Origin of the sequence: Actinoplanes teichomyceticus ATCC 31121, assembly GCF_003711105.1 — a bacterium.
Classification (GTDB): Bacteria; Actinomycetota; Actinomycetes; order Mycobacteriales; family Micromonosporaceae; genus Actinoplanes; species Actinoplanes teichomyceticus.
Genome location: NZ_CP023865.1, coordinates 640,520 through 694,911 on the forward strand (window position 1 = coordinate 640,520; position 54,392 = coordinate 694,911).

The window sequence follows — 54,392 nt, forward strand, 5'->3', positions numbered from 1 at the left end:
CTGGCCGGTGGAGGCGGGGTGGTGGCCGCGGTGATCGCGAAGCGGCAGATCCGGCGCACCGGCGGGCCGGACCGGGTCCGGTTCACCGGGAGTGGGCTGGCCACCGCCGGCATCGCGTGCGGCGGCAGCGGCGCGGGGATATCGTTGCTGGCGTTGTTCCTGGGATTTGTGGTACAGGCCTCGTGAGAGCGGCACGAGCGTGGATCCGGCACCGCGGCGTTGCCGTGCCGGGGCACCCGGTACACTGGTATACGGAGTTGTCCATCATGGGAGCCTGAGTTCATTTTGACCTGGGTGCTTGGGGTGGGTACTCTTTCCCCTCGTGCCCGGGCTCGCCCGGGCAACTCGTGCGTGCACCCGAATCGGAACGTACGACGGGTAATGCGGCACGACGGGCAGGGTCCGGTGAGGACCCATGTCCCGACAAAGACAAGACCCGGAACGCGTGGATGAACCACGCGTGATGGGACCGTGAGCCGGACGACACGCCCGACCGCGGGTGCGGGACGCTCCCCCTCCAGGGATCGCCGCGCACACAGAGGCAGAAACATACGGTGCGGCCGTAAACAGGAAGCGGCCGAAGGGAGCGGAGAAACCCGGTGCCCACGATCCAGCAGCTGGTCCGCAAGGGCCGCCAGGCGAAGACGAGCAAGACGAAGACGCCGGCCCTGAAGGGAAGCCCTCAGCGGCGCGGCGTGTGCACGCGCGTGTACACCACCACCCCCAAGAAGCCGAACTCTGCGCTGCGCAAGGTCGCTCGTGTGAAGCTGAGCAGCCAGATCGAGGTCACGGCGTACATCCCGGGCGTCGGTCACAACCTGCAGGAGCACTCGATCGTGCTCGTGCGTGGCGGTCGTGTGAAGGACCTTCCGGGCGTCCGCTACAAGATCGTTCGTGGTTCGCTGGACACCCAGGGTGTCCGCAACCGCAAGCAGGCCCGCAGCCGTTACGGCGCGAAGAAGGAGAAGAGCTGACATGCCGCGTAAGGGCCCCGCGCAGCGTCACCCGGTGGTCGCTGACCCGGTGTACAACTCGCCGCTGGTCACCCAGCTGGTGAACAAGATCCTGATCGGCGGCAAGCGTCAGCTCGCCGAGCGCATCGTGTACGGCGCCCTCGAGGGCTGCCGCGAGAAGAGCGGCACCGACCCGGTGGTCATCCTCAAGCGCGCGATGGACAACGTCAAGCCGACCCTCGAGGTCCGCAGCCGCCGCGTCGGTGGCGCGACCTACCAGGTGCCGGTCGAGGTGCGGACCCCGCGTCAGACCACGCTCGGTCTGCGCTGGCTGGTGCAGTACTCCAAGGCCCGTCGCGAGAAGACCATGATCGAGCGGCTGCAGAACGAGCTGCTCGACGCCAGCAACGGCCTCGGCGCCGCGGTCAAGCGTCGCGAGGACACCCACAAGATGGCGGAGTCCAACAAGGCCTTCGCGCACTACCGCTGGTAAGACCCTGCTGCGGGCCCGGCATCCGCCGGGCCACGGCAGTCGTACCGGTCCACGAGACGACGACGAAGAAAAGTAGGGATGGAAGTGGCCGCCGCAGACGCGCTCGCCAAGGTTCGCAACATCGGCATCATGGCGCACATCGACGCTGGTAAGACCACGACGACTGAGCGGATCCTGTTCTACACCGGCATCACGTACAAGATCGGTGAGGTCCACGAGGGCGCTGCCGTCATGGACTGGATGGAGCAGGAGCAGGAACGCGGTATCACCATCACCTCCGCCGCCACCAAGTGCGAGTGGAAGGGTCACACGATCCAGATCATCGACACGCCCGGCCACGTCGACTTCACGGTCGAGGTCGAGCGGTCGCTGCGTGTGCTCGACGGTGCGGTCGCGGTGTACGACGGTGTGGCCGGCGTGGAGCCCCAGACCGAGAATGTCTGGCGCCAGGCGGACAAGTACAACGTCCCCCGGATGTGCTTCGTCAACAAGCTCGACCGGACCGGCGCGGACTTCTTCCGCTGCGTGCAGATGATGATCGACCGGCTGAACGCCACCCCGCTGGTCCTGCAGATCCCGATCGGGCTCGAGGCCGACCACATCGGTGTCGTCGACCTGATCGGCATGCGCGCCCTCACCTGGCGTGGTGAGACCCAGAAGGGCGAGGACTACGCGATCGAGGAGATCCCGGCCGACCTGGTCGACTCCGCGAACGAGTGGCGCGAGAAGCTGCTCGAGACCCTCGCGGACGTCGACGACGCCGTGATGGAGAAGTACCTCGAGGGCGAGGAGGTCTCCGAGGAGGAGATCAAGGCCGCCATCCGGCGCGCCACCATCGCCAGCAAGGCCAACCCGGTGCTGTGCGGCTCGGCGTTCAAGAACAAGGGTGTGCAGCCGATGCTGGACGCCGTGGTCGAGTACCTGCCGTCGCCGCTGGACATCCCGGCGATCGAGGGCACCGCGACCGACGGCGAGACGCCGCTGCTGCGCAAGCCGTCGAACGACGAGCCCTTCTCGGCGCTGGCCTTCAAGATCCAGACCGACAAGCACCTCGGCAAGCTCACCTACGTCCGGGTGTACTCCGGCACGCTCGAGTCCGGTTCCCAGGTGGTCAACTCCACCAAGGACCGCAAGGAGCGGATCGGCAAGATCTACCAGATGCACGCCAACAAGCGTGAGGAGCGCACCACCGCGCAGGCCGGCGACATCATCGCCGTCCAGGGTCTGAAGCAGACCACCACCGGTGACACGCTCTGCGACCCGGCGAACCCGGTCATCCTGGAGTCGATGACCTTCCCGGAGCCGGTCATCCAGGTCGCCATCGAGCCCAAGACCAAGTCGGACCAGGAGAAGCTGGGCACCGCGATCCAGCGCCTGGCCGAGGAGGACCCGACCTTCCGCGTCTTCAACGACGAGGAGACCGGGCAGACCATCATCGCCGGCATGGGCGAGCTGCACCTCGACATCCTCGTCGACCGTATGCGTCGCGAGTTCAACGTCGAGGCGAACATCGGCAAGCCGCAGGTGGCGTACCGCGAGACCATCCGCCGCGCGGTGGAGAAGGTCGACTACGTTCACAAGAAGCAGACCGGTGGTTCGGGTCAGTACGCGAAGGTGATCGTCTCCGTCGAGCCGCTGCCGCTGCAGGCGGACGGCCCGACCTACGAGTTCGTCAACGCGGTGACCGGTGGTCGCATCCCCCGTGAGTTCATCCCCTCGGTGGACGCGGGTGCCCAGGACTCCCTGCAGTACGGTGTGCTCGCCGGCTACCCGCTGGTCGGTGTCAAGCTGACCCTGGTCGACGGCCAGTACCACGAGGTCGACTCGTCCGAGATGGCGTTCAAGATCGCCGGCTCCATGGCCATGAAGGAAGCGGCTCGCAAGGCCGATCCCGCGCTGCTGGAGCCGATGATGGCCGTTGAGGTCACCACCCCCGAGGACAACATGGGTGACGTCATCGGCGACCTCAACTCCCGTCGTGGCATGATCCAGTCGATGGAGGAGCGTCACGGCGCCCGCGTCGTCAAGGCTCTGGTGCCGCTCTCGGAGATGTTCGGCTACGTCGGCGACCTGCGGTCGAAGACTGCGGGCCGGGCTAGCTACAGCATGCAGTTCGACTCCTACGCCGAGGTTCCCGCGAACGTGGCGAAGGAGATCATCGCTAAGGCCACCGGCGCCTGACGCGTTGAGGCACGTGCGGTCCGTCGCGGACCGCACGTGCACGAGCAGTCGACAGAGTCCTGAGCGCCTTATCGGCGTGCCGGGCGAAAAGTAATGATCAGTCCACAGGAGGACACCAGTGGCGAAGGCGAAGTTCGAGCGGACTAAGCCGCACGTCAACATCGGCACCATTGGTCACATCGACCACGGTAAGACGACGCTGACTGCGGCCATCACCAAGGTTCTGCACGACGAGTTCCCGGAGCTGAACCCGTACACCCCGTTCGACGAGATCGACAAGGCGCCGGAGGAGAAGGCCCGCGGCATCACGATCTCGATCGCGCACGTCGAGTACCAGACCGCGGCGCGCCACTACGCGCACGTGGACTGCCCCGGCCACGCGGACTACATCAAGAACATGATCACCGGTGCGGCTCAGATGGACGGCGCGATCCTGGTCGTGGCCGCCACCGACGGCCCGATGCCGCAGACCAAGGAGCACGTCCTCCTGGCCCGCCAGGTCGGCGTTCCGTACATCGTCGTCGCCCTGAACAAGAGCGACATGGTCGAGGACGAGGAGCTCCTGGAGCTCGTCGAGCTCGAGGTCCGCGAGCTGCTGAGCACCTACGAGTTCCCGGGCGACGACCTGCCGGTCGTGCGCGTGTCGGCGCTCAAGGCGCTCGAGGGTGACCCGGAGTGGACCGGCAAGCTCATGGAGCTGATGAACGCGGTCGACACCGCGATCCCGCAGCCCGAGCGTGAGACCGAGAAGCCGTTCCTCATGCCGATCGAGGACGTGTTCACGATCACCGGTCGTGGCACCGTCGTCACCGGCCGGGCCGAGCGCGGCATCCTCAAGCCGAACGAGGAGGTCGAGATCGTCGGTATCCGCGAGAAGTCGACCAAGACCGTCTGCACCGGCATCGAGATGTTCCGCAAGCTGCTCGACGAGGCCCGCGCGGGTGAGAACGTCGGTCTGCTGCTGCGTGGTATCAAGCGCGAGGACGTCGAGCGCGGCATGGTCGTCGTCAAGCCGGGCACCACGACTCCGCACACGGAGTTCGAGGGCCAGGTCTACATCCTCTCCAAGGAGGAGGGTGGCCGGCACACCCCGTTCTTCCAGAACTACCGGCCGCAGTTCTACTTCCGCACCACGGACGTCACCGGCGTCGTCACGCTGCCCGAGGGCACCGAGATGGTCATGCCGGGCGACTCCACCTCCATGTCCGTGAAGCTGATCCAGCCGATCGCCATGGAGCAGGGCCTGAAGTTCGCGATCCGTGAGGGTGGCCGCACCGTCGGCGCCGGAACGGTCACGAAGATCATCAAGTGATTGAGGGTTGTCCATGACGCGGGTCGTGGGCAACCCCCATTGGTGACCCCGATTAGCAATGCTGGAGAGAATCCGGCATACTAGTCAGGTTGCGTCCGCGCGGGGTGGGTAGCTGGCTCGTACAGGTACCCACCCTCGCCGGGTGTCCGGGTGTGTTTGTCTGCCGCTCGGCACCCTCAGATCCCCGCGATCGCATCCGCCCCGGCTCCATCGGGGGCGGAGGCCGGAAGCTGAATGCACCGCATTCTGCGAAGAGGCGCGACACGCCCGACCGCGGGGGTCGGACAACGCAGGATCAACGGTCCTGCGGGCATGCGGAGGCCACCCGCTTTCGCACGTAGCGGCATCGAGAGAAGGAAACAGAAGCCACCATGGCGGGACAGAAGATCCGCATCCGGCTCAAGGCCTATGACCACGAGGTCGTCGACTCCTCGGCGCGGAAGATCGTCGAGACGGTGACGCGTACCGGGGCGCAGGTCGCGGGCCCGGTGCCGCTGCCCACGGAGATCAACCGTTTCTGCGTGATCCGTTCGCCGCACAAGTACAAGGACTCGCGCGAGCACTTCGAGATGCGCACGCACAAGCGTCTGATCGACATCATCGACCCGACTCCGAAGACGGTCGACTCGCTCATGCGCCTCGACCTGCCGGCTGGCGTCGACATCGAGATCAAGCTGTAGGGATCCGGACAAATGGACAGGCAAGTGAAGGGGATCCTGGGCGCCAAGCTCGGCATGACCCAGGTCTGGGACAACAACAAGGTCGTCCCGGTAACCGTGGTGCAGGCCGGCCCGTGCGTCGTGACCCAGGTCCGCACTGACGAGAAGGACGGCTACTCCGCGGTCCAGCTGGCGTTCGGCGCGATTGACCCCCGCAAGGTCAGCAAGCCGAAGAGCGGCCACTACTCCAAGGCCGGTGTCTCGCCGCGCCGGCACCTCGTGGAGCTGCGCACCACCGACGCCGGTGAGTACGAGCTCGGCCAGGAGGTCACCGTCGAGGCGTTCGCGGCGGGCACGCCGGTCGACGTCACCGGCAAGACCAAGGGCAAGGGCTACGCCGGTGTCATGAAGCGGCACGGCTTCCACGGTCTGCGCGCGAGCCACGGTGTCGAGCGCAAGCACCGCTCGCCGGGCTCGATCGGCGCCTGCGCCACCCCGGCCCGTGTCTTCAAGGGCACCCGGATGGCCGGTCGCATGGGCAGCCGGCGGTTCACCGTGCAGAACCTGGTCATCCAGGCGGTGGACACCGAGCGCAACCTGATCCTGGTCAAGGGCGCGGTGCCCGGCCCCAAGGGCGCGCTGATCCTGGTCCGTACCGCAGCCAAGAAGGGCGGTGCCAAGTGAGCTCGGTTGACGTGATCAACGCTGAGGGCGCCAAGGCGGGCTCGGTCGAGCTGCCGGCGAACGTCTTCGACGTGCAGGCGAACATCCCGCTGATGCACCAGGTCGTGGTGGCGCAGCTGGCCGCGGCCCGGCAGGGTACCGCCAAGGCGAAGAGCCGGGGCGAGGTCGCCGGCGGCGGCAAGAAGCCGTACAAGCAGAAGGGCACCGGTCGCGCCCGCCAGGGCTCGATCCGCGCGCCGCAGTTCACCGGTGGTGGCGTCGTGCACGGCCCGGTGCCGCGTGACTACACCCAGCGGACCCCGAAGAAGATGAAGGCCGCCGCGCTGCGTGGCGCCCTCTCCGACCGGGCCCGCGACGGCCGCGTGTTCGTGGTCGAGTCCTTCGTCTCCGGCGAGAAGCCGTCGACCAAGGCCGCCGTCGCCACGCTGCGGAAGGTCGCGCAGACCACCAAGGTTCTCGTCGTGCTGGACAGCCAGGACGAGCTGAACTGGGTGTCGCTGCGCAACGAGCCCACCGTGCACCTCATCGAGGCCGGCCAGCTGAACACCTACGACGTGCTGGTTGCCGACGAGGTCGTCTTCACCAGGGTCGCGCTCGACGAGTTCCTGGGCGGGTCCGAGAAGTCCGAGGAGGGCGACAAGTGAGCACGATCGCCGACCCGCGCGACATCATCGTCGCCCCGGTGGTCTCCGAGAAGAGCTACAGCGTTCTCGACCAGAACTGGTACACGTTCCTCGTCCACCCGGACGCGAACAAGACCCAGATCAAGATCGCGATCCAGCAGATCTTCAACGTCCGCGTGCTGACGGTGAACACCGCGAACCGTGAGGGCAAGCGCAAGCGCACCCGGACCGGCTTCGGTCAGCGCAAGGCCACCAAGCGCGCGATGGTGAAGCTGGCTGACGGTGACCGTATCGAGGCCTTCGGCGGCCCGGTCAGCTAAGGGGTTTACGAATCATGGCTATCCGTAAGTACAAGCCGACCACGCCGGGCCGCCGCGGCTCGAGCGTCGCCGACTTCGCCGAGATCACCCGGTCCACCCCGGAGAAGTCTCTGCTGGTCCCGCTGCCCAAGAAGGGTGGTCGCAACGTCCACGGCCGCATCACCACGCGGCACCAGGGCGGTGGCCACAAGCGGCAGTACCGGCTGATCGACTTCAAGCGGAACGACAAGGACGGCGTGCCGGCCAAGGTCGCGCACATCGAGTACGACCCGAACCGCACCGCCCGCATCGCGCTGCTGCACTACGCCGACGGCGAGAAGCGCTACATCGTGGCGCCGAAGGACCTGAAGCAGGGCGACCGCGTCGAGTCCGGCGTGGGCGCGGACATCAAGCCGGGGAACAACCTGCCCCTGCGCAACATCCCGGTCGGTACGACGGTCCACAACGTGGAGCTTCGTCCCGGCGGTGGCGCCAAGCTGGCCCGCTCGGCCGGCGTCGGCATCCAGCTGCTCGGCCGTGAGGGCGTGTACGCCACGCTGCGTATGCCCTCCGGCGAGATCCGTCGCGTCGACGTGCGCTGCCGCGCCACCGTCGGCGAGATCGGCAACGCCGAACAGTCGAACATCAACTGGGGCAAGGCTGGTCGTATGCGGTGGAAGGGCAAGCGCCCGACCGTCCGTGGTGTCGCCATGAACCCTGTCGACCACCCGCATGGTGGTGGTGAGGGTAAGACCTCCGGTGGTCGCCACCCGGTGAACCCGGCGGGTAAGCCCGAGGGCCGTACCCGTCGCAAGGGCCAGCCGAGCGACAAGCTGATCGTTCGCCGCCGCTACGCCACCCGCAAGCGCGGGTAACGGGAGTAGAAGATGCCTCGCAGCCTGAAGAAGGGCCCGTTCGTCGACGACCACCTGATCAAGAAGGTGGAAGTCCAGAACGAGAAGAACTCGAAGAACGTCATCAAGACCTGGTCGCGGCGCTCGACGATCATCCCCGAGATGCTCGGTCACACCATCGCGGTCCACGACGGGCGCAAGCACGTCCCGGTGTTCGTCACCGAGGCGATGGTCGGGCACAAGCTCGGCGAGTTCGCTCTGACCCGTACGTTCAAGGGTCACGAGAAGGACGACCGCAAGAGCCGTCGTCGCTAAGCAGATACACGGATTAGAGGATCAAGGAGCTACAGCGATGCCAGCAAAGGGCGACGCTCCGGTGCTTCCGGGCGCGCGGGCGGTTGCGCGGCACGTGCGCATCTCGCCGAACAAGGCGCGCCGGGTGGTCAACCTCGTCCGCGGTCTGCCCGCGAAGGAGGCGCTGACCGTCCTGCAGTTCGCGCCGCAGGCCGCCAGCGAGCAGGTCTACAAGGTGCTTGCCAGCGCCGTTGCGAACGCGGAGAACAACGAGCGGCTCGACCCCGACGCCCTCCTCGTGAGCGAGGCGTTCGTCGACGAGGGTCCCACGCTCAAGCGGTTCCGTCCGCGGGCGCAGGGCCGGGCGTACCGGATCCGCAAGCGCACGTGTCACATCACCATCGCGGTCGAGGCGGTCCAGACGGCCCGCCCGGCGAAGAAGGCCGCGGCGAAGAAGGCCACCAAGGCCGCTGAGCCGGCTGCCGCCGAGTCCCAGAGCACGGAGGGTGCCGAGTAATGGGTCAGAAGGTTCACCCCACCGGGTTCCGCCTCGGCATCTCCACCGACTGGAAGAGCCGCTGGTTCGCGGACAAGCTCTACAAGGACTACATCGGCGAGGATGTCAAGATCCGCCGGATGATGTCCAAGGGCCTGGAGCGCGCCGGCATCTCCAAGGTGGACATCGAGCGGACCCGCGACCGGGTTCGGGTCGACATCCACACCGCCCGGCCGGGCATCGTCATCGGCCGTAAGGGCGCGGAGGCCGACCGGATCCGCGGCGAGCTGGAGAAGCTCACCGGCAAGCAGGTCCAGCTCAACATCCTCGAGGTGAAGAGCCCGGAGTCGGACGCTCAGCTGGTGGCGCAGGGCGTCGCCGAGCAGCTGTCCTCCCGGGTCAGCTTCCGTCGGGCGATGCGCAAGGCCATGCAGTCGGCGATGAAGAACCCGATCTGCAAGGGCATCCGGGTGCAGGTCTCCGGCCGTCTCGGCGGCGCGGAGATGAGCCGCACCGAGTTCTACCGTGAGGGTCGCGTTCCGCTGCACACGCTGCGGGCCAACATCGAGTACGGCTTCTTCGAGGCCCGTACCACGTTCGGCCGGATCGGCGTGAAGGTCTGGATCTACAAGGGCGACGCCGTTCCGGGTCGCGAGGTCGTCACCGAGGCGCCCGCGCGTCCGCGCCGGGACCGGTCCGACCGTCCCGAGCGTCCGCGTCGTGGTCGGTCCGGCTCGTCCGGCACCACCGCGGGCGGTACCGAGGCCGGCCGGGCTGCCGCCCAGGCGCGGGGTGGCGACACCCCCGCCGGCGAGAACCTCAACGACGCCGCGGTCGCCGCGGCTCCGGCTCCGGCCGAGACGCAGCAGGAGGGCTGACACATGCTGATGCCGCGTAAGCCCCCGAAGGGCTTCCGCAAGCCGCACCACCCGGACCGCAGTGGCGCGTCCAAGGGCGGCAACCGGGTCGTCTTCGGTGAGTTCGGTATCCAGGCTCTGGAGCCCGCGTACGTGACGAACCGGCAGATCGAGTCGGCGCGTATCGCGATGACCCGTCACATCAAGCGTGGCGGTAAGGTCTGGATCTCGATCTTCCCGGACCAGGCGCTGACCAAGAAGCCGGCGGAGACCCGGATGGGTTCCGGTAAGGGTTCTCCCGAGTGGTGGGTGGCGAACGTCAAGCCGGGCCGCATTCTCTTCGAGATGTCCTTCCCGAACGAGACGGTCGCGCGTGAGGCGATGCGCCGCGCGATCCACAAGCTCCCGATGAAGTGCCGCATCGTGACGCGCGAAGTGGGTGAAAGCTGATGGCAGCGGGCGTTAAGGCAGCCGAGCTGCGCGAACTCTCCGACGAGGAGCTGATCGCGAAGCTGCGGGAGGCCAAGGCGGAGCTGTTCAACCTTCGCGTGCAGCGCGCGACCGGCCAGCTCGACAATCACCGTCGACTGCAGGTCGTCCGCAAGGACATCGCGAAGATCTACACGATCATGCGTGAGCGCGAGCTGGGGCTCTCGGTCGCGCCGGATGAGGTGACGGCATGAGTGACAACACCACCACCGCTCCGCGTGCCCAGCGCAAGGTGCGTGAGGGGCTCGTGGTCAGCGACAAGATGGACAAGACCGTCGTCGTCGAGGTCGAGGACCGGGTCAAGCACGCGCTGTACGGCAAGGTCATCCGCCGTACCCGCAAGCTGAAGGTGCACGACGAGCAGAACTCGGCCGGCATCGGCGACCGGGTTTCGATCATGGAGACTCGTCCGCTCTCCGCCACCAAGCGGTGGCGGCTCGTGGAGATCCTCGAAAAGGCCAAGTGAGTACGCTGGGCCGGCTGCGGCCGGCCCAGCGGACCATCGTTCCGCCAAGCTTCGGTAGGTCACCGGAGAACTGGCAGACATAGGAGACAGACGTGATCCAGCAGGAGTCGCGACTGCGCGTCGCCGACAACACGGGTGCCCGGGAGATCCTGTGCATCCGCGTACTCGGTGGCTCCGGTCGCCGTTACGCGAGCATCGGCGACGTCATCGTGGCCACGGTCAAGGACGCCATTCCGGGTGCCGGTGTGAAGAAGGGTGACGTCGTCAAGGCGGTCGTCGTCCGCACCGCCAAGGAGAAGCGTCGTCCGGACGGCTCGTACATCCGGTTCGACGAGAACGCCGCCGTCATCATCAAGGACGGTGGGGACCCCCGCGGTACCCGCATCTTCGGCCCGGTCGGCCGTGAGCTGCGCGACAAGCGGTTCATGAAGATCATCAGCCTGGCGCCGGAGGTGCTCTGACCGTGAAGATCAAGAAGGGCGACACGGTCGTCGTCATCGCCGGCAAGGACAAGGGTGCCAAGGGCAAGGTCATCGCGGCCTTCCCGCGGCAGGACAAGGTCCTGGTCGAGGGCGTCAACCGCGTCAAGAAGCACGAACGTATCCGTACCACCCAGCGTGGTTCGAAGACCGGTGGCATCGTCACCCAGGAAGCCCCGATCCACATCTCGAACGTGCAGGTGCTGGACGACCAGGGCAAGCCGACTCGGATCGGTTACCGGATCGACGAGAACGGCAACAAGGTCCGTATCGCGCGTACGACCGGTAAGGAACTCTGATGACTGCCGCCACTGAGAGCAAGACGCTGCCCCGTCTCAAGGGCAAGTACCGCACCGAGGTGGTGCCGGCGCTGCAGGAGCAGTTCAAGTACGGCAACCCCATGCGGATCCCCGGCCTGGTCAAGGTCGTCGTGAACATGGGTGTCGGCGAGGCTGCCCGGGACGCCAAGCTCATCGACGGCGCGGTCCGCGACCTGACCACCATCACCGGTCAGAAGCCGCTGGTCCGCCGGGCGACCAAGTCGATCGCGCAGTTCAAGCTCCGTGAGGGCATGCCGATCGGCGCCAAGGTCACCCTCCGTGGCGACCGGATGTGGGAGTTCCTGGACCGTCTGCTGTCCATCTCGCTGCCGCGTATCCGTGACTTCCGCGGTCTCGACGGCCGCAAGCTGGATGGCCACGGCAACTACACCTTCGGCCTGACCGAGCAGTCGGTGTTCCACGAGATCGATCAGGACAAGATCGATCGGCCGCGGGGCATGGACATCACGGTGGTCACCACCGCCACGACCGACGACGAGGGCCGGGCGCTGCTGAAGCTCCTGGGCTTCCCGTTCAAGGAGAACTGAGCATGGCGAAGAAGGCGCTGATCCTGAAGGCTGCCGCGAAGCCGAAGTTCGCTGTGCGCGCCTACACCCGCTGCCAGAGGTGCGGACGTCCGCACTCGGTCTACCGCAAGTTCGGCCTCTGCCGGGTTTGCGTGCGGGACATGGCTCACCGCGGTGAGCTTCCCGGCGTGTCCAAGGCCTCCTGGTAACCCCATCCAACCGCCCCATCCGCCACCCTAGAGCGGAACAAAGGGCAGGATCTGAAATACCGCTTCGCCGTAGGCCTGGGGACCACCCGGGAACCCCGGCGAGAAAGGTTGACGAATACCCATGACGATGACGGACCCGATCGCAGACATGCTGACGCGTCTGCGTAACGCCAACCAGGCGTACCACGACAAGGTGACCATGCCGTACTCGAAGATCAAGGCGAACATCGCCGAGGTCCTCAAGTCCGAGGGTTACATCGCGTCGTGGTCGGCTGAGGAGCCCGAGGAGGGCGCGGTCGGCAAGCGTCTGGTCGTTGAGCTCAAGTACGGCCAGAACCGTGAGCGCAGCCTCGCCGGCATCAAGCGCGTCTCGAAGCCCGGCCTGCGGGTTTACGCCAAGTCCGACGAGCTGCCCCGCGTTCTCGGTGGCCTCGGTGTCGCGATCATTTCGACGTCCCAGGGACTGCTGACCGACAAGCAGGCCCGCAAGCGGAGCGTTGGCGGGGAAGTCCTCGCCTTCGTCTGGTAACTGGAGACTTTGACATGTCGCGAATCGGACGTAAGTCGATCCCGGTCCCGGCCGGCGTCGACGTCACCATCACGGGGCAGACCGTCAAGGTCAAGGGCCCCAAGGGCGAGCTCTCGCACATCGTGGCCGAGCCGATCACGGTGGCGCAGGAGGGCGGCGAGCTGGTCGTCAACCGCCCCAACGACGAGCGCAAGGCCAAGGAACTGCACGGCCTGTCTCGTACCCTGATCGCCAACATGATCGTCGGCGTGACCGAGGGCTACAAGAAGGTCCTCGAGATCAACGGGACCGGTTACCGTGTCACCGCCAAGGGCAAGGACCTGGAGTTCGCTCTCGGTTTCTCGCACCCGGTGAACATCGTGCCGCCGGCGGGCATCACCTTCTCGGTGGAGAAGCCCACCCAGTTCACCGTGTCGGGTATCGACAAGCAGCTGGTCGGCGAGGTCGCCGCCAACATCCGGAAGATCCGCCCGCCGGAGCCCTACAAGGGCAAGGGTGTCAAGTACCAGGGTGAGGTCATCCGCCGCAAGGCTGGAAAGGCAGGTAAGAAGTGACCGCCACGCTGCTCAAGCGCCGCAATGGCGGCGGTGTCGCCGCCCGGCGTGCCGTTGGCAAGGCGCGTCGGCACTTCCGGGTCCGCAAGAACGTGCGCGGCACGGCCGAGCGTCCGCGCCTGGTCGTCACCCGGTCCACGCGGCACATCACCGCGCAGATCATCGACGACCTCAAGGGCCACACCCTGGCTTCCGCCTCGACCCTCGACACCTCGATCCGGGGCACCGAGGGCGACAAGAGCGCGCAGGCCGGCAAGGTCGGTACGCTCCTCGCCGAGCGGGCCAAGGCCGCGGGTATTTCCAAGGTCGTCTTCGACCGCGGTGGCAACAAGTACGCGGGGCGGATCGCCGCTCTCGCCGATGCCGCTCGCGAAGCCGGACTCGAGTTCTAGGAGGAATTGACCAATGCCTGGTCAGCAGCGCCGTGGCGGCGGGTCCGGCGGTAACACCGAGGGTGGCGGCCGCCGGGACAACCGTCGCGAGGGCGGCCGCGGCAACGCGCCCGTCGAGAAGACCCCGCACCTGGAGCGGGTCGTCGCGATCAACCGGGTCGCCAAGGTCGTGAAGGGTGGTCGTCGCTTCAGCTTCACCGCCCTGGTGATCGTCGGCGACGGTGACGGCACCGTGGGTGTCGGTTACGGAAAGGCCAAGGAGGTGCCCGCGGCGATCGCCAAGGGCGTCGAGGAGGCCAAGAAGCACTTCTTCAAGGTCCCGCGGATCGGTGCGACCATCCCGCACCCGATCACGGGTGAGGCTGCCGCGGGTGTCGTCCTGCTCAAGCCGGCGTCCGCCGGTACCGGCGTCATCGCCGGTGGCCCGGTGCGTGCCGTGCTGGAGTGCGCGGGCATCCACGACATCCTGTCCAAGAGCCTCGGCTCGTCGAACCCGATCAACATCGTGCACGCGACGGTGGCCGCGCTGAAGGGCCTCGAGTCCCCGGAGAAGGTCGCGGCTCGCCGCAGCCTGCCGGTCGAGGACGTGGCGCCGGCGGCCATGCTGGCGGCGCGTGCGGAAGCGGCGGTGCACTGATGGCGCGCTTGAAGGTCACCCAGATCCGGTCCGAGATCGGCCGTAAGCAGAACCAGCGGGACTCCCTGCGGTCGCTCGGCCTGAAGCGGATCAACGATGTGGTGGTCAAGGAGGACCGTCCCGAGATCCGGGGCATGATCTTCGCGGTGAACCACCTCGTCACTGTCGAGGAGGTCGAGTAAATGGCGATCAAGGTCCACCACCTGCGCCCGGCGCCCGGAGCCAAGACCGAGAAGACCCGTGTGGGTCGTGGTGAGGGCTCCAAGGGCAAGACCGCCGGTCGCGGTACCAAGGGCACCGGAGCCCGCAAGAACGTCTCGGCGGCGTTCGAGGGTGGGCAGATGCCCATCCACATGCGCCTGCCGAAGATGAAGGGCCTGAAGAACCGGCCGCGCAACAAGGTCGTCTTCCAGGTCGTCAACCTGGACCGGCTCGCCGAGCTGTTCCCGAACGGCGGCGAGGTCGGCCCGTCCGAGCTGGTGCAGGCCGGCGCGGTCCGCAAGGGCCAGCCGGTCAAGGTGCTGGGCTCGGGTGAGCTGGGCGGCGTGGCGCTGACGGTGTCGGCGCACGCGTTCAGCGAGTCGGCCAAGGAGAAGATCGCAGCCGCTGGTGGTTCCACCACCGAGCTGTGAGGCTTGCGGGGGTGCTCGTCCGGACGCATGTTCGGCGAGCATCCCCTTGTGGCGTCTGACCAGCACTTCTGTGATTGGTTGTGACGCATTGCCGTACTGACGGCTACCGTGGCTGACCACGGCGGCCCAAGACTGTTAGAGTCCGTTCCCAGCTAGGGATATCGGTCATCCGGACCGATGCCTTCCCCCCATCCGCCAGTCCAGGCGGTTACCTCGCGCAGGAGGAAGAAGTTGCTCTCCGCCTTTTCGAGTGCGTTGCGGACGCCTGACCTGCGCAAGAAGTTGTTGTTCACGGTGGCGATCATCGCGCTCTACCGGCTCGGCGCCACGCTGCCCAGCCCGGGCGTCTCGTACACCAACGTGCAGGCCTGCCTCAAGCTCACCGAGCAGTCGGGCAACCAGGTTCTGAATCTGCTGAACCTGTTCTCCGGCGGCGCTCTGCTGCAGCTGTCGATCTTCGCGCTCGGCATCATGCCGTACATCACGGCGTCGATCATCCTGCAGCTGCTCACCGTGGTGATCCCGCGGCTGGAGCAGCTCCGCAAGGAGGGTCAGTCCGGCCAGGCGAAGATCACCCAGTACACCCGGTACCTGACCCTCGGCCTCGCCGTCCTGCAGTCCTCGGCGTTCGTCGCCCTGGCGCGCACCGGCCAGCTCTTCGGCGGGCTCTGCGACCAGGACAACCCGTCGTACCAGATCATCCCCGAGGGCACCGGCGTCCCGATGTGGCTGACCCTCACCGTCCTGGTGATGACGATGACCGCCGGCACCGGCGTGGTCATGTGGCTCGGCGAGCTGGTCACCGACCGCGGCGTCGGCAACGGCATGTCCGTTCTGATCTTCACCTCGATCGCGGCGCGTCTTCCCGGCGAGGGCTGGACGATCAAGCAGACCGCCGGCACCGCCAAGTTCCTCCTGGTGATCGCGCTGGTGCTGGTGATCATCGGCCTGGTGGTCTTCATCGAGCAGGCCCAGCGGCGCATCCCGGTGCAGTACGCGAAGCGCATGATCGGCCGGCGGATGTACGGCGGCACCTCCACCTACATCCCGCTGAAGGTGAACCAGGCGGGTGTCGTCCCGGTCATCTTCGCCTCGTCGCTGCTCTACCTGCCGCAGCTGTACCTGCAGTTCTTCGACAAGAACAACCTGAAGGGCTACCAGATCTGGATCCAGAACTGGCTCGCCGACCCGACCAGCTGGCTCTACATCAGCGTGTACTTCCTGCTGATCATCTTCTTCACGTACTTCTACGTCTCCATCACGTTCAACCCGACTGAGGTCGCGGAGAACATGAAGAAGTACGGTGGTTTCGTTCCGGGTATCCGCCCGGGCAAGCCCACCGCCGACTACCTGGACTTCATCCTCAGCCGGATCACCCTGCCGGGCGCGTTGTACCTGGGTCTGATCTCGGTCCTGCCGAACTTCTTCTTCATCTGGCTGGACCAGCAGCAGTACCAGAACTTCCCGTTCGGCGGCACCGCCGTGCTGATCATGGTGGGTGTGGGTCTGGAGACGGTGAAGCAGATCGAGAGCCAGCTCATGCAGCGGAACTACGAAGGGTTCCTCCGGTAGTGGGGACGCGGGGCCGGGGGGCTCTGGCGTCGGCGGTAGGCGTGGCTTCTCCTGACCGAAGCGAGGCGATGTAGGTGCGGCTGGTACTGGTGGGCCCTCCGGGGGCCGGCAAGGGGACCCAGGCTGAGTTCATCGCCGCCCATCTCGCCGTACCGAAGATCTCGACCGGAGACATCTTCCGTGCCAACGTGTCGCAGGGGACCCCGCTCGGGGTCGAGGCGAAGCGGTACATGGACGCCGGTCAGCTGGTGCCGGACGAGGTGACGATCAACATGGTCCGGGACCGGCTCGCCGAGCCGGACGCCGGAGACGGTTTCCTGCTGGACGGGTTCCCGCGTACGGTGCCGCAGGCCTCCGCGCTGGACAAGCTGCTGGCCGACCTCGGCACCGCGCTGGACCTGGTGATGGAGCTCGTGGTCGACGACGACGAGGTGATCCGGCGGCTCTCCGGCCGCCGGACCTGCCGTGGCTGCGGCAAGATCTGGCACGTCGAGTTCGACCCGACGAGCAAGGAGAACCTCTGCGACCGGTGCGGGTCGGAGTTGTTCCAGCGGGACGACGACAAGGCCGAGACCATCGCCAACCGCCTGGTGGAGTACGCGGACAAGACCGCGCCGCTGGTCGACTACTACGGCGCCCAGGGCAAGCTGGTCGGCATCGACGCGACCGGACCGGTCGAGGACGTCACGGTGCGCGCGATCGACGCCCTGCGGTCGTACGGGGGCTGAGATGGGTCGTCAGGAGCTGGACATCCAGCTGAAGACGCCGGAGCAGATCGAGAAGATGCGTGCGGCCGGCCTGGTCGTGCACGCCGCGCTGGAGGCGATGCGCGAGGCCGTCGCCCCCGGCGTCTCCACCGCCGATCTGGACGCCATCGCCGAGAAGGTGATCCGCGACGCCGGGGCCGTCCCGTCGTTCAAGGGCTACCACGGCTTCCCGGCCTCGATCTGTGCCTCGGTCAACGAGCAGGTGGTGCACGGCATCCCGAGCGCCGAGCAGGTGCTCGCCGAGGGTGACCTGATCTCGCTGGACTGCGGCGCGATCCTGGACGGCTGGCACGGCGATTCGGCGATCACCGTCGGCGTCGGCGCCACCGATCCGGCGCTGCTGACGATGGCCCAGGTCGCCGAGGACGCGATGTGGGCCGGGATCGCCGCGGCGGCCCGGGGCGTGGCGAACGGCCGCGGGCGGCTGACCGACATCTCCTTCAACATCGAGAAGGCGATCCGCAAGGCCGGCCGGTACGGCATCGTGGACGGGTACGGCGGCCACGGCATCGGCACCGAGATGCACCAGGAACCGCACGTGCTCAACCACGGCAAGCCCGGTCGCGGGCCACGGGTGGTCGCGGGCATGGCGCTGGCCATCGAGCCGATGATCACGATGGGCTCGCCGCGGACGCTCGAGCTCTCCGACGGCTGGACCGTGGTGACCCGGGACGGGTCGATCGCCGCGCACGTGGAGCACACCATGGCGCTGCTCGACGACGGCGTGTGGGTGACCACCGCCCCGGACGGCGGCCGGGCCCGCCTCGGCGATCTGGTGACCGCCCGCCAGCCGTGAGAGCTCGGCGCTGGGCCGGATGGCGCGCGCCTGGCATGCTGTGACTCATGGGACGCGAGGGGATGCGGGCCGGGGACAGCGACCGTCAGCGGGTGGCGGATCAGTTGAAGTTCGCCCTCGACGAGGGCCGGCTCGATCTGAACGAGTACGACGAGCGGGTCCAGCGGGCGTACGCCGCCCGGACGTACGGCGACCTGGACGGTCTGCTCGACGATCTGCCCGGCGCCGTCCCGCCGCAGCGCGCCCGGATCGAGCCGCACGCGGCGCAGCCGGTGCCGGCGCCCGGCCGGCCCGGCGGCCACGGCGGCGGCCGGCACACCTTCACGTCCGCCGTGGCCGCCTTCGTGATCTGCACGCTGGTCTGGGCGATCACCGTCGTCACCACGGGGCACGCGTACTACTTCTGGCCCGCCTGGGTGCTCATCCCGGTGGTGGTCACCGGCATCGGAGCGGTCGCCGACCGGGGCCGCCGGGGCCGCTGAGCGGCGCGTGACACGCCCGACCCCGGGTAACGGAACCCTCGGTTTGGCGTCCCTGGTACGGGCGCGTAGACTGGCTTGCTGGCGCGCAGCGTCCACTCCTTCGTGTCCTCACGCGCTTCGAGGAACCGGTGGAGCCGCGGCTGGTCCGAGCCCCCAAGCGGCTCGGGTACGACGTTGCACAGCCTGCCCCAGAACCCGATGTCAGGTAGCGGAGGACATGCCTAAGAAAGACGGAGCCATCGAGATCGAAGGCCGAGTGATCGAGCCCCTGCCGAACGCCATGTTCCGCGTCGAGCTCGCCAATGGTCACAAGGTCCTGGCACACATCTCCGGGAAGATGCGCCAGCACTACATCCGCATCCTTCCCGAGGACAGGGTCGTCGTCGAGCTCTCGCCGTACGACCTGACCCGTGGGCGCATCGTCTACCGCTACAAGTGATCTTCACTCGATGTGGCCAGGGCTCGCGGTTCAGGTCCGGTGTCAGATCGAAGAGGGTTGAATCGGGTCGCGGGGATTCCACATCCCGTCTGACTGAGAGTTAAGGCAAACCGTGAAGGTCAAGCCGAGCGTCAAGCGGATCTGCAACAACTGCCGGATCATCCGGCGGCACGGCCGGGTCATGGTCATCTGCAGCTCTGACCCGCGCCACAAGCAGCGCCAGGGCTGATCACCCGCGCAGGATCCGCACCACAGCACAAGCTCCTCCCGGCCGTGTGAAGCACGGCCGCACCCCCGGTCGGAGGCCGGGGCCCGCCCGGGCAGGTGGGGTGGGAGGGGCGAAGACCTCCGAGAGACATCTGAGGAGCACGCCCAGAAATGGCACGTCTCGTCGGCGTCGATCTTCCCCGCGAGAAGCGGATGGAGATCGCGCTCACCTACATCTTCGGGATCGGGCGTACCCGGTCCGTCGAAGCATTGACCGCTACGGCGATCGACCTGAACAAGCGCGCCAAGGACCTCACGGAAGAGGAGCTGGTCAAGCTCCGCGACTACATCGAGGCCAACTTCAAGGTTGAGGGCGACCTGCGCCGCGAGGTCGCTGCGGACATCCGCCGCAAGGTTGAGATCGGCTGCTACGCCGGCATCCGTCACCGCAAGGGTCTGCCCGTCCGGGGTCAGCGGACCCGGACCAACGCTCGTACCCGTAAGGGCCCGAAGCGGACGGTCGCCGGTAAGAAGAAGCCCGGTCGGAAGTAATAGGAGCGCACTGACTTATGCCACCGAAGGCACGCGCTGGGGCCGCCGTCAAGAAGGTCCGGCGCAAGGAACGCAAGAACGTCGCCCACGGGCAGGCGCACATCAAGAGCACCTTCAACAACACCATCGTGTCGATCACCGACCCGACCGGTGCGGTCATCTCCTGGGCCTCCTCCGGCCAGGTGGGCTTCAAGGGCTCCCGCAAGTCGACTCCGTTCGCCGCCCAGCTGGCCGCCGAGGCCGCCGCGCGCCGGGCCATGGAGCACGGCATGCGCAAGGTCGACGTGTTCGTCAAGGGCCCCGGCTCCGGCCGGGAGACCGCCATCCGTTCGCTGCAGGCCGCGGGTCTCGAGGTCGGTCAGATCTCCGACGTGACCCCGCAGCCGCACAACGGGTGCCGTCCGCCGAAGCGTCGTCGGGTCTGAGGGAGATCTAGAAGCAATGGCTCGTTACACAGGTGCGGACTGCAAGCGCTGCCGCCGCGAGAAGATGAAGCTGTTCCTCAAGGGCAGCAAGTGCGACGGGCCGAAGTGCCCGTTCGAGTCGCGTCCCTTCCCGCCCGGCCAGCACGGCCGCGGCCGGACCAAGGAGACCGAGTACCTGCTCCAGCACCGCGAGAAGCAGAAGGCCCGCCGCGTCTACGGCGTGCTGGAGAAGCAGTTCCGCGGTTACTACGAGGAGGCTGTCACCAAGCCCGGCAAGACCGGTGAGGTGCTGCTGCAGATCCTCGAGTCGCGGCTGGACAACGTCGTCTACCGGGCCGGCTACGCCGCGTCCCGCGACGCCGCCCGGCAGCTGGTCAAGCACGGCCACTTCCTGGTCAACGGCGTCAAGGTCGACATCCCGTCGTACCGGGTGAAGGAGCACGACATCGTCACGCTCCGCGAGAAGTCGAAGGAGCTCACGCCCTTCGTCGTCGCGCAGGCCCAGGCCGGTTCCCGGCCGGTGCCGGCGTGGCTCGAGCCCATCCCGAGCGAGATGAAGATCCTGATCCACTCGCTCCCGGCCCGCGCCGTCATCGACACGCAGGTCCAGGAGCAGCTGATCGTCGAGCTCTACTCCAAGTAGTGGCTCTGCCGAGGTGCCGGTCGTCCGGCCGGCACCTCGGAAAGCAACGGACGGCCATCAAATAGCGGGTGGCCCGACAGAAAGAAGAACAGCGTGCTCATCAGCCAGCGGCCGACCCTCTCGGAGGAGTCGCTCAGCGAGACCCGCTCCCGGTTCACCATCGAGCCTCTGGAGCCGGGCTTCGGCTACACCCTCGGCAATTCGCTGCGGCGGACCCTGCTGTCGTCCATCCCGGGCGCGGCGGTCACCAGCATCAAGATCGACGGCGTGCTGCACGAGTTCACCACGATCCCCGGTGTCAAGGAGGACGTGGTCGAGCTGGTCATGAACGTCAAGGAACTGACCGTCAGCTCCGAGCACGACGAGCCGGTCAGCATGTACCTGCGCAAGCAGGGCCCGGGCGACGTGACCGCCGGGGACATCCAGCCGCCGGCCGGTGTCTCGGTGCACAACCCCGATCTGAAGCTGGCGACCCTGAACAGCAAGGGCCGGCTCGACATGGAGCTGACCGTGGAGCGTGGCCGTGGCTACGTCACCGCGGCGCAGAACAAGAGCGCGGGCGCGGAGATCGGCCGGATCCCGGTCGACTCGATCTACTCGCCGGTGCTCAAGGTCACCTACCGTGTCGAGGCGACCCGTGTCGAGCAGCGCACCGACTTCGACCGTCTGATCATCGACGTCGAGTCGAAGGCGTCGATCTCGCCGCGCACCGCTCTGGCGTCGGCCGGCTCCACCCTGGTCGAGCTCTTCGGCCTGTGCCGGGAGCTGGACGAGACCGCCGAGGGCATCGACATCGGCCCGTCGCCGCAGGACGCGCAGCTCGCTGCCGACCTGGCCCTGCCGATCGAGGAGCTGGACCTGACCGTCCGGTCGTACAACTGCCTCAAGCGCGAGGGCATCAACAGCGTGGGCGAGTTGATAGGGCGTACCGAGGCCGACCTTCTGGACATCCGGAACTTCGGCCAGAAGTCGATCGACGAGGTCAAGATGAAGCTCGCCGGAATGGGCTTGGGCCTGAAGGACAGCGCGCCGTCCTTCGACCCGGCGCACGTCGTGGACTCGTTCGGCGACGTGGATTACGACACCGACGACTACCGCGAGACCGAGCAGCTCTAAGCTCGGCTGCGCCACTTCGCTGCGCTGCTGAGGCGGCCCTGCCGCACTGCACGGTAAGAATCCGATGAGGAGCATCTGAAATGCCCACGCCCACCAAGGGTGCCCGCCTCGGCGGCAGCCCGGCACACGAGAAGCTCATCATGGCCAACCTGGCCACCGAGCTCTTCCGGCACGGGAAGATCAAGACCACCGAGACGAAGGCCAAGCGGCTGCGCCCGCTGGCCGAGCAGCTCATCACGAAGGCCAAGCGCGGCGACCTGCACGCCCGTCGCCGGGTGCTGACCGTCGTGAAGGACAAGGACGTCGTGTACGCCCTGTTCGAGCAGATCGCTCCGCGGTACACCGGCCGCCCCGGTGGCTACACCCGGATCACCAAGACCGGTCCCCGCAAGGGCGACGCCGCTCCGATGGCGATCATCGAGCTGGTCGAGGAGGCTCCGGTCGCGGCCACCACCGCTCCCGCCGCCAAGGCCGCCGCTCGCAAGGCCGCCGCGCAGCAGGACAAGGTCGAGGCCCTGGCTCCGGAGGAGACCGCGCCGGCGAGCACGGACGCCGACCAGGACGCCGAGCCGCCGATCAGCGCCTCCGGTGACAAGGGCGCCGAGGGCCCGGGCGACCAGGCCGAGGGCGACGACACCGCCAAGGCGTAAGTGCTGTTGGACCGGCCCGGCATCCCGATGGGTGCCGGGCCGCTCCTTTTCCACCCCCTTTCCTGTACGACCCACGACTTCCCGCCCGCAGGCTCGCGCCACGCCCCGTGGCCACCGCCACGCGCGGCGCGTCGTGGCCCGGGCCGAGGAGCGCGCTGCGGCGATGACGGAAACCATCCGCCTACGACTCGACGTCTCGTATGACGGCGCGGACTTCTCCGGGTGGGCCGCGCAGCCCGGCCGGCGTACCGTCGCCGGGGTCCTGACCGAGGCCCTGCACCGCATCCTGGGCGCCTCGGGCACCGAGTGGCCGCTGGGCCTGACCGTGGCCGGGCGTACCGACGCCGGCGTGCACGCGACCGGGCAGGTGTGCCACATCGACCTGCCGGCCGAGCGGTACGCGGAGCTGTCCGGGTCCCTGCCGCGCCGGCTGAGCGCGCTGATGCCGCCGGACGCCCGGGTGCGGAGCGTCACCCCGGTGCCGGACACCTTCGACGCCCGCTTCTCGGCCACCTTCCGGCGCTACGAGTACCGGGTGTGCGACGACGGCTGGGGCCCCGAGCCGCTGCGCCGCTACGACACCCTGGGCTGGCTGCGCCCGCTCGATGAGGACCGGCTCAACGCCGCCGCGAGCGGGCTGCTCGGCGAGCACGACTTCGCCGCGTTCTGCAAGCGCAAGGAGCACGCCACCACGATCCGGGCGATCAACCGGCTGGACTGGCGCCGGGAACCGGACCGGACGCTGGTGGCCACCGTGCAGGCCGACGCGTTCTGCCAGGCCATGGTGCGCAGCCTGGTCGGGGCGATGCTCGCGGTCGGCGAGGGCCGGCGGGAGCCGGAGTGGCCGGCGAAGCTGCTCACCCTGCGGGAACGCTCCAGCGAGGTGGCCGTGGCCCCGGCGCACGGGCTGACGCTGGTCGCGGTCGGTTACCCGGACGCCGCCGAGTACGCGGCCCGCGCCGACGCCACCCGTCGCCGGCGCGACTAGGCGCGGCGGCCCAGCACCTGGTCGCTCAGGTAGGTGTCGAGCAGGTGACCGGTGATCGTGGCGGGCCGCGGGTCCGGGCCGGTGACGGGCCGGCCGTCGCGCCCGGCGATCACGCAGTAGACCAGGTAGTGACCCCGGGCGCGCCAGCCGACCGGGGTGCCCGGCGCCGGTGGGGCGCCGGTCAGGCCGGTGAAGCCGCCGTCCCCGGTTTCCACCAGGTGGCGGATCTGCTCGGCGACCGCGGTGGCGCTCTGCGAGTCGGCGAGGTTGAGCACCCCGGCGGTCACCTGGTAGCCGCCGGGGACGGTGAGCGCGGCCCGGACCGCCTGGCTGCAGCCGTACGCGGCAAGCGCGGACCGCAGGCCGCCGGTGACCGCGACCGTGCAGTCGGTCTCGGCCACCGCCTTCGCCACCCGGTAGCCGGCGGCGCCGGCCGGGAAGGTCTCCGTGACGGTGAGCGGATCCGGGTCGGCGGCCCGCGACCTGATGCCCCGGTCCGCGGCGGCCGGATCGTGCCGCTCGCCGGCCCGGACCAGGAAGCCCAGGGTCAGGCAGTTGCCCAGCACGATCAGCCCGGCCAGGCCGCGGGTCAGCAGGTGCAGCGTCGGGTACGGCTCACGCCACGCGTGCCGCCGGGTGCGCGGCCGGGCCCGCGGGCTCGGCCGGTGCTCGCCGGTGACCGGCCGGGTCAGCTGCCGGACCAGGGACGTCAGGTCGAGTGCCGGGGTGGCGCGGTGGGCGGAGCGGTTCGGGGTGGCGTACCGCATGGGTGACAACGTAGGAGCGGACGTCGATCTATGAACGCACAGCGTGTCCGGCACCCGGCCGGCGCCGCGCCGTCGTGACGCGGGAGACTGAACGGGTGACCGCCGAGCATTACTTCAGCACCGACCCGGACGCGCCGATGCGCCGGGCAGAGATCGAGTTCAGCGTGGCCGGCCGGGACTACCGGCTGGCCGTCGCCTCCGGGGTGTTCTCCGCCGGCCGCCTGGACCCGGGCACCGCGGTGCTGCTGCGCAAGGCCGAGCTGCCCGGTCCGGACACCGGGGGCGCCCTGCTCGACCTCGGCTGCGGGTACGGCCCGATCACCTGCGTGCTGGCCACCGAGGCGCCCCGCGCCACCGTCCACGCGGTCGACGTCAACTCCCGCGCCCGGGCGCTGACCAGCGAAAACGTCGCCACCCTGGGCCTGGCCGCCCGGGTCCGGGTGAGCGCGCCGGACGACGTGCCGGACGACGTCCGGTTCGCCCAGATCTGGAGCAACCCGCCGACCCACGTCGGCAAGACCGAACTGCACGCGCTGATGGACCGCTGGCTGCCCCGCCTCGCCCCGGGCGGCGTCGCCTGGCTGGTGATCAACCGGAACCTCGGTGGTGACTCCCTGCACACCTGGCTGACCGGTCGCGGCTGGCAGGTCGAACGGACGGCCAGCCAGAAGGGCTTCCGGGTGCTGCGGGTGACCGGAAAACCGGCTGCCGTCTGAGCCGCCGACCCGGCAGGATGCCGGGCATGGGTTACGTGGATGTCGCCGGCGTCGGGTTCGTGCTGCCGGATGGCCGGGAGCTGTTCTCCGACGTGTCGTTCCGGGTCGGCGAGGGCGCCAAGGTCGCGCTCGTCGGGCCGAACGGGGCGGGCAAGACCACCCTGCTGCGGATGGTCGCCGGGGACATCCCGACACAGAGCGGGACCGTCGCCCGCTCCGGTGGGCTCGGCGTGATGCGCCAGTTCATCGGCATGATCGGTGACGACCGTACGCTGGAGGACCTGGCGCTGTCCCTGGTCGCCCCGGCGCTGCGGGCGGCCGGCCGCACCCTGCGGGACGCCGTGGCCGCCCTGGACGAGACCGAGAAGAGCCAGCTCGCGTACGCCAACGCGCTGGCCACCTGGGGCGAGGTCGGCGGATACGACGCCGAGGTGCTGTTCGACACGGTCGCCGTGGCGATCCTCGGCAAGCCGTGGGAGGACGTCAAACAGCGCGTGGTGCGCACCCTCTCCGGCGGGGAGCAGAAACGCTTCGCCCTGGACCTGCTGCTGCGCGGCGGGGACGAGGTGCTGCTGCTGGACGAGCCGGACAACTTCCTCGACGTGCCCGCCAAGCGCTGGCTGGAGCAGCGGATCCGCGAGTCGGCCAAGTCGGTGCTGTTCATCTCGCACGACCGGGAGCTGCTGGCGCAGACCGCCGACCGGGTCGTCGCGGTGGAGGGCGGCGGCGCGTGGACCCATCCGGGCGGCTTCGCCTCCTGGCACGAGGCCCGCAGCAACCGGCACGAGCGGATGGAGGAGCTGCGCCGGCGCTGGGACGAGGAGCACGAGAAGCTGCGCGAGCTGGTCTTCACGCTGAAGAACAAGGCGGCGTACAACGACGGGCTGGCCTCGCGCTACCAGGCCGCGCAGACCCGGCTGCGCAAGTTCGAGGAGGCCGGTCCGCCGCCGCTGCCGCCCAAGGAGCAGGCGGTCCGGATGAACCTGCGCGGCGGGCGTACCGGCAAGCGGGCGGTGATCTGTGAGCAGCTGGAGCTGGAGAACCTGACGTTCCCGTTCGACCTGGAGATCTGGTACGGCGACCGGGTGGCGGTGCTCGGTGCGAACGGTACCGGCAAGTCGCACTTCCTGCGCCTGCTCGCGGCCGGTGGCAGCGAACCCGACCTGGAGCACAAGCCGGTCGACGGGGCGCCGCTCGCGTACGTCGCGCACGACGGTGTGGCCCGGCTCGGCGCGCGGGTCCGGCCCGGGCACTTCTCGCAGACCCACGACCGGCCGGAGCTGGTCGACAAGACGCTGGTCGAGATCCTCTGGCGGGGCGACGAGCACCGCGCCGGGATGGACCGGGCCGGCGCCATGAAAGCGCTCAACCGGTACGAGCTGGCGGCCCAGGGCGACCAGCGGTTCGGCACCCTCTCCGGGGGTCAGCAGGCGCGTTTCCTGGTGCTGCTGCTGGAGCTGTCCGGCGCGACGCTGCTGCTGCTCGACGAGCCGACCGACAACCTGGACCTGGCGTCGGCGGAGGCGCTGGAGGAGGGGCTGAAGGCGTTCGACGGCACGGTGATCGCGGTCACCCACGACCGCTGGTTCACCCGGTCCTTCGACCGCTTCGTGCTGTTCAGAGCGGACAACGAGGTGGTCGAGGTGCCGGAGCCGGTCTGGGATGTCCGGTAGCCACTAGCGCTTCTCGTCACGGTCGCGTTAGGGTCCGATGACGAGAAACCCCACGGGAGTCCGGGCACCGGGCTGAGAGGGGGGCTGATGCGGCCCCCGACCGTCGAACCTGATCCGGGTAATGCCGGCGCAGGGAGGAGTGCTTCATGCACGATCCTTTTCCACGTCTGCACGTCATCACCGACTCGCTGGACGTCGTCCGCGGCGTGGCCGGCCTCGGCCCGCTGGCCGTGCAGATCAGAGTCAAGACCAACGATGCCCAGGCCTACGCGCTGACCGTCGCGGCCGTCGAGATCTGCCGCCCGGCGGGCACGATGTGCCTGGTCAACGACCGGGTGGGGGTCGCGCTGGCGGCCGGCGCGGACGGCGTGCACCTGGGCGCCGACGACCTGCCGGTGGCGGCCGCCCGCCGGGTGCTCGGCGCCGGGGCGGTGATCGGGGCCACCTGCCGTACCCCGGAGGCGGCCCGGGCCGCCGTCGCCGACGGCGCGGACTACCTCGGGGTCGGACCGGCCTTCGCCACCACGACCAAGGTGGGCCTGCCACCCCCGCTGGGCCCGGAACGGGTCGCGGTGGTGGCCGCGGCCGTGCCCGGCACCCCGGTGGTCGCGATCGGCGGGATCACCCTGGACCGGCTGCCGTTGCCGGGCGTGCACGGCGTCGCCGCCGTCGGCGCCTTCGCGGCCGACCCGAAAGGCGCCGCCACCGCGTTCCTGGAGGTGCTCGGATGAGCATCGCCATCGTCGGCGGCGGCATCATCGGTCTCGCCATCGCCGAGGAGCTGGACCGCCGCGGCGCCGGATGCACCGTCTACGACGCGGCCGGGCCGGGCGACGAGGGGGCCTGGCACGTCTCCGGCGGCATGATCGCGGCCGGGCGCGAGTCCGCCTTCGAGCACCCGCAGCTGGCCCGGTTGCTGGCCACCTCGGCGCGGATGTGGCCGGAGTTCGCCGACAATCTCGGCGCGGACGTCGGATATGACCGGGCCGGCTCGCTCGGGCTGGCGCTGACCGCCGACGACGTCGCCATCGCGCAGCGGGTGTGGCGGGTCCAGGACGTGCCGGTCCTGCGCGGCGAGCGCCTGCGGGCGCTGGAGCCGGCGCTGTCCCCACGGGTCCGGATCGGCGTGCACGCCCCGGACGAGTGCCAGGTCGACCCGCGGCGGGTGATGGCCGTGCTGCGCGAGCGGCTGGCCGGCCGGATCGTCAGCAAGCGGATCGGCACCCTGGACGAGGTGGACGCCGACACCGTCGTGGTGGCCGCCGGCTGCGGGACCGCGGCGCTGACCGGGCTGCCGGTCCGCCCGGTCAAGGGGCAGGTGCTGCGGCTGCGAGGTGAGCCGGGCCTGCTCCGGCACGTGATCACCGGCTTCGCCGACGGCCGGTTCGTCTATCTGGTGCCCCGCGCCTCCGGCGAGGTGGTCGTCGGCGCGACCCAGGAGGAGCGCGGCGACTTCGCGGTCACCGCGGGCGGGGTCCACGAGCTGCTGCGCGCGGCCCTCGACCTGGTGCCCGGGCTGAGCGAGTTCGAGCTGGCCGAGGTGGCCGCCGGACACCGGCCGGGCACCCCGGACAACGCGCCGCTGCTCGGGCGGCTGGACGACCGGGTGGTGGTGGCCAGCGGTCACCACCGCAGCGGTGTGCTGCTGGCGCCGGTCACCGCCCGACTCATCGCCGACCTGGTGCTCACCGGATCGGCCGACCCGATGCTGGACGACTTCGCGCCCGGGAGGTTCGGATGCGCCTCATGATCAACGGCCGGTTCCAGGACCGGTCCGGCAACTGCTCGGTCGCGGCCCTGGTCGCCGAGATCATCGACGCTCACCGCGGCGTGGCGGTGGCGGTCAACGGCACCGTGGTACCGCGGTCCACCTGGGCGCAGGTCGATCTGGCCGACGGCGACTCGGTCGAGGTGCTCACCGCCGCGCAGGGAGGATGACGATGCTTCTTCCGGAGAACGGCCTGATCCTCGGCACCGGCGGGGCGCAGAGCCTGGCGGTGCTGGAGGAGGCCGTCACGGCCGCCGAAGCCACCCTGGTCACCGTGGCGCTGCGCCGGGTCGAGGCGGCCGGGCCGGGGCTGCTGCCGATGCTGGACCGGCTCGGCGTGCGGGTGCTGCCGAACACCGCCGGCTGCTACACCGCCGGTGATGCGGTGAAGACGGCGCAGATGGCCCGGGAGGCCTTCGAGACCGATCTGATCAAGCTGGAGGTGATCGGCGACGAGCGCACCCTCCTGCCGGACGGGGTGGAGCTGCTCCGGGCGGCGGAGACGCTGGTCGACGACGGGTTCACGGTTCTGCCGTACACCAGCGACGACCCGATCCTGGCCCGCCGGCTGGCCGACGTGGGATGCGCCGCGGTGATGCCCGCCGGCTCCCCGATCGGGTCCGGCCTGGGCATCTCGAACCCGCACCACATCGAGCTGATCGTGCAGAGCGTCGAGGTGCCGGTGGTGCTGGACGCCGGCATCGGCACCGCCTCGGACGCCGCGCTCGCGATGGAGCTCGGCTGCGACGCGGTGCTGATCGCCAGCGCGATCACCCGGGCCGACGACCCGGTCGCGATGGCCACGGCGATGCGGCACGCGGTCGCGGCGGGGCGGCTCGCCCGGCAGGCCGGGCGGATCCCGCGCCGATTCCACGCCGTCGCGTCCACCCCGGACGAGGGGATACCGGTGTGGTGACGCCGGGCGGGCTGGTCGTGCTCACCGACCGGCGGTCCGCCGCCGGGCCGCTGGTGGAGGTGGTCGCCGCGGCGGTACGGGGCGGCGCCGGGTGGGTGGTGCTGCGGGAGCGGGACCTGCCGTACGGGCGGCGCACGGCCCTCCGCGACGAGCTGCGCGCGGTCGTCCCGGCCGGACGGCTGATCGTGGCCGGGCCGGACCCGCTCGGCGGTGACGCGGTGCACCTGGCCGCGGCCGACCCGGTCCCGGCGGGCGTGCCGCTGGTCGGGCGGTCGTGCCACGGCACCGAGTCGATGTCCGGCGTGGACTACGTGACGCTGTCGCCGATCTACCCGACCGCCACCAAGCCGGGATACGGCCCGGCGCTGGGCGCGCGGGAGGCGGCCGTGCTGGCGGGGACGGTGCCGTGGCTGGCGCTCGGCGGGATCGACTCGGCGTCGCGGGCGGCGGAGTGCGCCGCGGCCGGGGCGGCCGGGATCGCGGTCCTCGGCGCGATCATGCGGGCGGCCGACCCGGAGCGGGCGGCGCGCCTGCTCGCCGGCGCCTTCGCCGCCGCGGCCGCGGAGCGGCCAGCCGGTTCCGGCGTGCGTGATACGGCGCCGGGCGCCGGCCGGGGTGGGTCGGCTGGTGTCGGTGGTGGTTCCGGCGGGCCCGATACGGCGCCGGGCGCCGGCCGGGGTGGGTCCGCCGGTGCCGGTGGGGGTTTCTCCGGTGCGGAAGCGACCGTGAGCGCCGGCTGGGAGGTGTCCGCGTGACGCCGCCGGTGGTGCTCACCATCGCCGGCTCCGACTCCGGCGGCGGCGCGGGGATCCAGGCCGATCTGAAGACGTTCGCGGCGCTCGGGGCGTACGGCGTCTCGGTCCTCACCGCGATCACGGCGCAGAACACGCTCGGCGTGACCGACATCCACCCGGTGCCGGCGCGGAGCGTGGCGGCGCAGCTCGACGCGGTGCTCAGTGATCTGCCGGTGGCCGCGGTCAAGGTCGGGATGATCGCGGACCCGGCGGTGGCCCGGGTGATCGCGGAACGGGCCGCGGATCTGCCCAACCTGGTCGTCGATCCGGTGCTGGTGGCCACCTCGGGCAGCCGGCTCGGGGAGGCCGCGGTCGTCTCGGTGCTCATGCCGTACGCGAGTGTGGTGACGCCGAACCGGCACGAAGCCGGCGTCCTCGTCGGACGCCGGGTCGAGACCACCGCGGAGATGGCCGCGGCCGCGGCCGAACTGACCGCGGCCGGACCGCGCGCGGTGGTGGTGACCGGCAGCGAGCTCGCGGTCGACGTGCTGTGGCACGGCGGCCGGGTGTCGCAGCTGCGCGGCGAGCCGGTGCCGACGGCGAACAACCACGGGTCGGGGTGCACCTTCTCGTCGGCGATCGCGGTGCGACTGGCGGCCGGTGACCCGGTGCCGGACGCCGTCGCGGCGGCGAAGGAGTACGTGACCGGGGCGCTGCGCGGCGGCGCCGGATGGCGGCTGGGCGCCGGGCCCGGGCCGCTGGACCACTTCTGGAACGGCCGGACCGCCGGCTGATCGACACGTCCGAACAGGACGAGACCCCGGCGGGTCGCTCGCGGGCTCCGCGTTGCCGGTTGCCGCCGGTTTTGTACCTATCTGGGAGGAATCATGAGGCGCAAGGTCTACGTGGAAGGCTCCCGTCCGGAGATCCGGGTGCCGTTCACCGAGGTGGTGCTGACCGGGGACAACCCGCCGGTCCGGCTCTACGACACGTCCGGCCCGGGCAGCGACCCCGAGGTCGGCCTGCCGCCGCTGCGGAAACCGTGGTGGGACGGGCGTACCCAGCTCGCCGCCGCGCGCGCCGGTGACATCACGCCGGAGATGGAGTTCGTGGCGGTACGCGAAGGGGTCGACCCGGAGGTCGTCCGCGAGGAGATCGCCGCCGGCCGGGCCGTGCTGCCCGCCAACCGCAACCACCCGGAGTCCGAGCCGATGATCATCGGGTCGAAGTTCCTGGTGAAGGTCAACGCGAACATCGGCACCTCGGCGGTCACCTCGTCGGTCGCCGAGGAGGTCGAGAAGCTGACCTGGGCCACCCAGTGGGGCGCGGACACCGTGATGGACCTGTCCACCGGTCCGCGGATCCACGAGACCCGCGAGGCGATCGTCCGCAACTCGCCGGTGCCGATCGGCACCGTGCCGATCTACCAGGCCCTGGAGAAGGTCAACGGCGACCCGCTGAAGCTCACCTGGGAACTGTTCCGGGACACCGTGATCGAGCAGGCCGAGCAGGGCGTCGACTACATGACCATCCACGCGGGCGTGCTGCTGGAGTACGTCCCGCTCGCCGCCGAACGCGTCACCGGCATCGTCTCCCGCGGCGGGTCGATCATGGCGGCCTGGTGTCTCGCCGAGCACCGGCAGAACTTCCTCTACACGCACTTCCGGGAACTGTGCGAGATCTTCCGGGAGTACGACATCACCTTCTCCCTCGGCGACGGCCTGCGCCCCGGCTCGATCGCCGACGCCAACGACGAGGCGCAGTTCGCCGAGCTGCGCACCCTCGGTGAGCTCACCCACATCGCCTGGGAGTACGACGTCCAGGTGATGGTCGAGGGCCCCGGCCACGTGCCGATGCACAAGATCAAGGAGAACGTGGACCTGCAGCAGGAGCTGTGCGCCGGCGCGCCGTTCTACACGCTCGGGCCGCTGGCCACCGACATCGCGCCCGCCTACGACCACATCACCTCCGCGATCGGCGCTGCCATGATCGGGATGTTCGGCACGGCGATGCTCTGCTACGTCACCCCGAAGGAGCACCTCGGCCTGCCGAACAAGGAGGACGTCAAGGCCGGGATGATCGCGTACAAGATCGCGGCGCACTCGGCCGACCTCGCCAAGGGCCACCCCGGCGCGCAGGCCTGGGACGACGCGCTGTCGCACGCACGGTTCGAGTTCCGCTGGGAGGACCAGTTCGAGCTGGCCCTCGATCCCGGGACGGCGCGGGCGTACCACGACGAGACGCTGCCCGCGGCGCCGGCCAAGACGGCGCACTTCTGCTCGATGTGCGGGCCGAAGTTCTGCTCCATGAAGATCAGCCACGAGCTGCGGGCGGCCGGGATGAAGGCGAAGTCGGAGGAGTTCGTGGACGGCGGCGCGCGGGTCTACCTGCCCATCACGTCCTAGTCCGCGGGTCGCCGGGGCGGCGGGTTGTTGCGGGGCAGGAAATCGTAGGCCGGATCCCGCGGGGCGGCGCGAGCCAGTCGTTCGCTGCGGGCCCGGTCGGCGGCGGCCTGGTCGCGCTCGGCCTGGCGGGTGATCGCCTCCTCCAGGATCCGGTTGCGGGCGGCCAGGTCCTCGGCAGCCTGCCGTTCCGGTTCGGCGGTCTGCCGTTCCGGTTCGGCGGTGTGCCGTTCCGGTTCGGCGGTGTGCCGTTCCGGTTCGGCGGCCCCGACGCCGGTCGGCGACGGGGCCGCGGATTCGTGCTCCGCTCCGGACGTGCGGTCGGTTTCGGTGCCATGGTTGGCTTCGGGCGTGTGACTGGGTTCGGTGCCGTGGTCGGTTTCGGGCGTCTGATTGGTTTCGGTCTTGCGGCCGACCTCGGTCTCGCGGTCGGATTCCGGTGCGCGGCCGGCTTCGGGACCGCGGTCGGATTCCGGTGCGCGGCCGGCTTCGGGACCGCGGTCCGGTTCGGTGCGGGTTTCCGGTTCGGTGATGGTCGGCTTGGTCTTTCGGGGGCTTCGGGTCTTCGCCCGGGACTTCGGGACCGGCCGGGTCTCGGCCTCGGCCTGGGCTTCGGCGTGCGCCTTGGCTTCCGCCTCGGCCTGGGGCGTCCCCGTGGTCGCTGCGGCTGCCGGCTCCGCGGGGCCGGTGACGGGCTCGGCTTCGGGGGCGGCCGTCTTGCGGGCGCGAGGCTTGCGGGTCGCGGCGCGCTTGCGCGGGGTCGTGGCCGCGCCGTCCGCCGCCGGGCCGCCCTCCGGCACGGGCCCAGCCGCTTCCGGTACGGCCATGACCGCGGCCGTGGACACTCCCGCCGGGATCACGGGCGCGGTGCTGTCGTCGGCCTCCGCCGGCTCGGGGGTGGCGGAGGTGGCGGCGAGCCGGCCGGTCGGCTGCTCGGCGGATGCTGTGGCGTCCAAGGGCTGGTCGGCCGGCCGTGTTTCGGTTGCGGTCTCGGGCTGGTCGACCGGCTGTGTCTCGGTCGTGGTCTCGGGCTGGCTGGCCGGCTGTGCCTCGGTCGTGGTCTCGGGCTGGCCGGCCGGCTGTGCCTCGGCTGCGGCCTTCGATCGGGCCTTCGTCGCGGTCTTCCGGACGGTGGTCGGCTTGGCGGCGGCTTTGCGCCTGGTGGGCGGTTGTGATTCGGCGGTCGCCTCCTGTTCCACCTTGCCTTCGGGGGTTGCCTGTTCTTCCGTGGTGGGTGGCGGGGCTGGATGTTCCTCCGTGATGGGCGGCGGGGCTGGTTGTTCCTCCGTGATGGGTGGCGGGGCTGGTTGTTCCTCCGTGATGGGCGGCGGGGCTGGTTGCTCTTCCGTGGTGGGTGGCGGAGCGGGGTGTTCTCCCGTGGTCGGGTGCGGCGCGGGCTCGGATTCCTCCGTGGCGGTGGCCCCGGCGGGCGGTTCGGGTGCCGTGGTGCCCGGCTCCGCGGCGGCGGGAGCGGTTCCGATCCGCTCCGGCCCGCGATCTTCGGTGAGCCGGGCGAGAACATCGGCGCTCAGTTCCTGGGTCTGCTCGGGAGACGGCTGCTCACCCGGCTCCGGCTCGGTGGCCCGGTCCGGCGCCGCCATCTGCCCGGATTCCGCGGCGGCCCGATCCGGTGCGGCGGGCCGTTGGGCCTCGGCAGACCGTTGGGCCTCGCCGGACCGTTGGGCCTGGGCTGAGCGCGGGGCGTCGGCAGACCGTTGGGCCTCGGCTGGGCGCGGGGCCTCGGTGCGGTGCGGGGGTGACCCGGCGGCGGGCTGCCCGGATCGGACGTCCGGATGCTGATCAGATCCGGTCTCGGGCGGCTTGTCGGGGACGATTCCGGCGGCCTCCGGACCGCCCGCCTCCCCGGCCGGCGCCGGTCGGCCTGCGGTGCCGATGACCGAGGCGATGCCGATGGCGGCGCTCCGCCGCATGTGCCGGGCCGGATGGGGTACGCCGGAGAGCGGCGGCCTCGCGGTGCTCGGGCGGGGCGCGACGATCCGGTACCGGTAGGTGACGCCGTCGTCGCGGACCACGAAGTCGTCGGCGCCGTCGGGGCGGGTCCAGGTGAGGACCATCTGGCCGTACTTCTCGGCCAGCCGCACCAGCGCCGGGAACGTCGCCACGGTCACCACCGGCTCGTCCGGCCGCCCGCCGACCGGCTCGACCGGGACGAGCAGATGACCGTACCGGCGTTCGATCTGTGCCCGGGTCATCAACGGCACATGTCGCAGCGCGGCCATCCCGACGCCGACCATCCCGGCGACGGCGGCGAGCAGCAGCCAGCCGGCGTACCTGCGGGCCACCGCGGCGGTCGTCAGGTCGTGCCCGAGCACACCGATCCGCCGGGGCTGGAGCCCGCCGCCGGAGGTCGTCGCCGTCCGGTTGACGACGAGGCTGCCCGGGCCGCCGGGCAGGGCCAGCTGGAGCTGGCTGAGCGCCAGGGACAGCTGGGGTTCGAAGGTGGCGCCGTCGGGGTGCTCCACGCGTGCGGTCACCGTGATGGTGACCGGGCCCAGATCCGAGCCGATCGCCTTGGCCGCCGCCTGCACGCGGTCGTCCATGCCGTCGAGGTCGAGCAGGACCGTGCCGGTGTAGCGGTCGGTGGTGAACGGCCGTGCCTGCGAGAGCCGCATCGTCGAATGCCAGCCCGCCCCGGACGAGAGCCGGGCGTCGACGCTGATCCTGCCGGGTGCGCCGCGGTACTGCAGTTGCAGATCGACGAGGTCGGTGAGCTTGCGGTAGATCGGGTCGGGGGAGTAGGCGACGGTGCCGTCGTACGCCGCGGACGCGCCCACCTCGGCCGAGTAGGAGAACGTCATCGACTCCCCGGCCCGCGCGCTGCTCGGAGCCGCCTCGGTGGCCGGCCTCATCCAGCCCAGGACGGCGAGGAGCGTACCGGCGACCGCGCACAGGGCGGTCACGGCGGCCAGGACGCGCAGGGCGGGGTGGAGGCGGCCGACGGCCTTGACGGCGAGCGCAGCCGTCCCCCAGGAGCCGCCTTGGCCAGCCATGCCCTTCACTCTCTTCTTCCGGCGCCCACGAGGCATGTCCCTGCGTGTCCGGGCTCGGGCCGCCCCGCCGCTGACGACGAGGAAGCCGAGCACGCCGAGACCGGTGGGACTGAGCAGCGGCCGCAGCCAGGCGCCGCCGTGGGGGACATGGAGGACCGCCCGCCCGATCAACTCATCGGCTGTGGGGGTGACCGCGTCGATCGACGGGTTGTTGTCGCCCTGGAAGACATAGCCGGTCTCTGCGTCGCCGCCGATGATGCGATGCAGCGTCTCCACACCGCCGGAACCATGGTAGGCGGCTATCTGGCCGACTTCGTAGGAATCGGCTCTCAGCAGGACCGCCAGATCGCCGGCCCGGTAGGTGGGCTCCATGCTGACGCCGTGCGTGACGACGTAGGAGATGCGATGCGTGGCGACAGCCCATGCGGCAATGGCCGCCATCGTGAGGATGGCGGCCATTGTCAGACGTCGGGCCCGGGAAATGGCTACTCCGTCATGCCGGACGGCAGATGGCGAACAGCAGTCATCCTGCCATCGGACCCGGGCGGTGGCAGGGATTGCCGGATCAGGCGGCCACCGTGACGTCCAGGGCGGTCACCACGGTCAGGTAGTCGGTGCCGGTGTTGGCCACGGTGCAGTCCCACTTGGTGGTGCCGCTGTTGTACGAGCAGGTGAGGGGCTTGGTGGTGCTCGGGGTGCCGCCGGCGCTCGTGCCGGTCAGCACGCCGGTCACGGTGGCCGTGGTGGGCAGCGCCGCGCTGGCGCCGGCGAGGGTGAGCGTCGCCCCGGTGATGCGCTCGCCGTAGGTGCCGTCGGCCACCAGCGAGGCGGCGCTGAGCACGGCGCCGTCGACGGTCAGGCCGACCTTGCCGCCACCGATGATGGTGGCGCTGCTGATCGACGTGGTGAGCCCGGCGGCGGTGAAGGCGGTGCTGCCCGCGGCGACGGCGCCGGCGACGGCCACGCCGCCGAGGAGCTGGAGCATGGTACGCATATCGGTCGTTCCCCTGTTCGTCCGGTGGTAGCCCAGCCGACCCCGTGGGTCCTGCGGCTTCGCGTCCCCGGCTCGTGCCGGGTTTGCCGTTCTCGCCGAGCGGACTCCGTTATCCCCTGGCAGCCGCCTTGTTCGGCCGGTAGCCGGGGCCGGGTGAGCTTTCGCGGTGACTTTCCGCGCCGGTCCGCTGAATCCGCGGGCTTGAGCATCCGTCGGGTGCGATCCGCCGGCACGTGGGTTGCGCGCAACGGGACACCGGTGGCCGGACGACCGGAAAAGCAGCGCGGCGGCCGTCTGCCAGACGGCCGCCGCACGTGTGCAAAAACGGTCTCAGAGCTTGTAGAACGTCACGTAGTGGTCCGGGGTGAAGTACGCGACCTTCGTGCTCCGGTTGACCACGATCCGGTACGCGTCCCGCGACGCGCCCCTGGCCCGCGAGTAGACGTCGTACTCGTTGTAGGTGGCCGACGGCAGGTAGCCCTCCCGGTTCTGGAAGGTTCCGCCGGTGTAGTTGTAGTTGCCGTACGGCCACGAGTACCAGCCCGCGCTGGTCGGCCACCCGAGCGTCCCCCAGCCGGTGTAGGCGGTGCGCGCCGCCGAGCAGCGGCTGATCGTGCACGAGGAGTGGACGGCGGCCTGCGCGGCGGCGGTGTGGGTCGGGGCGACCACGGCCGGCGCGACCAGCGCGGTGCCGGCCAGCCCGAACACCAGCGCGAGGCTGAGGAGCAGTTTGCGGACGCGGGGCAGGGGATGGGTCACGGTCGAACTCCGATGTGCGGCGAGGGGATGGGGCGCGGACACCGGCCATCGTTTCGGCCCGGGCCGCCCGGCGGTACCTCCCGGCTACATCATTTCATCGGAGTTCACGGATGTTTTACTGTCCGCCGAGCCCGCTCACCCAATCGACATAGTCTGTTTCCGCGGTGGACCGGCGCTGGCCCCCGGGGTGCGGGCCGCTGATCGACGTGGGTTCGACGACCGGCCCGCGCGGCGCCGGGACCCGGGGCTGCTCGGCCGTGATCGAGCCGGCCCGACCGGTCGGCTGGCCGGCGGCGAAGCCGTTGAACGAGTCCGCGGCCGGGGCGGCAGCGGCCGGGGCGGCAGCGGCCGGGGCGGCAGCGGCCGCGGCCCGGCGGGCTCGCCAGCCGCGCGCCCCGGATGCCGGTGTCGGCTGCTGGCCGGAGAATCGCGGCGCCTTCTCCGGAGCCGGCGCCTGCGGCGGGGCCTGGGTGGGCGCCGGCTGGGCGGGGAACGGGGCGCCGGAGCGGAACGGGCTGCCGGTGCCGCCGGAGAACGGGTTGTTCGGCGTGCCGGGCGCCGCGGTGATGACCCCGGTGTCGGACGGCCGCAACTGCTCGTCGGGGCGCAGCGCCGCGGCGGCCGCGGCCTGCGCGATGGCCGACCGCGTCGGGGCGTCCCGCTTCGGCAGCGCGGGCGCCGTCTCGGCGATGGCCGGGGTCGCGCTCGGGGCGGCGGGGGCCGGGGCCGGGCTCGCGGTGGTGGCGGCCGGGGTCGCGCCCGGACCGGTGGCGGCCGGGGCCGGGCTCGCGGTGGTGGCGGCCGGGGTCGCGCCCGGACCGGTGGCGGCCGGGGTCGCGGTCGGGCCCTCGGCGGCGGGGGTGGGCTTCTCCGGTGTCGCCACCCGGTCCGGGGCGCCGCGGATGATCGTGGCCAGCACCGAACCGAGCACGCCGGCGCCGCACGCGGTCATCGCCGACCAGTACGGGTCGGCGCGGAAGCCGGCCGCGGCCGACTCCGGGCCGGCGACCAGGTACGCCGTGGTGAGCAGCGCCGGACCGGCCAGCCCGGCCAGTCCCGCGGCCAGCGCCGACATCCGCCGCTTGCGCGCCACCCAGCCGATCGCCAGGCCGGCGAGCAGGGCCAGGGTCGGCATGGTGAGGAACGCGGTGTGCCCGGCGACGGCGGGCGGGATTAGGCTGCCGTTCAGCACGCCGAGGCGGATCGTGACCGGGGTGCGGCCGGGCAGCAGCGCCGGGCCGGTGGAGACCAGCGCGACCAGCCACATCAGCACGCTCAGGACGGCCACGTTCCACCGTGCCGCGGGCTTGGCGGCGGCGGCCCAGCCGGCGAAGATGCCGGCCGCGGCGCCGAGTCCGGCCGCCGCGCCGATCACGAACACCGGTTGCACCCCGGCGATCTGCGCGGCCCGGGCCGGCTGCATGGTCAGCGGGAGGACGGCGAGCGAGCCGAGTCCGGCGGTCAGGCCGATGGCCAGCGCGCCGCCGGGGCCGACCGGGCGGGGCCGCCAGCGCGGGCGCAGGCCGGTGGCGACGATCGCGCCGAGCGCCGCGGCGGTCATGGCGATCCAGGCGACCCAGGCGAGCTGCGCGGTCCATTGGTCACGCGCAGTGACGTCCAGGACGCGGTCGAGCCGCACGATTCCGAGCCCGTAGGCGATGCCGAGTTGGCCGGCTCCGATCACCGCGGCCGCCGTGGCGGTGGTGGCGAGCAGCTTCACCCAGCTCCGAAATGCCATGCCGGGCACGTTACGGAATGCGGCGGCGGCTCCGCCAGGGGGAGACCGGGTTCTTAAGGCAGCCTAAAGTATGGATCTCCACCAATCGAACTTTGTGAATGTATGGGCGTTACTTGGGGTGACGAGGGGGCGACGGAAGGGATGTTTGCCAGACGTACCTCCAGAGTGGACACTGTCCGGAGCGGACAGCGTGTCCGCCGTGTCGTGCCCATCCCTGCGAACGTGAGACCCCTGCTCAGAAGCCGTGGTTTCGGCAAACGCGGGACGGGACTCTCACATAGTGGTTGGAATCGTGAAGGTGTTCGGCGGCTCCGGCCGCGCCGGTGGCCGGGGATGAGGCATCCGCGCACGTCAACGCCCCGGCGGCGGTCGCGGGACGCGCCCGCGCGCGGTTACCACTCGGACAGCCGGGCGGTTTCCGGGAGGATCCAGGCTTCCCAAACCCCACAGGGTTCTGATGAAATCGCCGCCGTGCCGATAACGGCACGCACCTTGCTGCGCGCGCCGGACGGGGCCGGACCGCAGGCCTCGGGTGGTTTCACGCCGGCGTCATCGACGACAGCTTCTCGGCGTGCCCAGTGGTGCGGGACGATCGCGAAGGAGATGTCGTGAGCACGGGATCCTCGGGCCTGGCTGTGCGACGTGGTCCTCTCCCGCGGTTGCGGGACGCGAGCATCCGCGCCAAGCTCGGCGGCCTGCTGATCATCCCGCTGATCGCGGTGCTGGCGCTGGCCTCCCTGCGCCTGATGGACGTGCGCGGCCGGGCCGGTGACGCCGCCCGGGTGGCCGACCTCACCGCGCTCAGCGCCGACCTCTCCGGGCTGAGCCGCCTGCTGCAACGCGAGCGGATGGCCGCCGCGGCGTACCTGGCGACCGCCGACGCGCCGCCGGAGCCGTACCGGGAGGCGGGCGCGGCGGTCGACACGCGGATCCGGGTGTTCCAGGAGCACCGCGGCGCGATCACCGACGTGCCGGCCCGGGTACGCGACCGGCTGCAACTGATCCAGGAGCGGCTCGACCGGCTGGCCGACACCCGGAGCGCGGTGGCGGCGCGCGACAACGTGACCGTCGCCTCCGCGGTCCAGCGGTACGGCGACGTCCTCGACCAGATCTCCGACTACGACGACGCGGTCAGCCAGGTCGCCGACCCCGGACCGGTCGCCGACGGCCTGCGCGCCCTCGCCGCCTTCACCCGGATCGAATCGGCCGCCGCCGACCAGGAGGCGGCCGCGTACGTGGTCCGGGTCACCGGCCTGCTCAGCGCCGCCCGGCAGCAGGAGCTGATCGGCGCGCAGGCGTCCCGGCAGGAGGCGCTCGACGACTTCCGGCAGATCGCCACCACCGACCAGGCCGGCCTGGTGGAGTCGATCATGGCGAATGCCTCGGTCGCCCGGGCGGACGGCCTGAGCACCCGCCTCACCGGTCCCGCGGCGGTGTCCGCGACCGACCTGACGAAGGCGTACACCGAGGTCCTGGATCTGTTCCGGACCGCCGAGACCCGGCTGGAGAGCGATGTCGTCCGGGTCGCCCAGGCCGCCAGCAAGACCAGCACGCAGCGCGCCACCCTGGAATTCGTGGTGGTGCTGCTGATCCTGCTCGCGGCCATCGCGCTCGCCTTCTACCTGGGTCGCAACCTGCACCTGTCGCTGCGCCGGCTGCGCGAGGGCGCGCTCGCGGTGGCCCACCGGGACCTGCCCGAGGCGGTCAACCGATTGCAGGACGTGGAGAGCCTGGGCGCGGGCGGCGTGGACCGGATCATCGCGCAGACCCGGGACCCGATCCGGCTCACCGAGCGCGACGAGTTCGGCCAGGTCGCCGAGGCGTTCAACATGGTGCACCGGGAGGCCATCCGGGTCGCCGCCGAACAGGCCGCGCTGCGCACCAGCGTCTCCGCGATGTTCCTCAGCCTGGCCCGGCGCAGCCAGGCGCTGGTCGACCGGATGATCGGTGAACTGGACCAGATCGAGCGCACCGAGGAGGACCCGAAGCGGCTGGCCAAGCTCTTCGACCTGGACCACCTCGCCACCCGGATGCGCCGCAACGACGAGAACCTCCTGGTGCTGGCCGGCGCCGACGTCGGCACCCCGCGCCGCGAGGACGCGCTGCTGATCGACGCGCTCCGGGCCGCGCAGTCCGAGGTGGAGCTGTACCACCGGATCGAGTTCGGGGCGATCGACACCGACGTCTCGGTCGCCGCGGCCGCGGTCAACGACGTGGTCCGGCTGATCGCCGAGCTGCTCGACAACGCCACCCGGTTCTCGCCGCCGACCACGGTGGTGATGGCGCACGGGCGGCGCTCCGGCGAGCAGGCGGTCGTCCAGGTCGAGGACCGTGGCCTGGGCATCTCGGCCGAGCAGCTGGAGCTGATCAACCACCGGCTCGCCGAGCCGGCCGAGGTCGACGTCAGCGCCTTCCGGCTGATGGGGTTCGCGGTCATCGCCCGCCTCGCGGCCCGGCACGGCATCGTGGTGCAGCTGCTGCCCAGCCGGGAGGGCGGGACGATCGCCGAGATCACCCTGCCGGCCGACATCGTCGTGCTGCCCGGCGCGCCGGCCGCGCCGGCCGGGGCGGCGAGCTGGACCCGGCCCGGTCCGGCTCCGCAACCGGTGGGCGGCTCCGAGCGTACGCCGCAGGCGCGCCCGCCGATCCGCACCGCCCCGCCGCTCACCGCGACCGGCCCGCGCTGGGCGCCGGGTGCGGCGAGCCCCCCGCCGGACCTCGATCTGCGGCCCACGCCGGACCGGCCGCCGCTGCCCACCCGGGTGCCGCAGCCGGCAGCCCCGGAGCCGGCCTCGGCGCCGATGTTCGAGCCCGTGTCGGCCGCCGCGCCGGTCTCCGCGCAGCCGGTGTCGGCCCACCCGAGCGCGGGCCCCATCGCCGCGCAGCCGGTGTCCGCGCACCCGGTCTCGGCGCGACCGGCCGCCGCCCAGCCGGCCTGGGCCGGTCCGGTGTCCGCGCCGCCGGTCTCCGCCCAGCCGTTCGCCGCGCAGCCGGCCTGGGCCGATCCGGTCCCGGAGCCGCCGGTTTCCGGACCGCCGGCCTGGCCTGACCGACTCCCCGCGCCGCCCGCCTCCGGCGGGCCGGATTCCGCGTCGTTCTCGGCCGGGCCGCCGTTTCCTGTCGGGCCGGATTCCGCGTCGTTCTCGGCCGGGCCGCCGTTTCCTGTCGGGCCGGATTCCGCGTCGCTCGCTGCCGGGCCGCCGCTGCCCGCCGGACCGTATGTCGCGCAGCCGATTTCCGCGCAACCGCTGCCCGCGCCGGCGGCGGGCACGCCGATCCAGCTGGAGATGCAGCACACCTGGTTCGAGCCGGAGGCGGACGCGCGCGACGTGCACGGCATGCCGACCGCCGGCTACGCGCCCGCGCCGGTGGCCGCCGCCGCGCCACCCGAGGCGGATCCGATGCACCGGGCCGACCGCCCGGCCGGGCCACCGCCGCGGAGCCCGGCCCGGACGCCCGCCGCGTCGCCGGCCGAGACCCCGATGGTGCCGCGGCCGCGGACCGCCGCCGAGGATCGCTGGCGGACCGCCGCCGACGAGGGCTGGCAGCGCGCGATGGCCGCGTCGGCGCCCCGGGCCGCCGGCACCACCGGCTCCGGCCTGCCGAAGCGGATCCCGCAGGCGCAGCTGGTCCCCGGCGGGGTGCAGGACATCCCGCGGGCACAGAATCGTCGCAGCCCCGACGACGTACGCGGACTGCTCTCCGCGTACACCCGTGGGGTGCAGCGAGGGCGGACGGACGGCGTCGCCGAATCCGCCGCCGTGGCAGCACAGGCTCCTAAGGAGAACGAACAGTGACCAGGCCTCCCACCATGCAGGACATGGGCTGGCTGCTCAGCAACTTCGCCGACAGCATCGCGGGCATCGCGCACGTGGTGGCGGTCTCGGCGGACGGTCTGTTGCTGGCATCCTCGCGGGATCTGCCGGCCGACCGGGCCGACCAGCTGGCCGCCATCACGTCCGGCGTGGTCAGTCTGACCGACGGCGCGTCCCGGATGTTCAGCGCGGGGAAGGTGCAGCAGACCATCATCGAGATGGATAGCGGCTATCTTTTCCTCATGTCCATCAGCGACGGTTCGTCGATGGCCGTGTTGGCGGCGCGCAGCTGCGATGTCGGCCAGGTCGGCTACGAGATGGCCCTGCTGGTGGAACGCGTCGGCGCAGCGTTGTCGCCGGCGGCACGCGAGGCCGTCAGCCACTAGGCGCCGGGGTTGCTGAGCCCCGGTGGAGATGAGGTGACCGCGACATGACAGAGCCGCACGATCCCCGGGGGAACCTGGTGCGGCCGTACGCGGTGACCCGCGGCCGGACCGAGCCGATCCGGGACATCCCGATCGAAGCGGTCCTGGTCACCAGCTCGGCGGCCGTCCAGGAAGCGCGTTTCGCCGGGCACGACAAGTACCGCATCGCCGCGCTGTGTGAGCCGAAGGCCCAATCGCTCGCCGAGCTCGCGGCGCTGACCCGGCTGCCTCTCGGGGTGGCCCGGGTCCTCGTCGCCGACATGGTCGCCGACGGTTTGCTCTCGCTGCACAGTGCCGCTCCCCGGAAGGGTTTCACGGAGCGGATGGATCTGCTGGGAAGGGTTTTGAGTGGACTTCGCAAGCTCTGAGCGGGCGGGCGCCCCTCCTTCGGAGATCACCTCCGCGAAGATCGTGATCGCCGGTGGCTTCGGTGTCGGGAAGACCACGCTGGTCGGCGCGGTCTCCGAGATCGAGCCGCTGACCACGGAGGCCGTGATGACGGCGGCCGGCGCCGGGATCGACGACGCGTCCAAGGTTCCGGAGAAGGGCACCACCACGGTGGCGATGGACTTCGGCCGGATCACCATGGCCGAGGACCTGATCCTCTACCTGTTCGGCACGCCCGGCCAGACCCGCTTCTGGTTCATGTGGGACGAGCTGATCCGCGGCGCGGTCGGCGCCGCGGTGCTGGTCGACACCCGCCGGCTGACCGACGCGTTCGCGCCGCTCGACTATTTCGAGAACCGGCATCTGCCGTACCTGGTGGCGGTCAACTGCTTCGACGGCGCGCCCCGCTACGAGCCGGACGAGGTGCGTGAGGCGCTCGCGATCCCGGCCCGGGTCCCGTTGATCATGTGCGACGCCCGGCATCGGGAGTCGGTCAAGGCGGTGCTCATCGGCGTCGTCGAACACGCCATGGCCACCCTGGTCGCGCAGCACGAGGAGGGCGTCGTCGTCGGCTGACCACACCCGCGCCGGGCCCCCGCGACCCGGCGACTCCCGGTCGCGGGGCGCGCGGCCGCGTCCCGGGCCCGTCCCGCGTGGCGTGCGCGCCGTTCCGGCGGTGGCAGCGGCCGGGGCCGGCAGGCGCGTCGCGGTCCGGGGTGGCAGCGGCCGGGGCCGGCAGGCGTGTCGCGGTCCGGGGTGGCAGCGGCCGGGGCCGGCAGGCGTGTCACGGTCCGGGGTGGCAGCGGCCGGGGCCGGCAGGCGTGTCGCGGTCCGGGGTGGCAGCGGCCGGGCGCGGGTCCGGATGGGGCGCGTGACCGCGGGCGGGGCGGCACAGGTCGTACCGGAACGGGTTCGGCCGCAATCGTCCGCGGATCTTGAGCCGTGCGGCGGCGCCGGTGCGGCGGTCAGATCGGGATGCGGTAACCGCGCTTGACCACGGTCTGGACCAGGCCGGGGATGGCCAGACCGGCGCGCAGGCGGGCGACGGCCATCTCCACCGCGTGCTCGTCGGCGTTGCGCGGCAGCGCCTGCAGCAGCGCGGCCCGGGACAGCACCCGGCCGGGCGAGTCGGCCAGCGCGCGCAGCACCGCCATCGGTCCGGGGGCGAGGGGGCGCAGTTCGCCGTCGACCACCGCGGCGTGTCCGCGCAGGGTGATCGAGTGCCCGTTCACCTGGAGGGACACCGCCCGCTTGGGCAGCTCGTCGACCAGGGTGCGGACCAGGGCGCTGAGCCGGGCGCGGGTCGGGATGGCGACCGGGACGTCGTGACGGCGCAGCGGAGCCGCGGTGACCGGGCCCACGCAGGCGGCCAGTACGCCGGTGCGCAGCGCCTCCAGCAGCGGCTCGGTGGCCGGTCCGGCGGCGCGCAGCAGCGCCTGGACCGCGGCGGCCGAGGTGAACGTCACGGCGTCGACCAGCCGGCCGGCGATCAGGTCGACCAGGCGGTGCAGCGGCGCCGGGTCGGTGGGGGGCGCCCAGCGGTGGACCGGGACCTCGATCACCCGGGCGCCGGCGGCCGTCAGGGCGTCGGTGTACTCGGGCTGGCTCTCGCCGTGCAGCTGCATGGCGACCGTGAGACCGGTGACGCCCCGGCCGGTCAGGTGTTCGACGACCTCCTCGTGGCTCTCGCCGTCCGGTGTCCACCGTTCCTGGAGCCCGGCGGCGCGGACCGCGGCGCGGGCCTTGGGGCCGCGGGCCACCAGGTAGGCGCGGGCCAGCACGGCGCGCAGCGGCTCGGCGAGCCCCCAGCCCTCGGCCGCCTCCAGCCAGCCGCGCATCCCGATGCCGGTGTTGACCAGCACGATGTCGGGCGGGGTGGCGAGGCAGGCGCGGGTGGCGGCGCGCAGCTCGGCGTCGTCGGCGATCGGAACGATCCGCAGCGCGGGGGCCAGCACCACCCGGGCGCCCCGGCCCTCCAGCAGACCGCTCAGCTCGTCGCGGCGGCGGTCGGAGGTGACGCCGATGGTGTATCCGGAGAGGGCGGCGGCCGGGTCGGTCAGCGCGACCGCGGTCAGCACCGGACGGCGGGGCCCGGGGGTTCGCTCCGTCATGCGGCGGCGATCCCGCGGGCCGGGTCGAGAAGTCGCGGCGTGGCCGGGCGGTCCACCGAAGGGCACGCTCGACGACCGTCGTCCTCAGCGTGGACCCGCTCCCATGTCACGCTTACGGTCCTCGCCGTGCCTCCGTCCGGGGCACGCCGCGACTTCTCCGCACCACGCCGGCGAGCCGGCGCGGCGCACACCGTCAGGTCCGTCCTCAACCCTGACGGTGGTCTCCCCGTGGTGCGCCCCGGCCCGCCGGGCCGGCCGGGGCCGGGCCGCGTCGTCCGGGAGTCCGCACCGTTGGGCATGTCCGGAAGCCTGCCGGTGGCGAATTTCAGCCGGACGTCCCATTTGTTTCGAGCCTGCTAAGAGCGGTCGGGAGCCGGTTGTCGCACCCGGGGCGGGGCGACACCGCGGGCCGAGTATGCTGGATGCCGTTTGAGGTCCCGCCTCGGGCATTCACCCAGGTTTGATCTCGCGCCTGTTTGAATGACCCGCCTGTTTTGACCACGCGCCGCGCGGCCGGGTATTGTTGCCTGCTGTTGTGCGATAGCTGCGAGCGCTCCCCCTGGGGTGTGCTTGATGTTCGTGTCGACGTCGAGTTCGACGCGGCCAGCGCGCGCCCCCAGACCGACGACGAGACAAGGTAATTCTGTGCGTACGTACAGCCCGAAGCCGGGTGAGATCGAGCGTCAGTGGCACATTATCGACGCTTCTGACGTCGTTCTGGGCCGCCTGGCTACCCACACCGCAACCCTTCTGCGGGGTAAGCACAAGCCGACGTTCGCCCCGCACGTCGACACGGGCGACTTCGTGGTGATCATCAACGCCGGCAAGGTCGCGCTGACCGGCAACAAGCGGCAGACCAAGGTCGCCTACCGGCACTCCGGTTACCCGGGCGGTCTGAAGCAGGTCGGTTACGAGGAGCTGCTGTCCAAGCGCCCCGAGAAGGCGATCGAGCTGGCCGTCAAGGGCATGCTTCCGCACAACAAGCTCGCCCGCCAGATCATCAAGAAGCTGAAGGTCTACCCCGGCGCTGAGCACCCGCACGCCGCGCAGCAGCCGCAGCCGTTCGAAATCAAGCAGATCGCGCAGTGAGCGCGGGAGAAGGCAGCAGCATGTCCGACATCATCGAGCCCGAGGTCGTCGAGACCGTCGAGGAGCCCGCTGAGACGGTCGTCGTCGTTGAGACGCCCGCGCCGGCCCCGGTCCGCGCCCCGCGTCCCGGTGACCGTCCGGTCCAGACCGTCGGCCGCCGCAAGGAGGCCATCGTCCGGGTGCGCCTGGTGCCCGGCACCGGCAAGATCATCTGCAACGGTCGTGACCTCGAGAACTACTTCCCGAGCAAGGTCCACCAGCAGCTGATCCGCGAGCCGCTCGGCACCGTCGAGCGCGCCGAGCAGTTCGACGTCTTCGCGAACCTGCGTGGCGGCGGCATCACCGGCCAGGCCGGCGCGCTGCGCCTCGCCATCGCCCGGGCCCTGATCTCCAGCGAGCCGGACGACCGTCCCGCCCTGAAGAAGGCCGGCTTCCTCACCCGTGACGCGCGGGTCAAGGAGAGCAAGAAGTACGGTCTCAAGAAGGCCCGTAAGGCCCCGCAGTACTCGAAGCGCTGATTTTCCGCCGGCGGCCGAGTGCGCTCCCCGAAGATCGGGGAGTGTGCTCGGCCGTCGTGGTTTTGCCCCCTCCCCCCAACTAGCCGTTCCGGTAGTCCTGTCCGCGCCGCACCGTGTTGCAGGCTTGAGGGCACGTGTCACCGGCGAAAGGAAGCCGCCATGGGGCGACTCTTCGGCACGGACGGCGTTCGCGGACTTGCGAACGGCGACCTGCTCACTCCGGAACTTGCCCTCTCGGTCGCCGTGGCGGCCGCCCGGGTACTGGTCGAGACCGACAGCAGCCACCAGCCGCTCGCCATCGTCGGCCGTGACCCGCGGGCCAGCGGCGAGATGCTGGAAGCCGCGGTCGTCGCCGGCCTGACCAGCGCGGGGGCCAACGTGGTGCGGGTCGGCGTGCTGCCGACGCCCGCGGTCGCGTACCTGGTGGGGCAGACCGGCGCCGATCTCGGTGTGATGCTCTCCGCGTCGCACAACCCCATGGCGGACAACGGCATCAAGCTCTTCGCCAGCGGCGGACAGAAGCTGCCGGACGAGCTCGAGGCGCGGATCGAGAAGGCGATCGAGGACGGGCACGGGCTGATCGGCCGGCCCACCGGCGCCGCCATCGGCCGGGTCCACGACCTGCTGGACGGCGCCGAGCACTACGTGAAGCACCTGGTCGACTCGATCCCGCACCGCCTGGACGGCCTCAAGGTCGTGGTGGACTGCGCGAACGGCGCGGCCAGCGAGGTCGGGCCGGTGGCGTACCGGGAGGCGGGCGCCGAGGTGATCGCCATCCACGCCGAGCCGGACGGTTTGAACATCAACCTGGACTGCGGCTCGACGCACCTCGAGGCGGTCCGCGAGGCGGTCCTGCGCGAGGGCGCCGACCTGGGCATCGCGCACGACGGCGACGCCGACCGCTGCCTGGCGGTCACCGCGTCCGGCGACGTGGTGGACGGCGACCAGATCATGGCCATCCTGGCGCTGGCCATGCGCGACGCCGGCACGCTGACCGGGGACACCCTGGTCGCGACCGTGATGAGCAACCTGGGCCTGCGGATCGCGATGAAGCAGTCCGGGATCAAGCTGATCGAGACCAAGGTCGGCGACCGGTACGTGCTGGAGGAGCTGCAGAGCGGCGGCCTGGCGCTGGGCGGCGAGCAGAGCGGGCACATCGTGATGCCGGCGTTCGCCACCACCGGCGACGGCGTGCTGACCGGCCTGCACCTGATGGCGCAACTCGCGGCGACCGGCAAGTCGCTGGCCGACCTGGCCGCCGTGGTGCACCCGCTGCCGCAGGTGCTGATCAACGTCAGGGTGGGCGACCGGGAGGCCGGCGCCGCGGCGCCGACCGTCCAGGCCGCGGTGGCGCTGGCCGAGAACGAGCTCGGCGAGACCGGGCGGGTGCTGCTGCGCCCCTCCGGTACGGAGCCGCTGGTCCGGGTGATGGTCGAGGCCGCCACCGAGGACAAGGCGCGCAGCGTGGCCGAGCGGATCGCCGACGAGGTACGGGCGGCGAGCCCGGCCTGATCCGCAATCGTGTGGACGGCCCCGGGGTGTGATCCCGGGGCCGTCTGCTGTTCGCGGTGTTCTGCCGGGCCGGCGGTGTTCTGCCGGGCCGGCTTTCCGGGGCCGTCTGCTGTTCGCGGTGTTCTGCCGGGCCGGCGGTGTTCTGCCGCACCGGCTTCCCGGGAGCCGCCCGCTGGGCCGGCTTCCCGGCTGTCGCGGACTCGGGTGATGCTCAGCCGGCCCGCGGTGGGTCTGAGCTGTCCCAGCTATCCGCGGCCTCGGGTAGTGCAAGCTTTCTCAGCCGGTCCGCGGCCTCGGGTCAGGCGAGCTTTCTCAGCCGGTCCGCGGCCTCGTCGATCACTTCGGCGCGTTTGCAGAAAGCGAACCGGATCAGGTGCCGCCCGGCCTCCCGGTGGTCGTAGAAGACCTGGGTGGGCACCGCGACCACGCCGCACCGCCCGGGCAGCTGACGGCAGAACTCGACGCCGTCGGTCCCGCCCAGCGGCCGGATGTCGGCGGTCACGAAGTACGTCCCCTCGGACGGCAGCACGTCGAACCCGGCCGCGGCGAGCCCGGCGCTCAGCCGGTCCCGGTTGGCCCGCAGAGCGGCCGTGAAGCCGGTGAAGTACGAATCCGGCAGCCCCAGCGCAACCGCCACGGCCGGCTGCAACGGCGCCGCGTTGACGAAGGTCAGGAACTGCTTGACCCGCAGCACCGCGGAGACCAGCCGGGCCGGGCCGGTGACCCAGCCGACCTTCCAGCCGGTGCACGAGAACGTCTTGCCGGCCGACGAGACGCGCAGCGTGCGCTCGCGCATCCCGGGCAGGCCGGCCAGCGGGACGTGCGCCTCGTCGAAGACCAGGTGCTCGTAGACCTCGTCGGTCACCGCCCAGGTGTCGTGCTCCTGGCACAGCTCGGCGACCAGGCCGAGCTCGGCCGGGGTGAACACCTTGCCGGTCGGGTTGTGCGGCGAGTTGAGCAGCACCAGCCGGGTCCGCGCGCCGAACGCCGCCCGTAGTTCCGCCTCGTCGAACGAGTACCGCCCGTCCGGGCCCGGGCGCAGCGTGACCGGCCGCCGGACCGCTCCGGCCAGCGTGATCGAGGCGGCGTACGAGTCGTAGTACGGCTCGAAGCAGACCACCTCGTCGCCCGGCTCGCAGAGCGCCAGGATCGCCGCCGCGACCGCCTCGGTGGCGCCGGCGGTGACCGCGACCTCGGTGTCCGGGTCCCTGGTCAGGGCCCAGAACCGCTGCTCGTGCTCGGCGACGGCGTGCCGCAGCGCGGGGATGCCGGCCAGCGGCGGGTACTGGTTGGCGCCGGAGGCAAGCGCTCGGGCGGCGGCGGCCAGCATCTCCGGCGGGCCGTCGGTGTCCGGGAAGCCCTGCCCGAGATTGATCGCGCCGGTACGCGCGGCCAGCGCCGACATCTCGGTGAAGATCGTGGTTCCGAACGGGCGCATCCGCTCGACCAGGGGGTCGGTGCTCACCGTGCTCCGTCTCTCTCGGGAGGGGCTGCGGTCCTAGTTCAGGGTCAGCTTGTTGCAGGTGGCCGTGGCGATCCGGCCGGAGGCGGTGTGCTCGGACGCCGTCCGGCCGTCCACCGTGGCCCGGCAGGTGATGGTGCCATCGTTGATGGACCTGCGCACCGCCCACACCGAGATCAGCGACGGCCCCTGCATGGTGAGTGTCAGCCGCCACGGCAGTTGCGCGTCGGGGATCGTCTTGGGCAGGCCGTTCAGCTTCTCGGTGTAGAAGATGGTGGCTGGTCCGTCCCCGCTCACCTCGTACTCCACGGTGACTTTCTGACCGCCGGGGATGTCCGGCAGGCCGGGCAGGTCGCTCGGCAGGGTGGGCACCACGGTCGGCAGCGCGGTCGGGAAGCCGTCCACCGCCTCCTGGGCCTTCTCCTTGCCGCGCTGGTAGAGCAGCACCCCGGTGGTCGCCACGCCGCCGCAGAGCAGCAGCGTGATGGCGAGGATCAGGGCGATCAGCGGGGTGTTGCTGCGCCGCGGGGGCGCCGGGTGCCCGGGCGCGGGGGACTGAGGGCCGTACCCCGGGTGGCCGCCGGGTGGGGGCGCTGCCTCGTAGCCCGGGTGGTCCGCAGAGCCGTAGCCCGGGGGCGGTGTGCCGTAGCCCGGGTGGTCCGCAGAGCCGTAGCCCGGGGGCGGTGTGCCGTAGCCCGGGTGGTCCGCAGAGCCGTAGCCCGGGGGCGGTGTGCCGTAGCCCGGGTGGTCCGCAGAGCCGTAGCCCGGGGGCGGTGTGCCGTAGCCCCGGTGGTCCGCAGCGCCGTGCCTGGGATGCCCACCGCGCGGCTGCGCGCCGTGTCCCGGGTGGCCGGCCGGCGCCGCGCCCGGGCCGTCCGGATAGGAGTCGTGGTACGGCTCGCCGGCCGGGTACGCCGAAGTGGGGTCGTAAGGCGGTGGTGACGAGTGGCCGACGGGGGGAAACTCCGCTGTCGGCGGGTAGTCCCGGGGCGGCAGCGCGGCATGCCCCGGACCGAACTCCGGCGGCTCGCGCCGATCGCTCATCTTCCTCTCCCATCAGCCGATGCCGACGGTACGCCAGACACGCACGTCAACGTCACCCACCCGGATGGGCGGGTCGCGCGCCGGACCGGCCCACCGGCCTGCCCGTCTATGTTTCCGATCACGTACGATGCTCAGAACGGTGCTTCTCGCGCATGACGTTTGCGTGAAAGTCGGCTACGCTGCCCGGCATGTGTGGGATCGTGGGTTACGTTGGCAGTCGTCCGGCCCTGAGCATCGTCCTCGATGGTCTCCGGCGCCTGGAGTACCGCGGGTACGACTCCGCGGGCGTCGCCGTCATCGACAATGACGAGGTTCGTACCGAGAAGCGGGCCGGCAAGCTGGCCAACCTGGAGAAGGCTCTCTCCGAGCGCACCGGCGACGGGATCGCCGCGGGGCGTACCGGCATCGGGCACACCCGGTGGGCCACCCACGGCGGTCCGACCGACCGCAACGCGCACCCGCACCTCTCCGCCGACGGCCGGGTCGCCGTCATCCACAACGGGATCATCGAGAACTTCGCCAAGCTGCGCGCCGAGCTGGAGGCCGACGGCATCGAGTTCCGCAGTGACACCGACAGCGAGTGCGCGGCGCACCTGCTCGCCGCCGAGATGCGCGCGCTGCGCGAGTCCGGCGCGCAGGGCGGCCCGGCGCTGCTCGCCGAGGGCATGCGGCGGGTCGTGCGCCGGCTGGAGGGCGCGTTCACCCTGCTCGCGGTGGACGTCGACGTGCCGGACGCGGTGGTCGCCGCGCGGCGCAACTCGCCGCTCGTGGTGGGCCGCGGTGCCGGGGAGAACTTCCTGGCCAGCGACGTCTCGGCGTTCATCGAGCACACCCGGGAAGCGGTCGAGCTCGGTCAGGACCAGGTCGTCCTGATCACCCCGGACGACATCGAGATCACCGATTTCGACGGCGTCGCGGCGACCGGGCAGGAGTTCCACATCGACTGGGACTCGTCGGCCGCCGAGAAGGGCGGTTACGACTACTTCATGCTCAAGGAGATCGCCGAGCAGCCGCAGGCCATCGCGGACACGCTGCTGGGCCGGCTGAGCGAGCGTGGCGAGATCCTCCTGGACGAGGTCCGGCTCACCGACCAGGACCTGCGCGACGTGGACAAGGTCTTCATCGTGGCCTGCGGCACCGCGTACCACGCCGGCATGGTCGCGAAGTACGCCATCGAGCACTGGGTGCGCATCCCCTGCGAGGTGGAGCTGGCCAGCGAGTTCCGCTACCGCGACCCGATCCTCGACCGGTCCACCCTGGTGATCGCGATCAGCCAGTCCGGCGAGACCATGGACACCCTGATGGCGCTGCGGCACGCCAAGGAGCAGAAGGCCCGGGTGCTGGCCATCTGCAACACCAACGGCTCCACCATCCCGCGCGAGTCGGACGCCGTCCTCTACACCCACGGCGGGCCGGAGATCGCGGTCGCCTCCACCAAGGCGTTCCTCACCCAGCTGGTCGCCTGTTACCTGATCGGCCTGCACCTGGCCCAGATCCGCGGCGTGATGTACGCCGACGAGGTCGCCGCCGTGGTGGAGAAGCTCCGCGCCACCCCGGACAGCCTGCGCACGCTGCTCGACTCGATGGGGGAGGTCCGCGAGCTGGCCCGTGACCTGCGCACCGCGTCGACGATCCTGTTCATCGGCCGGCACGTCGGTTTCCCGGTGGCTCTGGAGGGCGCGCTCAAGCTCAAGGAGCTCGCCTACATGCACGCCGAGGGCTTCGCCGCCGGTGAGCTCAAGCACGGCTCGATCGCGCTGATCGACCAGGGCACCCCGGTGGTCTGCGTGGTGCCGTCGCCGGCCGGCCGGGGCGTGATGCGCGACAAGGTGGTCTCCAACATCCAGGAGGTGCGCGCCCGTGGCGCCCGCACCATCGTGATCGCCGAGGAGGGCGACGAGGGCGTGCGGGCCTACGCCGACCACCTGATCCAGGTGCCGCACACGCCGACCCTGCTCGCCCCGCTGATGACGACCGTGCCGTTGCAGGTGCTCGCGTGCGAGATCGCGGCCGCCCGCGGCAACGACGTGGACCAGCCGCGCAACCTGGCCAAGTCGGTCACCGTCGAGTGATCCGCCGGCGGGTTGCCGGGCCGTGGCCCGGCAACCCGTCACGGCGTCCCGCCCAGGGTGATCGTGGCCAGGGCGTCCAGCGCCGGCCGGCCCGGCTCCCAGTAACCCAGGTGGCCGCCGTCGCCCTGGCTGGCGAAGACCCGCGCGCCGAACCCGGGATCGCTCGGATTGTGGCCGAACCACAGGTCCTCGGCCGGCCCGGCGAGCGCCGTCCCGGTCAGGCCGATCGCCAGGTCGCGGACCATGGTGCCGGGGGACACCGCCAGCCACTGGATCGGGTCGCTGCGCGAGGTGGACGAGAAGACCTGGCCGGCCGGCAGGCCCAACTGCGCCGCCGAGTCGACGCCGACCCCGGGCGAGCCGACGAAGACCACCCGGTCGGCGTCCATCCCGCCGGCCGCGGCCTTGCCCACCACCAGCGACCCGTAGCTGTGCCCTAGCACGGTCTGCCGCGCCGCCGGGCCGTCGTGGGTGGCCCGCAACCCGTCCTGGAACCGTTGCAGGCCGGTCGCCCCGGTCGCGGCCTGCCGCCCCGACCAGGCCTCGTGCAGGAAGTCCGGCGCGTCGTAGTCCAGCCACAGCACCGCGCTGGTGCCGGCGTCCGGCCCGAGCTCGCCGGCCCGGGCCGCGACCCGCTCGGCCCGGGTCAGCTCGCCGCCGAGCGAGGCCAGGTCGGAGGTCATCCCGGGCACGTGGGTGAGCACGTTCGCCGCGTGGTCCGGGTCGCCGAGGGCGATCACGGCCCGGCCGTCGGCGGAGACGTCCAGCCCGATCAGGTACGCCCTCGACCCCCGCTCGTCCTCCAGCCGGGACGCCAGCCGGTCCAGCCCGCGCAGCTTGTCCGCGTCCTTCTCGCCGCCGTGGCGCAGCAGCCGATCGCGGCGGTCGGCCAGCAGCAGCCGG

The 54,392-nt window shown here is 71.1% G+C and carries 63 protein-coding genes, 1 pseudogene and 2 riboswitches (2 of these 66 running past the window's edge); of the genes and pseudogenes, 55 read left to right on the top strand and 9 right to left on the bottom strand.

Features of this window, described 5'->3' with window-relative positions:
* The 38 genes from ACTEI_RS02945 to truA all read left to right on the top strand — a co-directional run.
* On the top strand, positions 1–186 hold the 3' end of the coding sequence (locus ACTEI_RS02945) for a hypothetical protein (protein WP_239082277.1). Its footprint begins 309 nt before the window's first position; only the last 186 of its 495 coding nucleotides appear in the window; its start codon lies beyond the left edge, outside the window; it ends in the stop codon at positions 184–186.
* Between the two features lie 413 nt (positions 187–599).
* A complete protein-coding gene (gene rpsL, locus ACTEI_RS02950; RefSeq protein ID WP_014440718.1) occupies positions 600–974 on the top strand; it encodes a 30S ribosomal protein S12 in 375 nt (124 codons plus the stop codon).
* 1 nt (position 975) lies between these two features.
* Positions 976–1,446: a 30S ribosomal protein S7 gene (gene rpsG, locus ACTEI_RS02955; protein WP_122976223.1), complete on the top strand. Its 471-nt coding sequence runs from the start codon at positions 976–978 to the stop codon at positions 1,444–1,446.
* An 84-nt stretch (positions 1,447–1,530) separates the two neighbouring features.
* Complete coding sequence (gene fusA, locus ACTEI_RS02960; protein WP_122981887.1) at positions 1,531–3,627, top strand: elongation factor G; 2,097 nt, start codon at positions 1,531–1,533, stop codon at positions 3,625–3,627.
* A gap of 118 nt (positions 3,628–3,745) precedes the next feature.
* Positions 3,746–4,939, top strand: a complete 1,194-nt coding sequence (gene tuf, locus ACTEI_RS02965; RefSeq protein ID WP_122976224.1) for an elongation factor Tu — start codon at positions 3,746–3,748, stop codon at positions 4,937–4,939.
* A gap of 371 nt (positions 4,940–5,310) precedes the next feature.
* The gene (gene rpsJ, locus ACTEI_RS02970) at positions 5,311–5,619 is read left to right on the top strand and encodes a 30S ribosomal protein S10 (RefSeq protein ID WP_007073037.1); all 309 of its coding nucleotides are present in this window, start codon (positions 5,311–5,313) and stop codon (positions 5,617–5,619) included.
* Between the two features lie 12 nt (positions 5,620–5,631).
* Positions 5,632–6,282 carry a 50S ribosomal protein L3 gene (rplC, locus tag ACTEI_RS02975; protein WP_122976225.1) on the top strand — a complete coding sequence of 217 codons (651 nt, stop codon included), beginning with the start codon at positions 5,632–5,634 and terminating at the stop codon, positions 6,280–6,282.
* Positions 6,279–6,926, top strand: a complete 648-nt coding sequence (gene rplD / locus ACTEI_RS02980) for a 50S ribosomal protein L4 (RefSeq protein ID WP_122976226.1) — start codon at positions 6,279–6,281, stop codon at positions 6,924–6,926. The genes rplC and rplD overlap by 4 nt, the downstream gene beginning before the upstream one ends.
* Complete coding sequence (rplW, locus tag ACTEI_RS02985) at positions 6,923–7,225, top strand: 50S ribosomal protein L23 (RefSeq protein ID WP_122976227.1); 303 nt, start codon at positions 6,923–6,925, stop codon at positions 7,223–7,225. The genes rplD and rplW overlap by 4 nt, the downstream gene beginning before the upstream one ends.
* Before the next feature lie 14 nt (positions 7,226–7,239).
* Positions 7,240–8,079, top strand: coding sequence for a 50S ribosomal protein L2 (rplB, locus tag ACTEI_RS02990; RefSeq protein WP_122976228.1), 840 nt, complete (start codon positions 7,240–7,242; stop codon positions 8,077–8,079).
* 12 nt (positions 8,080–8,091) lie between these two features.
* Positions 8,092–8,373: a 30S ribosomal protein S19 gene (gene rpsS, locus ACTEI_RS02995; RefSeq protein WP_122976229.1), complete on the top strand. Its 282-nt coding sequence runs from the start codon at positions 8,092–8,094 to the stop codon at positions 8,371–8,373.
* A 37-nt stretch (positions 8,374–8,410) separates the two neighbouring features.
* Positions 8,411–8,869 carry a 50S ribosomal protein L22 gene (gene rplV, locus ACTEI_RS03000; RefSeq protein ID WP_122976230.1) on the top strand — a complete coding sequence of 153 codons (459 nt, stop codon included), beginning with the start codon at positions 8,411–8,413 and terminating at the stop codon, positions 8,867–8,869.
* On the top strand, positions 8,869–9,726 hold the full coding sequence (gene rpsC / locus ACTEI_RS03005; RefSeq protein ID WP_122976231.1) for a 30S ribosomal protein S3: 858 nt from the start codon (positions 8,869–8,871) through the stop codon (positions 9,724–9,726). The genes rplV and rpsC overlap by 1 nt, the downstream gene beginning before the upstream one ends.
* Positions 9,727–9,729: 3 nt before the next feature.
* On the top strand, positions 9,730–10,155 hold the full coding sequence (gene rplP / locus ACTEI_RS03010) for a 50S ribosomal protein L16 (RefSeq protein WP_014440729.1): 426 nt from the start codon (positions 9,730–9,732) through the stop codon (positions 10,153–10,155).
* The gene (gene rpmC, locus ACTEI_RS03015) at positions 10,155–10,388 is read left to right on the top strand and encodes a 50S ribosomal protein L29 (RefSeq protein ID WP_122976232.1); all 234 of its coding nucleotides are present in this window, start codon (positions 10,155–10,157) and stop codon (positions 10,386–10,388) included. Before rplP ends, rpmC begins: the two co-directional genes overlap by 1 nt.
* Entirely contained in the window at positions 10,385–10,660 is a 276-nt protein-coding gene (gene rpsQ / locus ACTEI_RS03020) for a 30S ribosomal protein S17 (protein WP_122976233.1), read from the top strand. Before rpmC ends, rpsQ begins: the two co-directional genes overlap by 4 nt.
* 92 nt (positions 10,661–10,752) lie before the next feature.
* On the top strand, positions 10,753–11,121 hold the full coding sequence (rplN, locus tag ACTEI_RS03025) for a 50S ribosomal protein L14 (RefSeq protein ID WP_007073026.1): 369 nt from the start codon (positions 10,753–10,755) through the stop codon (positions 11,119–11,121).
* Positions 11,118–11,438 (top strand): 50S ribosomal protein L24, encoded by a 321-nt coding sequence (gene rplX / locus ACTEI_RS03030; RefSeq protein WP_122976234.1) that lies wholly within the window; start codon positions 11,118–11,120, stop codon positions 11,436–11,438. Before rplN ends, rplX begins: the two co-directional genes overlap by 4 nt.
* Positions 11,438–12,007, top strand: a complete 570-nt coding sequence (gene rplE, locus ACTEI_RS03035) for a 50S ribosomal protein L5 (RefSeq protein ID WP_122976235.1) — start codon at positions 11,438–11,440, stop codon at positions 12,005–12,007. Before rplX ends, rplE begins: the two co-directional genes overlap by 1 nt.
* Before the next feature lie 2 nt (positions 12,008–12,009).
* Positions 12,010–12,195, top strand: coding sequence for a type Z 30S ribosomal protein S14 (locus ACTEI_RS03040; RefSeq protein ID WP_122976236.1), 186 nt, complete (start codon positions 12,010–12,012; stop codon positions 12,193–12,195).
* Between the two features lie 121 nt (positions 12,196–12,316).
* A complete protein-coding gene (rpsH, locus tag ACTEI_RS03045; protein WP_122976237.1) occupies positions 12,317–12,724 on the top strand; it encodes a 30S ribosomal protein S8 in 408 nt (135 codons plus the stop codon).
* Between the two features lie 14 nt (positions 12,725–12,738).
* A complete protein-coding gene (gene rplF, locus ACTEI_RS03050; RefSeq protein ID WP_122976238.1) occupies positions 12,739–13,278 on the top strand; it encodes a 50S ribosomal protein L6 in 540 nt (179 codons plus the stop codon).
* A complete protein-coding gene (rplR, locus tag ACTEI_RS03055) occupies positions 13,275–13,670 on the top strand; it encodes a 50S ribosomal protein L18 (protein ID WP_122976239.1) in 396 nt (131 codons plus the stop codon). The genes rplF and rplR overlap by 4 nt, the downstream gene beginning before the upstream one ends.
* 13 nt (positions 13,671–13,683) lie before the next feature.
* A complete protein-coding gene (gene rpsE / locus ACTEI_RS03060) occupies positions 13,684–14,307 on the top strand; it encodes a 30S ribosomal protein S5 (RefSeq protein ID WP_122976240.1) in 624 nt (207 codons plus the stop codon).
* Positions 14,307–14,489 (top strand): 50S ribosomal protein L30, encoded by a 183-nt coding sequence (rpmD, locus tag ACTEI_RS03065; protein ID WP_014687772.1) that lies wholly within the window; start codon positions 14,307–14,309, stop codon positions 14,487–14,489. Before rpsE ends, rpmD begins: the two co-directional genes overlap by 1 nt.
* Positions 14,490–14,939 carry a 50S ribosomal protein L15 gene (rplO, locus tag ACTEI_RS03070; protein WP_122976241.1) on the top strand — a complete coding sequence of 150 codons (450 nt, stop codon included), beginning with the start codon at positions 14,490–14,492 and terminating at the stop codon, positions 14,937–14,939. It abuts the gene before it with no gap.
* A 231-nt stretch (positions 14,940–15,170) separates the two neighbouring features.
* Positions 15,171–16,511 (top strand): preprotein translocase subunit SecY, encoded by a 1,341-nt coding sequence (secY, locus tag ACTEI_RS03075; protein ID WP_122976242.1) that lies wholly within the window; start codon positions 15,171–15,173, stop codon positions 16,509–16,511.
* 74 nt (positions 16,512–16,585) lie between these two features.
* Positions 16,586–17,239 carry an adenylate kinase gene (locus ACTEI_RS03080; RefSeq protein ID WP_122976243.1) on the top strand — a complete coding sequence of 218 codons (654 nt, stop codon included), beginning with the start codon at positions 16,586–16,588 and terminating at the stop codon, positions 17,237–17,239.
* A gap of 1 nt (position 17,240) precedes the next feature.
* Positions 17,241–18,074 (top strand): type I methionyl aminopeptidase, encoded by an 834-nt coding sequence (gene map, locus ACTEI_RS03085; protein WP_122976244.1) that lies wholly within the window; start codon positions 17,241–17,243, stop codon positions 18,072–18,074.
* Between the two features lie 47 nt (positions 18,075–18,121).
* The gene (locus ACTEI_RS03090) at positions 18,122–18,556 is read left to right on the top strand and encodes a DUF1707 SHOCT-like domain-containing protein (RefSeq protein WP_239082278.1); all 435 of its coding nucleotides are present in this window, start codon (positions 18,122–18,124) and stop codon (positions 18,554–18,556) included.
* A 217-nt stretch (positions 18,557–18,773) separates the two neighbouring features.
* Positions 18,774–18,995, top strand: coding sequence for a translation initiation factor IF-1 (gene infA / locus ACTEI_RS03095; protein WP_007073013.1), 222 nt, complete (start codon positions 18,774–18,776; stop codon positions 18,993–18,995).
* A gap of 112 nt (positions 18,996–19,107) precedes the next feature.
* The gene (gene rpmJ, locus ACTEI_RS03100) at positions 19,108–19,224 is read left to right on the top strand and encodes a 50S ribosomal protein L36 (protein WP_109801286.1); all 117 of its coding nucleotides are present in this window, start codon (positions 19,108–19,110) and stop codon (positions 19,222–19,224) included.
* A gap of 149 nt (positions 19,225–19,373) precedes the next feature.
* The gene (gene rpsM, locus ACTEI_RS03105; protein ID WP_122976245.1) at positions 19,374–19,754 is read left to right on the top strand and encodes a 30S ribosomal protein S13; all 381 of its coding nucleotides are present in this window, start codon (positions 19,374–19,376) and stop codon (positions 19,752–19,754) included.
* A gap of 17 nt (positions 19,755–19,771) precedes the next feature.
* Complete coding sequence (gene rpsK / locus ACTEI_RS03110; protein WP_014440747.1) at positions 19,772–20,179, top strand: 30S ribosomal protein S11; 408 nt, start codon at positions 19,772–19,774, stop codon at positions 20,177–20,179.
* Between the two features lie 16 nt (positions 20,180–20,195).
* Positions 20,196–20,822, top strand: a complete 627-nt coding sequence (rpsD, locus tag ACTEI_RS03115) for a 30S ribosomal protein S4 (protein ID WP_122976246.1) — start codon at positions 20,196–20,198, stop codon at positions 20,820–20,822.
* Between the two features lie 93 nt (positions 20,823–20,915).
* On the top strand, positions 20,916–21,938 hold the full coding sequence (locus ACTEI_RS03120; protein WP_014440749.1) for a DNA-directed RNA polymerase subunit alpha: 1,023 nt from the start codon (positions 20,916–20,918) through the stop codon (positions 21,936–21,938).
* 80 nt (positions 21,939–22,018) lie between these two features.
* On the top strand, positions 22,019–22,588 hold the full coding sequence (rplQ, locus tag ACTEI_RS03125; protein ID WP_122976247.1) for a 50S ribosomal protein L17: 570 nt from the start codon (positions 22,019–22,021) through the stop codon (positions 22,586–22,588).
* Between the two features lie 163 nt (positions 22,589–22,751).
* Positions 22,752–23,576, top strand: a complete 825-nt coding sequence (truA, locus tag ACTEI_RS03130) for a tRNA pseudouridine(38-40) synthase TruA (RefSeq protein ID WP_122976248.1) — start codon at positions 22,752–22,754, stop codon at positions 23,574–23,576.
* Here truA and ACTEI_RS03135 read toward each other — a convergent pair.
* On the bottom strand, positions 23,573–24,343 hold the full coding sequence (locus ACTEI_RS03135; protein ID WP_122976249.1) for a hypothetical protein: 771 nt from the start codon (positions 24,341–24,343) through the stop codon (positions 23,573–23,575). The two genes, truA and ACTEI_RS03135, sit on opposite strands and share 4 nt — an antisense overlap.
* A 95-nt stretch (positions 24,344–24,438) precedes the next feature.
* On the opposite strand from ACTEI_RS03135, the gene ACTEI_RS03140 reads away from it, so the two are divergent.
* The 9 genes and pseudogenes from ACTEI_RS03140 to thiC all read left to right on the top strand — a co-directional run bounded on the left by ACTEI_RS03140 (position 24,439) and on the right by thiC (position 32,555).
* Positions 24,439–25,059 (top strand): class I SAM-dependent methyltransferase, encoded by a 621-nt coding sequence (locus ACTEI_RS03140; protein ID WP_122976250.1) that lies wholly within the window; start codon positions 24,439–24,441, stop codon positions 25,057–25,059.
* 26 nt (positions 25,060–25,085) lie between these two features.
* Positions 25,086–26,732 carry an ABC-F family ATP-binding cassette domain-containing protein gene (locus ACTEI_RS03145; protein ID WP_122976251.1) on the top strand — a complete coding sequence of 549 codons (1,647 nt, stop codon included), beginning with the start codon at positions 25,086–25,088 and terminating at the stop codon, positions 26,730–26,732.
* A gap of 42 nt (positions 26,733–26,774) precedes the next feature.
* Positions 26,775–26,885, top strand: a riboswitch (TPP riboswitch).
* Positions 26,879–27,463 carry a thiamine phosphate synthase gene (locus tag ACTEI_RS03150; RefSeq protein ID WP_122981889.1) on the top strand — a complete coding sequence of 195 codons (585 nt, stop codon included), beginning with the start codon at positions 26,879–26,881 and terminating at the stop codon, positions 27,461–27,463. (Overlaps the previous riboswitch by 7 nt.)
* Positions 27,460–28,482: a glycine oxidase ThiO gene (thiO, locus tag ACTEI_RS03155; protein WP_122976252.1), complete on the top strand. Its 1,023-nt coding sequence runs from the start codon at positions 27,460–27,462 to the stop codon at positions 28,480–28,482. Before ACTEI_RS03150 ends, thiO begins: the two co-directional genes overlap by 4 nt.
* Entirely contained in the window at positions 28,470–28,670 is a 201-nt protein-coding gene (gene thiS / locus ACTEI_RS03160; RefSeq protein WP_122976253.1) for a sulfur carrier protein ThiS, read from the top strand. The genes thiO and thiS overlap by 13 nt, the downstream gene beginning before the upstream one ends.
* On the top strand, positions 28,667–29,416 hold the full coding sequence (locus ACTEI_RS03165) for a thiazole synthase (RefSeq protein WP_122976254.1): 750 nt from the start codon (positions 28,667–28,669) through the stop codon (positions 29,414–29,416). The genes thiS and ACTEI_RS03165 overlap by 4 nt, the downstream gene beginning before the upstream one ends.
* A pseudogene (locus ACTEI_RS03170) lies at positions 29,410–29,976 on the top strand (thiamine phosphate synthase); the annotation flags it as partial. The gene ACTEI_RS03165 and the pseudogene ACTEI_RS03170, both read left to right, overlap by 7 nt.
* Before the next feature lie 191 nt (positions 29,977–30,167).
* Positions 30,168–30,944 carry a bifunctional hydroxymethylpyrimidine kinase/phosphomethylpyrimidine kinase gene (gene thiD / locus ACTEI_RS03175; RefSeq protein ID WP_122976256.1) on the top strand — a complete coding sequence of 259 codons (777 nt, stop codon included), beginning with the start codon at positions 30,168–30,170 and terminating at the stop codon, positions 30,942–30,944.
* A 93-nt stretch (positions 30,945–31,037) separates the two neighbouring features.
* On the top strand, positions 31,038–32,555 hold the full coding sequence (gene thiC, locus ACTEI_RS03180; protein WP_122976257.1) for a phosphomethylpyrimidine synthase ThiC: 1,518 nt from the start codon (positions 31,038–31,040) through the stop codon (positions 32,553–32,555).
* Here thiC and ACTEI_RS03185 read toward each other — a convergent pair.
* From ACTEI_RS03185 to ACTEI_RS03200, 4 genes are all read right to left on the bottom strand, one after another.
* On the bottom strand, positions 32,552–36,004 hold the full coding sequence (locus ACTEI_RS03185) for a DUF5305 family protein (protein ID WP_145830961.1): 3,453 nt from the start codon (positions 36,002–36,004) through the stop codon (positions 32,552–32,554). The two genes, thiC and ACTEI_RS03185, sit on opposite strands and share 4 nt — an antisense overlap.
* A gap of 124 nt (positions 36,005–36,128) precedes the next feature.
* Positions 36,129–36,557: a hypothetical protein gene (locus ACTEI_RS03190; protein ID WP_122976259.1), complete on the bottom strand. Its 429-nt coding sequence runs from the start codon at positions 36,555–36,557 to the stop codon at positions 36,129–36,131.
* 23 nt (positions 36,558–36,580) lie between these two features.
* Positions 36,581–36,655: riboswitch (cyclic di-GMP riboswitch) on the bottom strand.
* Between the two features lie 232 nt (positions 36,656–36,887).
* On the bottom strand, positions 36,888–37,316 hold the full coding sequence (locus ACTEI_RS03195) for a ribonuclease domain-containing protein (protein ID WP_122976260.1): 429 nt from the start codon (positions 37,314–37,316) through the stop codon (positions 36,888–36,890).
* 115 nt (positions 37,317–37,431) lie between these two features.
* A complete protein-coding gene (locus ACTEI_RS03200; protein ID WP_145830960.1) occupies positions 37,432–39,054 on the bottom strand; it encodes a hypothetical protein in 1,623 nt (540 codons plus the stop codon).
* A gap of 608 nt (positions 39,055–39,662) precedes the next feature.
* Between ACTEI_RS03200 and ACTEI_RS03205 the strand changes: the two genes are divergently transcribed.
* Genes ACTEI_RS03205 through ACTEI_RS03220 form a run of 4 tightly spaced genes read left to right on the top strand, consistent with a single transcriptional unit; the run spans position 39,663 to position 44,257 of the window.
* Complete coding sequence (locus ACTEI_RS03205) at positions 39,663–42,851, top strand: sensor histidine kinase (protein WP_122976262.1); 3,189 nt, start codon at positions 39,663–39,665, stop codon at positions 42,849–42,851.
* Positions 42,848–43,255 (top strand): roadblock/LC7 domain-containing protein, encoded by a 408-nt coding sequence (locus tag ACTEI_RS03210; protein WP_122976263.1) that lies wholly within the window; start codon positions 42,848–42,850, stop codon positions 43,253–43,255. The genes ACTEI_RS03205 and ACTEI_RS03210 overlap by 4 nt, the downstream gene beginning before the upstream one ends.
* A 44-nt stretch (positions 43,256–43,299) precedes the next feature.
* The gene (locus ACTEI_RS03215; protein ID WP_122976264.1) at positions 43,300–43,662 is read left to right on the top strand and encodes a DUF742 domain-containing protein; all 363 of its coding nucleotides are present in this window, start codon (positions 43,300–43,302) and stop codon (positions 43,660–43,662) included.
* Positions 43,643–44,257 (top strand): GTP-binding protein, encoded by a 615-nt coding sequence (locus ACTEI_RS03220; protein ID WP_122976265.1) that lies wholly within the window; start codon positions 43,643–43,645, stop codon positions 44,255–44,257. The genes ACTEI_RS03215 and ACTEI_RS03220 overlap by 20 nt, the downstream gene beginning before the upstream one ends.
* Positions 44,258–44,646: 389 nt before the next feature.
* Here the strand turns inward: ACTEI_RS03220 and ACTEI_RS03225 are convergent, their stop codons facing one another.
* Entirely contained in the window at positions 44,647–45,792 is a 1,146-nt protein-coding gene (locus tag ACTEI_RS03225; protein ID WP_122976266.1) for a uroporphyrinogen-III synthase, read from the bottom strand.
* 645 nt (positions 45,793–46,437) lie between these two features.
* Here ACTEI_RS03225 and rplM point away from each other — a divergent pair.
* The 3 genes from rplM to glmM all read left to right on the top strand — a co-directional run bounded on the left by rplM (position 46,438) and on the right by glmM (position 48,911).
* Positions 46,438–46,881 carry a 50S ribosomal protein L13 gene (gene rplM / locus ACTEI_RS03230; RefSeq protein WP_122976267.1) on the top strand — a complete coding sequence of 148 codons (444 nt, stop codon included), beginning with the start codon at positions 46,438–46,440 and terminating at the stop codon, positions 46,879–46,881.
* A gap of 20 nt (positions 46,882–46,901) precedes the next feature.
* Positions 46,902–47,399, top strand: a complete 498-nt coding sequence (gene rpsI, locus ACTEI_RS03235) for a 30S ribosomal protein S9 (protein ID WP_122981890.1) — start codon at positions 46,902–46,904, stop codon at positions 47,397–47,399.
* Positions 47,400–47,558: 159 nt separating this feature from the next.
* Positions 47,559–48,911 carry a phosphoglucosamine mutase gene (glmM, locus tag ACTEI_RS03240; protein ID WP_122976268.1) on the top strand — a complete coding sequence of 451 codons (1,353 nt, stop codon included), beginning with the start codon at positions 47,559–47,561 and terminating at the stop codon, positions 48,909–48,911.
* A gap of 298 nt (positions 48,912–49,209) precedes the next feature.
* Here the strand turns inward: glmM and ACTEI_RS03245 are convergent, their stop codons facing one another.
* Together ACTEI_RS03245 and ACTEI_RS03250 are read right to left on the bottom strand one after the other, a co-directional pair.
* Positions 49,210–50,349 carry a pyridoxal phosphate-dependent aminotransferase gene (locus ACTEI_RS03245; RefSeq protein WP_239082280.1) on the bottom strand — a complete coding sequence of 380 codons (1,140 nt, stop codon included), beginning with the start codon at positions 50,347–50,349 and terminating at the stop codon, positions 49,210–49,212.
* A gap of 60 nt (positions 50,350–50,409) precedes the next feature.
* Positions 50,410–51,417, bottom strand: coding sequence for an MmpS family transport accessory protein (locus tag ACTEI_RS03250; RefSeq protein ID WP_122976270.1), 1,008 nt, complete (start codon positions 51,415–51,417; stop codon positions 50,410–50,412).
* A gap of 188 nt (positions 51,418–51,605) precedes the next feature.
* Here ACTEI_RS03250 and glmS point away from each other — a divergent pair, with 188 nt between their 5' ends.
* On the top strand, positions 51,606–53,489 hold the full coding sequence (gene glmS / locus ACTEI_RS03255; RefSeq protein WP_122976271.1) for a glutamine--fructose-6-phosphate transaminase (isomerizing): 1,884 nt from the start codon (positions 51,606–51,608) through the stop codon (positions 53,487–53,489).
* A 38-nt stretch (positions 53,490–53,527) separates the two neighbouring features.
* On the opposite strand, the gene ACTEI_RS03260 is transcribed toward glmS, so the two are convergent.
* Positions 53,528–54,392: the 3' portion of an alpha/beta hydrolase gene (locus tag ACTEI_RS03260; protein WP_122976272.1), read on the bottom strand. The gene runs 641 nt beyond the window's last position; 865 of the gene's 1,506 nt are visible here — the last part of the coding sequence; its start codon lies beyond the right edge, outside the window — the gene reads right to left on this strand; its stop codon occupies positions 53,528–53,530.

Bases quoted from the DNA above. Each gene is read 5' to 3' on its own strand.
- rpsG (WP_122976223.1), top strand. From the start codon at position 976: ATGCCGCGTAAGGGCCCCGCGCAGCGTCACCCGGTGGTCGCTGACCCG.
- rpsJ (WP_007073037.1), top strand. From the start codon at position 5,311: ATGGCGGGACAGAAGATCCGCATCCGGCTCAAGGCCTATGACCACGAG.
- rplC (WP_122976225.1), top strand. From the start codon at position 5,632: ATGGACAGGCAAGTGAAGGGGATCCTGGGCGCCAAGCTCGGCATGACC.
- rplB (WP_122976228.1), top strand. From the start codon at position 7,240: ATGGCTATCCGTAAGTACAAGCCGACCACGCCGGGCCGCCGCGGCTCG.
- rpsS (WP_122976229.1), top strand. From the start codon at position 8,092: ATGCCTCGCAGCCTGAAGAAGGGCCCGTTCGTCGACGACCACCTGATC.
- rplV (WP_122976230.1), top strand. From the start codon at position 8,411: ATGCCAGCAAAGGGCGACGCTCCGGTGCTTCCGGGCGCGCGGGCGGTT.
- rpsC (WP_122976231.1), top strand. From the start codon at position 8,869: ATGGGTCAGAAGGTTCACCCCACCGGGTTCCGCCTCGGCATCTCCACC.
- rplP (WP_014440729.1), top strand. From the start codon at position 9,730: ATGCTGATGCCGCGTAAGCCCCCGAAGGGCTTCCGCAAGCCGCACCAC.
- rpmC (WP_122976232.1), top strand. From the start codon at position 10,155: ATGGCAGCGGGCGTTAAGGCAGCCGAGCTGCGCGAACTCTCCGACGAG.
- rpsQ (WP_122976233.1), top strand. From the start codon at position 10,385: ATGAGTGACAACACCACCACCGCTCCGCGTGCCCAGCGCAAGGTGCGT.
- rplE (WP_122976235.1), top strand. From the start codon at position 11,438: ATGACTGCCGCCACTGAGAGCAAGACGCTGCCCCGTCTCAAGGGCAAG.
- ACTEI_RS03040 (WP_122976236.1), top strand. From the start codon at position 12,010: ATGGCGAAGAAGGCGCTGATCCTGAAGGCTGCCGCGAAGCCGAAGTTC.
- rpsH (WP_122976237.1), top strand. From the start codon at position 12,317: ATGACGATGACGGACCCGATCGCAGACATGCTGACGCGTCTGCGTAAC.
- rplF (WP_122976238.1), top strand. From the start codon at position 12,739: ATGTCGCGAATCGGACGTAAGTCGATCCCGGTCCCGGCCGGCGTCGAC.
- rpsE (WP_122976240.1), top strand. From the start codon at position 13,684: ATGCCTGGTCAGCAGCGCCGTGGCGGCGGGTCCGGCGGTAACACCGAG.
- rpmD (WP_014687772.1), top strand. From the start codon at position 14,307: ATGGCGCGCTTGAAGGTCACCCAGATCCGGTCCGAGATCGGCCGTAAG.
- rplO (WP_122976241.1), top strand. From the start codon at position 14,490: ATGGCGATCAAGGTCCACCACCTGCGCCCGGCGCCCGGAGCCAAGACC.
- map (WP_122976244.1), top strand. From the start codon at position 17,241: ATGGGTCGTCAGGAGCTGGACATCCAGCTGAAGACGCCGGAGCAGATC.
- ACTEI_RS03090 (WP_239082278.1), top strand. From the start codon at position 18,122: ATGGGACGCGAGGGGATGCGGGCCGGGGACAGCGACCGTCAGCGGGTG.
- infA (WP_007073013.1), top strand. From the start codon at position 18,774: ATGCCTAAGAAAGACGGAGCCATCGAGATCGAAGGCCGAGTGATCGAG.
- rpsM (WP_122976245.1), top strand. From the start codon at position 19,374: ATGGCACGTCTCGTCGGCGTCGATCTTCCCCGCGAGAAGCGGATGGAG.
- rpsK (WP_014440747.1), top strand. From the start codon at position 19,772: ATGCCACCGAAGGCACGCGCTGGGGCCGCCGTCAAGAAGGTCCGGCGC.
- rpsD (WP_122976246.1), top strand. From the start codon at position 20,196: ATGGCTCGTTACACAGGTGCGGACTGCAAGCGCTGCCGCCGCGAGAAG.
- rplQ (WP_122976247.1), top strand. From the start codon at position 22,019: ATGCCCACGCCCACCAAGGGTGCCCGCCTCGGCGGCAGCCCGGCACAC.
- truA (WP_122976248.1), top strand. From the start codon at position 22,752: ATGACGGAAACCATCCGCCTACGACTCGACGTCTCGTATGACGGCGCG.
- ACTEI_RS03135 (WP_122976249.1), bottom strand. From the start codon at position 24,343: ATGCGGTACGCCACCCCGAACCGCTCCGCCCACCGCGCCACCCCGGCA.
- ACTEI_RS03145 (WP_122976251.1), top strand. From the start codon at position 25,086: ATGGGTTACGTGGATGTCGCCGGCGTCGGGTTCGTGCTGCCGGATGGC.
- ACTEI_RS03150 (WP_122981889.1), top strand. From the start codon at position 26,879: ATGCACGATCCTTTTCCACGTCTGCACGTCATCACCGACTCGCTGGAC.
- thiO (WP_122976252.1), top strand. From the start codon at position 27,460: ATGAGCATCGCCATCGTCGGCGGCGGCATCATCGGTCTCGCCATCGCC.
- thiS (WP_122976253.1), top strand. From the start codon at position 28,470: ATGCGCCTCATGATCAACGGCCGGTTCCAGGACCGGTCCGGCAACTGC.
- ACTEI_RS03165 (WP_122976254.1), top strand. From the start codon at position 28,667: ATGACGATGCTTCTTCCGGAGAACGGCCTGATCCTCGGCACCGGCGGG.
- thiC (WP_122976257.1), top strand. From the start codon at position 31,038: ATGAGGCGCAAGGTCTACGTGGAAGGCTCCCGTCCGGAGATCCGGGTG.
- ACTEI_RS03185 (WP_145830961.1), bottom strand. From the start codon at position 36,004: ATGGCGGCCATTGCCGCATGGGCTGTCGCCACGCATCGCATCTCCTAC.
- ACTEI_RS03190 (WP_122976259.1), bottom strand. From the start codon at position 36,557: ATGCGTACCATGCTCCAGCTCCTCGGCGGCGTGGCCGTCGCCGGCGCC.
- ACTEI_RS03200 (WP_145830960.1), bottom strand. From the start codon at position 39,054: ATGGCATTTCGGAGCTGGGTGAAGCTGCTCGCCACCACCGCCACGGCG.
- ACTEI_RS03215 (WP_122976264.1), top strand. From the start codon at position 43,300: ATGACAGAGCCGCACGATCCCCGGGGGAACCTGGTGCGGCCGTACGCG.
- ACTEI_RS03225 (WP_122976266.1), bottom strand. From the start codon at position 45,792: ATGACGGAGCGAACCCCCGGGCCCCGCCGTCCGGTGCTGACCGCGGTC.
- rpsI (WP_122981890.1), top strand. From the start codon at position 46,902: ATGTCCGACATCATCGAGCCCGAGGTCGTCGAGACCGTCGAGGAGCCC.
- glmM (WP_122976268.1), top strand. From the start codon at position 47,559: ATGGGGCGACTCTTCGGCACGGACGGCGTTCGCGGACTTGCGAACGGC.
- ACTEI_RS03245 (WP_239082280.1), bottom strand. From the start codon at position 50,349: ATGCGCCCGTTCGGAACCACGATCTTCACCGAGATGTCGGCGCTGGCC.
- ACTEI_RS03250 (WP_122976270.1), bottom strand. From the start codon at position 51,417: ATGAGCGATCGGCGCGAGCCGCCGGAGTTCGGTCCGGGGCATGCCGCG.
- glmS (WP_122976271.1), top strand. From the start codon at position 51,606: ATGTGTGGGATCGTGGGTTACGTTGGCAGTCGTCCGGCCCTGAGCATC.